The following is a 45,900-nucleotide window of genomic DNA, read 5'->3' on the forward strand; positions in this document are numbered from 1 at the left end:
TTCGGTAGAGTGTCTCAGCTAAGTACTTATCCTTCATCTCAGATAGGTTGGAGGTTGTGATGATCTCCTCCTCAAAACGATTAACGGTTTCTTTCATTGCTTATTTTACTTTAAATCTTGCTTATTTACTTTTTTGCGTTGGTTTTTAGATAGTTAGGAATGATTTTTTGCATTGCTTAATGAGGTGAAAATTGTTTATTCCTCATTGTCGGGTTCTGGCAAATCAAGATTGAAATTATCCATACACATCTGCCTTACTTGCTGCTTAAATTCCTTTTCCCATTCATAAGTGCTTAACTTGGTGCTACTCACTGGCACTCGTTGTATCTCACCAGTAGCAGGATTAGGACGCTCCTCATAATTACACAAGACTTTCAGTACATTATGAACCTCATTAGGAGGGTAAAACTCGCCCCAAGTGTCATTAATAGCTTGTTGAATGATAGGTATCCAAAAGCCCCAATAGAATGCATTTTGCTGTACGCTTCGTTTCTTGCTTCGCCTCTCAATGGTGATATTGATATTTGTGTCTTCAAAGGAGGCTATAGCGTTTTGTATAAGATTGCGATTTTGCACCAATTTGCCGTTTTTTACGTTACTCGGAATGGTTATCTTTTTCATTGTTATCGTCTTTGAAAGCAAGGCAGGACTCGAACCTGCTACTATCCCGATTGATACTTGCTTTTTTGTTGTGTTAATTGCCTAACATTCACGGTACTCCGCTATTAATTCCTTTATTTCTTCATATACAACCTCGCCGTTTTCCGTAACTTTACTAACGTAATAATCTATTCCTTCTACACTGTCAGGTTCTTTATCCTCAAGGTAATCAAACGGACTTTCTTCAAAAATATCCATCGCTTCTTCGTAGCTTTCTGCTTCTACAATAGCCGTGTACTCACTTTCTTCCACTTGGAAAAATTTAATTACATACTTTTTCATTATTTTTTAATTTTAATCTTCTAATTCACTTATCAAATCCGTGTAATAATCTATCTCGTCTTCGATTTCTTCGAGTTGTTCTCTTAACTCACTGGTATCTTCCCCGTCTCTTTCCCTATATCTTATTTCATCATAGATATACCTTTGGGTTTGCTCAAGCTCCTCTTTTAGGCTCTTGTAGCTATTTAATTCTGTTTTTCTCATTGTTATTTAATATTTAATTTAAATTATTAAAAAGGTAAATCATCAAAATTTTCATCTGTTGTTGATTCTTTTCCCGTATCTTTTTTGTCTTCAGGAGAAGATACAGGAACTACAGGAGTTTTTGGCACATAGTTATATTTCACCTCCTCCCAAGCATACGCAGTCAAATTCTGGCTGTGCATCTCTTTATCCTGCCACTCGAAGAATCTACCGTTAATCTGAAAATGAATTTTCACCTCCATTCCCACAACTACAGATGAAAACTTCTCTATATTTACATTGATTACCTGTAGCTTAATTATATTTTCTCTCTTTTCACCTGTATATTGGTTGAATGTAGAACAATCCAAAAAGAACTCTTGCACCTTGAATTTATCAGTCCTTGCTACAACATCTCCCTTTGATAATACTTTTCCTCTTATTTCCATAGATTATTCTTTTATAATGATACTATCCTTTCTATAATTCACTTCAGGAAGGTCTAACAACTCCCCATTCTCATCTACTGGCAAAAGTCCTTTTTCTTTACTGATGAACGCTTGTTTGTATTTCTCCTCTATCTCCTTGAGATTATCTGAGGCAATTTGCCACTCTTTTATACCCTTGTAGTTAAAAGTACGACCCCCATTCCTCACCTCGAATTTAGCCCCTTTATAAATACCCTCATTGTATTCTATTTGGGTGCGTATCTGCTCTTCATGCTCCTGCTCAAAGGCTTTTACGGCTTCGATGTACGCTTCACATTCTTTTTTTCGTCCTCTGAAAGCGAGGACAGCTTCCAATATAGGCATTTCGCCGTCCTCTACTATCTGACACTTAGTTACAAATTCTTCTTGTAACTGCTGAAACATCTCTTTACTGTACCCCATTTTGTCTGTTATTTAATAGTTCTTGTATTTTTATTTCTATCTCTTTACTTACCTTATAAAATTGTTTTGCATCGTTAGGGCTTTTTATCTTACCCTCATTAATACCCTTGATGACGTTGAGCCATTCCTTAGTCATATTCTTATCTTTATCTAAGATATTGAGCCAAGGCAAATCTTTTGCAGGCACTGTAGTCTTTCCTTTGAATACATCTATACCTATTCCTAAATAACTACACATCTTAGTAAGAGCATCTGTACTTGCACCTTTGAATGCATCTCCAAGGTCAAAATTCTTAGAATTCTCTCCTCCATTATCATTCCCTCCGAAGCTCTCATAATACACCCCATACTCAGGAATTTCTAAGGTGGATTTTACCACCACCATACCCTTTTCAGTTGTTGCTATATGCTCTACTTTCATCCTCCATTTTCCACAGCCAAACACATCATTTAATCGTTCTGTTACATAGATTGCCTTGATAGAAGAAAGGAATGCTTTTGACGAGTGAGGCTTCACAGCCTCAGCTGGTAGAGGTTTTTTTAATTCCTCATACATTTCTTGGGTAATTGTCTTTATCTCATTCATTTCGTTATCTATTTAAATGGTTATTCTTCATATTGTCTTAATCTATGATTGCATTCATAAGCAACATTCTGCCTTGCATCATCTATGCACTTGATATACTCATTAATTGGTACTTCACGAGTTACTTTGCTATCAATGGGGAGGGCTATATGCCCTATCACCCTATCACTATCAGCGCCAAATCCCCACATATAGCGCTCGTCTATTCTATCAATTTGCAAGAGCCAATCACCTATCTCATAGCATTTGCCATTTTCTACGGTTGTTTTCATTGTTCTTTGCTTTTAGTTGATTCTTTAAGGGTATCGCCATCATATAGCCCGTAACAACCCTTATTGAACCTTACTTTGACTATTTCAAGACCCTCATTATTGATTATCTCAACTATCACCCCTTCCTTGCCCTTTTGATTTGCAGGATCTGTTGTTATAAAGGGATTAACTATTACTTTATCGCCTACTTTCATATTACCACATTTTAGAAGTTGCATAATCGGGGTATAAGCCTTCAGTATCATTGAATTGGTATTCTACATTGGCTCTCTTAGTGAGTAGTGTCGTGAGTTCTCTTTCTTGCTCGTCTGTTAATTGGACTTCTTCACTATTAACATATACTTCTGTTATAGCTACTTCGTGATTGCTACTATCACGCCCCGAATAATCTAAGGTTACCTCATAGATTACCTGACAATACCAATCATCGGGGTATTCTACTTCTGTCATAAATTCATTCTCAATAGTATTGTATCTATCTTCGTGAATATCCAAGTAATCGTTACCTTGGTAGGCAGGGGTTGCACGCTCTTCACTGATTAGCCGCGCAAATTCAAAAGGGCTGATTGTTCTCATAGGACTGTTTTTTTAATGTTTGATAAATAAATCTATCTTGACTACTGCGAATCATCGCTGTATAATCAGGGTGCTTAAGATTAAAAAGGTAATCATTGTATATTACCTTCTCTTCAGGAGTCAATTCGCACCACTTGCGACCCTTGTAGCATAGGTAACCCCCTATACTTTCGAAGTCTGATTTTTTTTCGTATTTTCTCTTGCGAGAGAAAAAAAATTGTAGTAATTTTGCCATCATTTTTTTTTAATAACTTTTAGTTATACTTATGCCTCGCACTCTTGCGGGGCTTTTTTATTTTCTACTTCTGTTTTTCTCATACCCCTTAGCAAATTCCTTTATCTCATTATAGGAGTACTTAGGATGTCCTTTGTCATTTACTCTGTAAAAGCACCCTTCACGCTCCAAGCGGGAAACCGTCTGCTTTTCTATATTGAGAAAATCTGCCACTTCCTTTATACTCATTAAGCTGTCTTTTGGGCGCTCTTCTTTCACTCTTCTAATTGCCTCTGCATATTGGTCTATATGATCAGGAAGCAACTTCGCTGTAGCGAGAAACTCTTTCACCTCCTCAAGGGTAAGGTTACTATAAGTACTCATTGCGTATTCTACTCGTGTCATATTTTTTCGTATAAATCTTCCTTATTATATCCATACTTCTTATACACAGGGAGTAACGCTATACCTAATAGCTTGTTACTCCTTCTATCAGCACCCGCAAGTACTGCTGTCTGTCTAACATCCAACACCCCCGCCAGTTCCAAGCTAAATCGGTTACATTCCTTTATATGATTAGCTACATTCTCCGAGAGGTCTCCTGTTTTAGCTTTTCTGTAATCCTTCATCGTTTTTTTAACTTTTTCTTTCATTTTCATTGTTTTTTAATTTTTTATTGTTATATTTGCACCTGTAAAATGTTTATCTATTTTTGTATCATTTTGACACTGCAAAGATATAACTATTTTGGTTATAAAACAAATGTTTTTATAACTGTTTTAGTTATATTGTTGTTAAAATTTGTATTGTATTGTTTTTCAGTTTCTTATACGTAAATTTATTACTTGAAATATATTTTTATGAAGCATTTTTTAATCATTTTATCTCTATTTACACTCTTATCTTGTACAAAAGATAGTGGTAAAAATAGCAAAGAGGGAGATGCTTGTGGGTTCTATAATGGAAAAAAGTTATACAGAGGAGAACGTAACGGATGTTATTACCTGCAAGAAGATGGGCAAAAAACTTATGTTGATAGAAGTCATTGCTCTTGTCTAAATAATTAAATAAACAATACTTTTTATACTCACAACACAACTATATAACTAAAATGAAAAATAATTTAAATAACCAAAATAGTTATTTTAATAAGTATATTAAGGATGCTTTTTTACAGCTTGGGAAAAAGCAATCTGAGGTAATAGCAGATTTACAAGTATCTCAGCCTTATGTATCTGCACTTATGAATGGGAGAAAACCTGTAGGAAAGGAAATGGCAGGTAAGCTGAATAGTCTATATGGTTTTGATATAGCTAAAGTAATGTCTATAGCCTCTCCTTTGGCCCCCAACCAGCAAAAAACCATACTCAAAAAGCTAAAAAAGCTCCTTATATCACTGAGAAATAGAATCACGCCTGAGCAACAGCAGACATTCAAGCAATATGAAGCACTACTATCACAAGGAGAGACCATAGTAACACAAGAACTCATTGAGGAGATAGCCACCACCTTTCCTGACATCAACAAGGAATGGATTACTGACAACAAAGGTACTATGTTCCTATCCGACAACACCCTTATCAATGGAAAAGACTTAAGTCATTCCATTAGTAAGCTCAAGTCGAAAAATGGCACTAAGGAAGTATCCCCCGTAGCTGAGCAAAATTATATGATGGTTGAATATGTAGATTTATCCGCATCAGCAGGTATGTTAGGAGGCGACTTCTCCGCTGACGTAATCGATAAGTTACCTGATACACACAAAAGGTTAGTTCCTCGTGAATACCGTGAGGGATCATACCTTGTAGTACGTGTCAATGGAGATAGTATGGATGATGGCACCAAGCGCTCCCTCTCTGATGGTGATGAGATACTTATCCGCCTTTGGACAGACCCAATAGAAACACTGCCTATCCGTAGCAAACTCTTTGTACTAACCACTCGTAGTGGGCATATAGTTAAACAAATAACCAAAATTGACCATAACAAAAAGGTAATCACTTGTCATTCATTCAATCCATTATATCCTGACCAAGTTGTGGATTTTAATGAGCTCATTCAAATCTTTACCGTTGAAAAAATCGTTAATTCTAAAATCAGATTTTAAATTTATACAACATGAAAAAAGTATCAACAATAGCTGCATTCGCTACTCTCATCTCTTCTTGTGGGTATAATCAACAGGAACAAATGCTTTATGATTGGGTCAATCAAGGCACAATGGAAACTATTAAAACAGAAGCCAAAAACATTGAATTCAAAATTAAGGAAATTAAAAAAGTCCAAGAAATTACAGCCAAAGATAGTTTAAACCTCCTCTTATCTACCTTTGAAGATGATAGGAAAGGAATGATAAGTGATTTAGAAAATGACTTAAAAACAGCAGAACATTTACGAGAAACCACTTTGAACAATATAGAGAAACTTAAAAACATCAACTCTCAAGAAGCAAAAGATTATATTGTAGAACTACAAACAACTCTTGAAAAAACAGAAAGGATAATTAATGATGATAAGAAAAATATAGAAGCTTACAACAATGATTGTGTAGGCACACCTCTTGAAAAGACATTTAAGAGAATACAAGAATACAAAACTCTTGACAACTCAAAGCTTTGTGATATATATAAAGCCACACACACTATAAAGAATCCTTTATTAAATATTGAACAAACAATATCACACAATTATTACACAAATAGAGATGGAAATAAAATAGTCAAACAAGATTAATCTCTCCCCATAAAAAAGTCCCTAATATTAGGGACTTTTTTACTCAAAACAACTTCATCCTCCAAGCAACGAATAGAATAAGGCTAATTATAATAATCCAAGTAATAGACCTACAATGAGTACCCTCTACTTGCTTCTCCTCTTGTTTTTTCTGGCTTATTTCGTAGTTTTTTTCCTCTTTTTTCTCAATTATTTTATTATCTATAGTAAGAGTACTATCAACCTGCTGGTGGCTCTTAGAATGGCTCTCTATGCTCTTAAGGATAACCTTTCCGCCCTGTACTCTTATAGTCTCACTATCTCCATCCCTAATGCGGTAATATACCAATTCTTTGGCGTTACCTACGCTATCCCTATCACTCTCAAGGGTGATTTCATAGGATTGCAATTGTCGGAAGTCAAAAGTAGCGACCTTTTGGGACTTTTCTACGTGTGTAGAACTGTCTTTTACCTCCTTTCTTTCGCTCTTTTGCTCTTCTTTCAGCTCGGTTTTGCTTGATTTTTTGCTCCTGCAACCGAAAAGCACCATAAGAGCTAAGAGTAAATACATAATCTTTCTCATACATTACTTTTCATCTTTTTTAGCTGACTTTTCGAGCCACATAAGACCTTCCTCCAACTTGGTAATAACCAGCGCAAGTTCTCTTGTCCGTGGCAATTGTTCTACTTTAGCGAGTAGATTTTCATACTCTTTTTTTAATTCTTGAATTTCTACCATAATTAACATTTTTACAATTAAATATTCTTATACTCGTCCTTAGCGTTGTAGCAAGGGCAAGCTTTATTGACTTTTGGAAAGTCCCTATGCCCCTGTATCACGGCATTAGGGTACAGCTCTTTCAATTCTTTAAGGAGCTTGACAAGTGCCTCCTTTTGCTCTTTTGTGCGAGTATCCTTAGGCTGTAGGGTATTCTTGTCAATTCCTCCAATGTAGCAGATACCAATACTGTCAATATTGTGTCCTTCCACGTGTGCGGGTATCTTATCCACATCTCGTCCTAGTTCTACCGTTCCATCCAAGAGAATCACATAATTATACCCTATTTCGTTGAATCCACGCTGGCGATGCCATAGGTCTATATCCTTAGCCGTATGCGCACGCCCCTCTGGTGTGGCAGAGCAATGTACCACGAGGTACTTAATTATTCGTTTGCTTTTTTTCATTTTTATTTTTATTATTGATTTATTTTACTAAATATTGAGCTCCGACTGGTAATCGCCAATCTGGCAATTGTCCTGCATTAATCTTATTCATCTGTTGTTGATTTACATATACATAATTACAAGTTATATTAAGATTCGTATATTTAACTATCTCATTTGCGTTGCTCAAATCTATATAATCCACCTTAATAACCCCCATTAATCCCTGTACATCTATTGTGTATAATCCCGATGATTGAAATTCAAAAGTATTCTTTTCTCCTACTATTAATTTGTGTGAAGGCAACCTAAATCCAACGTATTGATTACTTCTTCCTACTGAGACATAATCATAATAACCATTAGTCTTTTGAATATATTCATTGGATTTTGAGTAATAGGAGAACATTATATTTTTTGTATTAGCATCTATTTCAAATACTATTGTGATAAAATCTTTTCTCTTTCCCCCTCCCCACTGAAAGTATTGTATTGCATTCATCTTATATATTCCTAATATCTATGTAACACTTATTATTCCATATACTCACTACAGCTGTTGAGCCATCACCCCCGTTAAAGGATGTATCTCCCGTGTAGATGATTTGCTTGCCATCGCAAGTGAAGGTTACTTGTCCGCCTGCGAATACTTTGCGAAAAGACACACAATCCAGAGAAACTAAATCTTTAAGCTGAATGGTTAATGGAGTCTCAACAAAAATAACAGAACCATTATGGCTATGGTTACACTCTATATAGTCACGGATGGATATATTCTCACTATTCCCATTCAATTCAAACCAACCTGTATAACTACCAGTAATAACTTGTTTTACATACAATTTCCTATCATTTATATCCAAGTTTTTTGCAATTATAAAACCCCAATTCTTAGAGCTATGGGTAAACCCTACCATCTCATAAAAAGAATCGCCTGGGGCATTAGCTATACTACTACCTGATCCGAAGTGAATAGCTCCATTCTTATCAAGGAATTTGTGAGCGTCTGTAATAGTCTTATATGTAGCTATCTCCGGTTTTTCACCTATCTCATTCCAGCTGTGTCTGTGATTTTTTGGGGCATACTCGCTGTGGGTATGGGTACGTAAGGCATATTCTATATGTGTGTGCACCAATCGTGAATAGCGGTCATCGTGGTGATGATCATTAGGAGCCTTCCCATTTAGAGCATCCCGCAACCCTGCAATATTGTCAATTCCTAATGTACTGAGTATATGCTTATTTTGCTTGATATACGCCACAATCTCTCGAAGTTCGTCCAATTCTGTGTCAGGACTTTGTAGAATACGTGTAAGGTTGTCTATCAAGTCCTTCAAGTCTTGAGCTGTTCCAGAAAAGCTCCCCCGTGGTAACAATACAGAGACATCTACCTGCTGTAGCCCCTCCAGCTTCCTGCGCAATTCATTCGTAAAGTCATTCGAGGAGAGTATCTTCCCCTGCACCTTATCGACTTTTCTATCTATAGCGTTCGCCAAGTCATTCGCTGTACCCTCATAATTCCCCTTGTCTAACTTTTCACCGAATAATCTAAGAAACTGTTCTAATTTACCCTTCAAAAGTCGCAATACAGCCCCAACTCGTTCCTTTGTATTGCCTCCTGTTCTAGTCTCTCCTTCTATCTGTTGAATAATATTCTCTATTGCTCTCATTCTTTGTTACTTTTCTTCTATCTCTTTCTTCTATTTACATCCTCTGCAAATCGTATTGTTACACTCATTCCATACCTTCCCGTTACCGACTCATACGCATCATTCCCCTCTACTACCTCTACCTCTCTCCATTGGCTACTAGCGAAGAATGTATCGCTATCTACCCAATCACTATCCTTACGTTCTCCGATATATAGATACACTTCATCACTCACTAGCAAATCCTTATATTCCTCTATCTCATCATTCAGTATAGGAACACTCTCCTTCAACTTCCACTCCCTAATACTCGTCATCCCTACCATCCTACGCTCTCTCCATTCATACACATTTCTATCCCACCCCCCCAAACTCTTCCTCTTAACCTCTTCCACATATTTTTTCGAAAACAATCCATAACCCCAATTCCCATAACGCGTACGCCACCGCAAGAATACGCCACATCTATCTATCTCTCGTGTTACCTCACCCCTTGGATAAAATGTAATATCTCCTACCGTAATACTCCTTGTTCCCCTCAATATATTCACTCCCTTGAAGACACCATTCTCAGAATATAAATATGTATCTATCTGTGGATACCCCTTATAATATACCTTTCCCTCTCCTCCCAATCTCTTCCCTATTCTTAACTCATAAGAACTACACGTAGCATCTACTACTACTAATTCGACTCTCTCCGATTCCAAGACCTTTCTCGTACGCCTATCAAGCATCTTCACACACGAAAAAGAAAGATTAACATTAATAATCGGAACGTGACCCAAAAGTATCTGCCTCCCCTTGTATTTTTTCGCAAAAAAAACCTTGAATATCTCGCTCAAGTCTATCTCCACCTCTCTCCTATGTACTGTATAACGTACCCAATGTGTCTCCCCATCATAACTCGCACTTATATCCAAGTATGTATCCCTGAAGTCATCTACATTGCTATCAAATCGATAATCTACTACATACGTCAGCGTGTAACCCAAGTGCGCACTTGTATAATCCCCTGTCTGTCTAACAATCTGTCCCATCTTATGCTACCATTTCTCTTATGATATCTATTACCTCACTCTCGAACCTAACTATACATCCCTCTCCTACTCTATCCATAATTCGCTGGATGCGATCCTCTGTAATTACCGCATCTACAAACGCCGGAACTCCTCCGTCCTGATACCGTCTTGTTCCTTCCCTCCCTATCTTCCTTGCTATGAGATAGGCTAATGTTGATACCTTCATCTTCTCCTCCACCGGTCTTAACCCCTTCGCCTCTATCCACTCCAATATCGCTCCCACTGGTGGCATCCTGCCCTCTGCTCGACCCCACTGCATATAATACGTATAATCTAACCCCGTTATAACACCGCTATAACCGCCATCTCTATGTATCACCTCCGTCTCCAGACCTCGTTCCCATTCTCCAGTAGATCGCATTCCTAGTTCTTCATACTTCGCAATCAAGTCCTTTCTCAACTCCTCTAATTCCTCCTGTAAAATCTTCTCTACTATCATAATACTGTTGCTATCTGAAACTCTACCAGTACTCCGTCATAGTTATCATCATATAAGTTGATAACCTCAACCATTCGCCACTGTTGTATCTCATAGTCATAACAAAAGGACTTAGGAATCTTCATCACCTCCTCCTTACACCGCCTGATATACCTCTCATAGCGACCCTCTGTAATCGCATTCCCAACCTGTCCATCATACACCCTATCGTATTCACTACACATCAATAACATACAACGCCCCTTATATATTCTATTACGAACTACATTCCCTTCAAAAAAAATCTGCTCCTCTACAGGGTCTAAGAAGAGTGTAAAAGTCTTCTCCTCTAAATCCAAGTTATGAAAGTCTCTCCTACCATAATCAAATCCCCACCCCTCCACTCTCGCTATCCTCTCTAATACCTCCTTCATATTCCTCCTTTTTTAGAAATGACAACAGAGTCACTATTGCCTTGTAAATCTCCTACACGCTCCTCATTGTCGCTATTATTCAAATATTCCTTTATCGACCGCGCTATCTCCTCCTTATCATCCTTATTCAGTATGATTCGACCTATCACCTGACCGGCTCTATCAAATCGAACCTTATCCTCAGCCTTCTCGTAGATACTTTTAACCTCGATAAGGCACAACAACAATGCGCCTCCCAAAGTCATAAAAGGGAAGAACCACACCGTATTATGGTAATATTGTTCAAAGTACCACACCGCGCTCATCTGCATACTATCTACTACTGTTAATGCTATCAATACATTATAATATTGAGCCAACTTCCCTACGGTTCTCTTGTATCCGTATGAAGTACGCACTTCTCCATTCCTGCGAGCCTTCCTAACACCACTCCACAAATCCGCTAATATCATTATCAGCACCAATATATACACTCCAAAGAGAATCCATAGCGTTACAAATATCTTTTCCATTCTTTATTTATTTTACTCAAAACTTAAATCAAAACTTGAATCAAAAATTCTTCTTCCCCATACACTCACAAATCCCCTGTCAAATCTCTTCCTCATCTCCTGAGGATCACCATCAAGAAAGTACAACAGACTACGCTCACGTATCGACCCCGTCCCAAGAGTGAATCGTATAGCACTCTTATTATAATCACGCTCCAGACTTCTCACTTCCAATCCCGCATCATACCCCAACACCTCATAGCGTCCCTCCATAGTAAGAATAATAGCTACATATAGACTCTCAGTTAAACCCTCTATCTCCTCTATATACTTAGAGTCATATATCCTCAATGACAATTCTTGTGTATAACTATCCTCCCCCTGATACTTCTGAATACCCGTAAAGTGCCGACTGTACCCCTCAACTACATAACCACGAGCTCCATTCTTAAGAGAAAAGTCTAACAACCTATTCCTCTCTATTCGTATCCTGCTCCTATCTATAGCGTCAAAAGGAATCAATACGACCTTATTCTCTATACCTACTACCGGAACACGTGAGCAGTCTATCTGAAGATCTTCATTCAACACCTTGTTGCATCTCATTTTTTTCTTTTTAAATCAAACTTACTCTAACACCTCCTCTTCGCTCCTGAATCACTCCACAACCTGTATCACAAGAAGACCATTCCGGAAATTGACCCCTATGACGCTCTATGTACCTCCTACAATCCTCCCATAACTCATTCGCATTCTGCATATACAACGTTCGTAAGTCTCTACGTTCTCCCTGACTCACTCCCTCTCCATCCTGATACACCTTTCCTCTTACTCCGTAGGGCGTATCTACCTGATGACCTGTAAATATATACCTAGCATAGGAGAAATATGCTAATACCGCCTTCAATCCTGCAAACTCGTACTTCCTTCCTTGATGCGTGTAACTTCCACCCTCTAAGAGTAATGAATAATCCCGCTGTGGCGTCTCGCTCACCAAGTCCTGATAGAAATCTTCACATACCAAAGGCTTGAGGTCAAACATCTGCGCCTCCCTTGCGTATCTCTCAAAGTCCTCTACCTTCCGAAAGGTCGATACACTCAAGTACTTCCCTACACTTGCCTTATCTATTAGTATTCTCATCTGTCATTAGTAATTAGTCATTATTTCAAATAGTCCATTACTTGATATTGGCTCAGCAAAATTGTCAAATAATTCTTCAAACATCTCTTGTACATCCTGACGCTCCTCCTGCATCTGCTCCTGCATAAATACCCTCGCCTCCCTAAGACTCTCCCCTGATGTATTTCCTAACTTCCCCTCAACAAAGTCAATCAGAACTGGAGGAACATTCCCATAGGTCTTCCTGATATTATTCGCAGTCTTCCTATCCGCATATTCGAACAAGTCAGCCTTTACATTACTCTCTATGGGTTTGACTAACACCTGATCCTCTAGCTTGTCTCCTGACATTTCCAGCTGAAAATGGAATACACTCTGCTCTGCCTCTACACCTATTGACCGCCTCAAGTGTTCCTGAAATTCTTCCTTGTCCGCCTCACTCTTGAAAGGAGAGGTTACAAAGGCATAGGTGCCGAAAAATCCCTTCTTGAATCCATTCCTAGTATATTTAGATGATAGCATCTCACTCTCACAATCCAACAACACTGTATCTGCCCACGCCAGCGGGTACGAATCATTCCTATCAAGATTCAAAAAAAACACCTGCCCCTTGTAATTATCCCAGCCTCCTGCCTTATTCACTTGTTCCTGTATCACTTCAGGACGAGGGTCGTATAAGTCTATTACAGATACATTCTTGTCTATCTCCTTCTTATCCTGTAACTTATCCCAATTGTTGTAATACAATACCTTTCCCCTGTAATTCTTGCTATCTTTAACCCCTAGCCTACAACAACCATAAGGAAGCACCTGTACGCTGGTCTTTTGAAAAAGTTGATTATAATTTATCTGCAAAAAGACCCCTCTATGATACGAAAGACTTCTCGACACCTTCTTCAGTAAGTCATTCGGCGTTTCCCTCCTATCATTGATGTACAAAGACTCCTTCTTGAACCGCTCTCCACGCTCCTTAGCTGTCGCTCTCGCTTCTGCCTCCAGTGAAAATCCTTTTCCATAGATAAAATCCGCTATCACCCCCGCACAAGCCTTAGCCGTTGCAGAACCGCCCACCAATAACTCTATCTTCGTAGGGTAATCATTCCCCTCTCCATTAGCTAGAAAAGGGAATCCTCTATACTTCCCCATCTCTGTACGTCTGCTCTCCTCCTTCAGCGTAATTACTGTCACCTTAGTCATCGTACTCTAGAATTTAATCTTCAACAACCGCATCTTCAACAACTGTCTCTTCTTGAGAACCTTCTATTTCTTCATTCGATTTAGTATTCCACTCCTCCAACGCTTCCTTCCAATTCTCAGGATATTCCGCAAAATTCGCTATCCTATTGGGATTAATCGATAAGTATCGTAGAGCTACCTCATTCGTTAAGGTATCCTGATTGAAGTATTCGCTACTTCCAAAATCCATAGGGAGAGAAATTATATCCTCTCGCAATCTGAATGCTCCCTCTTGTAGCATTCCATTTTTCTTTCTCTTTGCCATTTCTTCTATCTTTTTTTCTATTCCCTTTACCCTATCCTCACCATAGCTAACCAATTGATTCCAATAATTAGCTAACTTATGAGGGCAACTCACACAAGGGTCATTATCATTGAATAAGTAAGTATAAAAGGCGATGAAAGTCTCTTTATCCTCTCCCACCGCCTTCTCATAACCTCCTTCCAACAATTTCTTCAGACCCTCTCTTGAAAAATCCATCATCTATGAAGCTAATTTATTGTCAAATTTACCCTTAGTGGTAGCATAATCAGTATCCAACCACCTCATTACGCTCTTAGGCTCCTTCTGATTGCTAGGAGTTCCAATTGTCAAGGTGTATTCCCCTCCATTGGTACGCCCCTCACCCTCAGTTGCCTCCAATCCAATATAGAATCCATACACATCAAAGGAATTATCCAGCGTACTGGTCTTATTCTGTGCTATCGCCACCAATGATGCCCCCGCAACTAGCCTATCTATCTGCTCATAATCCTCTGTACTCTTACCATACAACTTCAATACCAACAGATGCTTGTGTCCATTATAGCTGTCGTCTGAAATTTCAGGTTTTGTAGTTATCGTAAGGTGACTCTCCTTAAGATACTCCACCTTATACCCCGTCTTACCTGTCTTCAGTACAAGGCTCTTAATCTTATTACCTTCCACCTGTGTTGCGCCTAAGTCTATATCCTCTCTATTGAGAAGGATTATACTCTTTTCAACTCCCTTGACCGTATCATTACAATCAAATACGAAGTCTTTCGATATTCTATTAATACATTGTGCCATCTTCTCTGATTTTAATTATACAGGCAAGTTTCCCCACCTGTATAATTCCATTAAATTTAATATGATATGAAAAAAAAACAATAAAGACCCCTTGTTATTATACCGCCATTGCTCCTGTAGTACCTATCACTCGTTGGAAATCCACTCGATAAGAGGACTTCAGATATACCTTCTCTATATCCCCACCTAAGTACTCTACCCCTACATCTTGTAAGGCTCCCATACTATCAATGGCTATCTGGCACTCATTCTTGTCTAAAATTAATGCACGATGCGGATTATGCCACTTCGAACCATTGTCAAAGCTCGTGCGAATTGTATCATCCAGCCATTCTGAGGTAACCACAGGAATACCCTCGAATTCTGATACCATATATCCGCCCTCTACCATCTTAAAGGAATGTTCATTATGAAATTCCTTACGCATAAATCTCGTTAAGTTTGTGGCCAAACTCTGAGTAATTACGAATACAGGTGATGCTCCACTCTTGAATCCTGCTATATCCTTAAGTTGGCAAAGTACCTGATACGCTCTATCCTCAGCCAATGCTCGCTGTGCGGTATATCCTGAACCGCCATTCTCCGCAATCGAAATCTTACGCTCTGGCATTGTTGCTATCATTGCCTCGAATTGTGCGAATAATCCATTCAACACATTGTAGTTCTTATTATCCAATCCGACCTTGAGAACCTGAGTACCACTACCACTGCCCACTGTCGAATGATTCTTATCTCCAAAAAAGACGAATCTATTGAAGTCATTCAATATACCGCCCTCTATGAGAGATACCAAGAATGCTACATAATCTGAATCATCTATGTTGAACCTATCCGCACCAGTCTTAGTTACCCAAGCGTCAAAAGTCTTCTCTAAGGTCGAATAACAATCCGAAACATTCACCTTTAATGGAACAGGGTCAAACCAACCTGTTCTGACCTGTGTATCCAATCCTACCGAAGGCTTAGCACACCCCTCATCTAAGTGAGTTACATTCGATACCGGCGCGTAATATCCGAATTCAGTACCCCTCACAATACCCTCTCGTATTGTGAATATCTGTTGCAAAGGAAGTAATCCAAATTGTCCTTCCTCTAGCAAATCCTTAATCTGCTTCAGGTAATTCTTATTCCTTTCCGCTTCCTTAAGAAATGTCTTAAATGCTGTATTTGCCATAATCTATCTATTCTTTTTCTATCTTAATCATTAAGCCCTACCCAATCTCTTGCGAATCTTCTCCAAATCCAATAATGAGACATTACCTCCTTGTTCCTGACTCACACCTCTAGGATTATCAATCTCAAATTTACTCTGAATCTTCTTCATTCTAGAGAACTCCTTCTCCATTTCTTCAACCTTATTCACTAGAGTATTCAAGGTATCTATCACTACACGGGCAAATTCTTCATCTTCTCCCTCATTATTCGGTTCTTTCTCTTTCTCCCGAATCTCCTTAATCTTACCGCCCTCTACCACTAGAGTCTTTTCGTCTTTCAAAAGATATTCACCATCTGCCAGAGGCTTATCCGCCTCCTGACCGTCTGAGGTCTTCTGTCTTACCTCATCCCCTACAGAAGGACTCTCTCCCTCTGTTACCACTGTGATAATATCACCATTCGCCAGAGTCAGGTCTATATCAAATACCTTCGCCTCTTTTGCCTTCTTACTGAATTCCTTCAAAAAAGTTAGCATTTCCTTCGTTACCTGTTTCAAATTCATAATTAATCTATTATTCGTTTCCTTTTTGTTATCAAAAAAAAGTCCATTCGTCGCCGCTGGATCATCTACAAGGTCTGAACCGCTCCATTCTATTAACTTCAATCCCAATCCTATACGCTCTACACCTCCTTCATTATACGCCTCCTCCGTTACATCAGCATAGACATAGATTGAATTGCCAAACATCTCAGGACACTCCTGAGCCATTCCCATAACGTAGTCAAACAAGCTAATCCCTCTACCTGCTACCTGCGCACGCCTTGATATATCCGCTAAGTACAAATCACCTATCAGACGCCCCTCTTCTACTCGAAAGTTCTTGTACTTCCCAATAAAAGAACCAAAAGAGCCCCCTGTAAAGGACGGGTGTTCAAATCGTGATTTTATCTCCCCTTTCTCATTCCCGTAGTCTCTTAACTCATTGAGGAACCGCTCAGAGAAGTAATAACCATTCTTATTGAGACCCATATTAGCCAACGCAACGCCATATATAACGCCACTATCAGCGTCTATCTTACCTACTCTCTCATTGTATGTACTGAATCTTAATTCCATAGTGCAAATGTACCTATTATATACCCTCTCTTATGCCCCTGAATAAGGGCAATAATTTAACCAAATCTACACTACCTTTGCAACCGAATTAAAAATTGTTTTTCTCTTACTTTTGTGACATTATCACACAAAAAAAGAGTGCTCTCCAGCACTCTTCCCTTTGAAACACCCTGAAGAGTTTTTTCATATATCTAAATTAAAAGGAGTGATTATTGCTAATCACTCCTTTTTCTATCCATTCCTAAGTAAAATATCTTCTCTCCTTCTAACAATTCAAAAATTCCCTCGCACTCTCAAATGTGAATCTCTTAGAATAAAATTCTTTTGAGTACTTTTTATTCGACTTTACAAAAGCATAATAGTCTTTCAATAACTTCTTATTTGATTTCACAAAATCAAGTACTTCTTGACTATTTTCCTTATTGCGGGCTAACTTAGCCTTACTCTCCTGAGCCTTGCGCTCAGCTACTTTCTCTCTTCTCTCTATCTCATTAGCAAGATTAGATACATACGCTTCATTTTTCTGCAGTTCATAAGCGATTACCCATAGTTGCTTATCAGAAAAAAAGTCGTTTAAATTCTCAGTAACAATCTTATGAGCTAATGTACCTTGAGGTAATATCTTAGCTATTCGACTCCTTACGGATAGAGCTACTTGACGACTACTTTCTTCAATAAATTCACCTATTGAGCTAATTGTAGATACACTTGGGTTGATGTAGCTAACATCATTGTATATATCTTTAATTGTAATTGTTCTCATTTTTTTTTAACTTTTTATTGTTATACTTTGTTTTACAGTGCAAAGGTACGATAAAAGTTTGCGTTATACAAACTTTTTAAGGCGTTTTTTAATTGATGTATCGTTAAAGTTTTATTAATTTTCTAAAACCTCCTTATACTTAAAATAATAGTAAAAAAGCCCCTTAGTCCTTATCCCCATCTCTCTATGTCCGTTAATGAGAGCTGAGATTTCTGCCTTTGCAATTCCTAAGTCCTTCACCAATTGCTTCCCTCCTATCTTATACCTATTCATCTGCTCTTGAATCCATTCAGGGGTAACCTCCTCTGCTGGACTCTCTGTGTATATAGTGACTCCTATATTCAAGGTATATCCCTCAAAGAAGGGAGAAAATAACTCCTGTGCTCGTTCCCTTAATTCCTTATCCGTTAGATAATTCTCAAGAGGACTCTTCTCCTGATACACCGAAAGAATGAGTATCTTCTCTTCCTTATCAACTGACACCACCTTGAAAAATATACGTGAGTATCTCTGGTATTGCAATGCTAAACGCTCTAATTTATCCACCTGCTCTTCCGTGAGCATTTGCCTAATCTTATGGATTGCCTTTATTATATTCATTTTTTTGGTATCTTAAAAGAGGGGGGCTCCCCCCTCTCTGTGTTACAATTCTATTGTTCTCGCCTTTGTAATATCAAAGATTGCTAACTGATGATTAGCTCTTCCTAACTGTAGAGCCTCTTCTAAGTCTTGCACTATCATTACACAATCATAATAATACTGATTGCTCTGATAATCATACCAGCCCCCTACCGTGAATGTACTCTGCTCCGCAATCTCTATCACCTTTCTTAACCCTTCGTCTCCGAAGGAATCCTGTGTTAATTGCATTGCTACACAATAGCCTTTCTTAGGAGTTGAATAATCTAACAATGATACTGTAAAGCCCTCTCTGTTAGCCTCTGCGATTTGTTTTAATCTTTGGAATGTTTCCATAACTTTTCGGCTGTTATACAGTTGCCAACTGTCTTTTAAAATTAATGAACTTATTTGTCTTATTTTGACATTGCAAAGATACGACAATAGTTTTAATTATACAAACTTTTAGCGAGAATTTTTACTCTTAATATAGTTAAATTTTTATTAAAATCAATAAGAAATAAAGGAGGTCTAAAAACCTCCTCTCTATTTATCCTTGTCTCTATAATACTCCTCCCAATGTGCCAATAACTTTTCTGCGTGCTCCTTTGGCGTTACCTTGATATACTTCAGAAAACTCGCTTCTCTAGTGTGCCCCGTAATCTTCATTATTGACAGTGTAGGAAAATTCATCAGATATAAATTAGTCGCAAATGAACGCCTACACGTATGCGAAGTTATTAATTGCCACTTCTCATATACACCACGCTCTTTTCTCCTTGTATTAGGATTCACTACATCTCCCTCCATTTTATCAAAAAAACCCACCTCCTTACACACCTCCTTGATTAAATTGTTGAATCCTGATTTACTCAAAGGATGCGGCATCCCTCTCTTCTCTATCATCTCCTTAATATGATGATGCAAAGGGATAACCACCTTTATACCCGATGAGTTCCGAGTCTTCTTTGGCTCTACCTCTATGAACTTACTATCTGGGTCAATCGCTGGCAAAGTCATAAAGTCCGACACCCGTAACCCCGTCCAAAGTCCTAATATCATTAAATCTCTCACATTCTCAAGTTTCTTGTTACAAGAAAAATCATAATTAAACAATCTCTCTATCTCCTTTTCAGAGAGCGCCACCGACAAACTATTTGCTTTTGTGACCGTGAAATCTGATAAATCATCACTAATACGACACCCCTTTTCTTTAGCCTTCTTCAAGAATACCTTAACCACCTGAATATAAATTCTAATCGAGTTAAGACCTTCTTTTCTCTTATGAATACAAAAGTCAATAAACCTATCATTCATCTTCTTATTGTAATCTACTATCATTAGTCTTTTCTTAATATATCTTTCGAACTCTTTCAATATATTACATACCCCAACATACCCCCTTATCGTCGAAGGACTATACTCCCTCCCTGTATTCTTGTTGATTGTCCCATTAATTCCCTTCAAAAAATCATCTACAAAATCGGTTAAGTATTCAAATTCTTGAGGCATCTTCTCAGGCTTAAAATGTTTATCAAATTCTAATTTCAACATCTCACGACTAATCTCCTCTCCGTTAAGTTTGAAGTTATCAATCAGAGTTATAAGGAAATCGTGATATTGCATAATATAGGAGGTAATCTTCCTCAATCGTACTCCTTCAGTCCCTTTACGAACCTTTGGCATCCGTGCAGTAAAGTCCCAATCATTTGGATTAATAACCTCACCAGTAGAATACTTGAATAATTTTTTTTCGTCCTTTATGTAATATTGAATAATAATAATTGTATCTTTGTCGCCGTTAGGCTCTTTGAGGTAGAAATACATAACTCTTACTTTTGAGGGCAAAGATACAAAAAAGGGTAAGTATAAGGGTAAGTTCTTTGATTATTTTTCAACAAAAAACAACATCAAAAACACTCAAATAATTTGCGACTACTTATTAATAGCGAATATAATTAATTTTTATTTTTATATTGAATGCTATAATTATTTAAATCACAAAGATACAAATTTTGAAAGTAATTCACAACTAGCATTGGCGTACGATGTCTGCAAGGCTTGTTGTTGGAAGTCACAAAGATACAAATTTTGAAAGTAATTCACAACCAAATCCGTGTAATAATCTATCTTGTCTTCGTTGTTGGGAGTCACAAAGACACAAATTTTGAAAGTAATTTATAGCAAAGTCTTAGAACAAGAAAAAATATTTCCTAAAAAATAAAGAAGTAGAAAAGGGAAATTGTTATTAGTAGATTTTTGTGAAAACTCAATAAAAACAAACCCTGTAAGTCTATTTTTATTGAGTTTTTCTTTGGGTGGAATATGGGGCTCGAACCCACGACCTTCGGAACCACAATCCGACGCTCTAACCAGCTGAGCTAAATCCACCATTTATTTCGGGTGCAAAGGTAATACTTTTTATGCAAATAGAAAAATTTTTCCGCATAAAAATTTAATTTTTCAATAAAATATTGGTATTCAGTTTTTTGCAAATATTTTTTCCTTAAAAAAAATCATAAATGAGTAGATGTAGCCTTCTGTACATAGATAAATTTGTAAGGCAAACACGCAAATAAGCCGTTATAACAATATAGTAATTGACAATTAATAATTATTTTGTATCTTTGCCCCCTAAAAAAATAACCAAGCAATGAAAGCCGGGATTGTAGGACTCCCCAATGTGGGAAAATCAACTTTATTTAACTGTTTGTCAAATGCTAAGGCACAGAGTGCCAACTTCCCTTTTTGTACTATTGAACCGAACTTAGGAGTAGTGAATGTACCAGATGCGCGCCTAGAGAAGCTTGAAGAGCTGGTCTCTCCCGAGCGAGTACAGCCTGCTACTGTCGAAATTGTGGATATTGCAGGACTTGTTAGAGGAGCTAGCAAGGGTGAGGGATTAGGAAACCAATTCCTAGGGAATATCCGTGAGTGTCATGCCATTATACATGTACTACGTTGTTTTAACAATGATAATATCGTGCATGTGGATGGCTCGGTGAACCCCATCCGTGATAAAGAAACCATTGATATAGAACTCCAACTCAAGGACTTAGAGACAGTAGAAAAACGCTTGGAAAAAGTAACTCGTGCCGCTAAGGCTGGGGATAAGCTTGCCCAGAAAGAGCTTGACCTTCTTTCTCGCTATAAAGAGGCGCTCCTGAAAGGGCTTTCTGCCCGTACTGTAGTGCTTAACGAGGAAGAAGCCGAACTGAGCAAGAGTTACCAACTCCTTACTGCCAAACCTATCCTATATGTATGTAATGTAGATGAAGCTTCTGCTGTCAGCGGGAATCCTTATGTGGAACAAGTAAAAGAAGCTGTTAAGGACGAAAATGCGGAAGTAATTATCCTAGCCGTAGCTACCGAAGCCGATATTGCCGAGCTAGAGACCTATGAAGAACGCCAGATGTTCCTTCAGGATATGGGACTGGCTGAACCTGGTGCTTCTGTGCTAATTCGTGCTGCTTATAAGCTCCTAAACTTACAGACCTACTTCACGGCAGGGGTAAAAGAAGTACGTGCCTGGACAATTCCTGTAGGAGCCACCGCACCACAGGCAGCGGGTGTCATCCATTCCGATTTCGAACGCGGATTCATCCGTGCTGAAGTTATCGCCTATGATGATTTTGTAGCCTATGGTAGCGAAGCTAAGGTCAAAGAGGCTGGAAAAATGAGAGTAGAAGGAAAAGAATATGTAGTCAAGGACGGCGATATTATGCACTTCCGCTTCAATGTGTAAGAAACACTAGGTATTCACAATAAAAGATAAAACTATCCTAAATTTAGGATAGTTTTTTATTTAGAATTAATATAATTTTCACAGAATAAGTATTTTTTATTTGTTTGTGTCAAAAAATTATCTACATTTGCTACAGAAAAAAACACGAAATCGATATACAAAAATGGCGACAACAACCTCAACTTCGAAGCCCATTTCTGGAAAGAATAAGCGTTTCTTTCGCTACCTAATCCCCTCATTGGTGGGGATACTCTTAGGACTGGCGGGATATATATTCTATATCTCAAAGGCGCATTCTTATCTTTCGGATGACCCTAAGGCTTGCGTAAACTGCCATATAATGGCTCCTGAGTATGCCACTTGGTTTCACTCTTCTCACGGTCGTAATGCCGTGTGTAATGACTGCCACGTGCCGCACGACAATTTCTTTCGTAAGTATTATTTTAAGGCAAGTGATGGGCTTAGACACGCAACAATGTTCACTTTCCGTATGGAACCTCAGGTGATCAAGATGCACGCTCCAGGGCAGATGGTCGTTCAAGAGAACTGTATCCGCTGCCACAACCAGCTGAATTCTCAAGTGAGAACAGGAAAAGTAACCTCTGAGATGGCTCATAAGGATGAAGGGAGGCTCTGCTGGGAATGCCACCGTGAGGTACCTCATAGCAGGGTAAGAGGGCTCAGTACTGTTCCCGATGCGCAAGTACCTATACAGGAGGATCCTATCCCTGATTCGCTACAAAATAAGCGTAACTAATTAATATTCAATTAGTTACGCTTAAATTCTTTAAAATTGAGTGTCAAATTTGTGCCAAGTTCCCCGCTTCTATTTATCTGAGGAATTTGGCATAAAAAAAAATGGACAAAACGACCAAAATCGCACCCAAGCGGATAGCTTTTATAGACTACAAGCCCGCTGAGCTAAGAGACAACAAGTCTTGGTACATCGAGTACTATGCTAAAAATCCTCTTACAGAGAAGTTAGACCGTTTCCGTAATCGTGTTCCTGTAATGAAATCGGTACAGGAAAGGCGTAAGTATGCCAAGAAAATGATACTTGCTATCAATCAGAAGTTAGAATGTGGTTGGTCTCCTTTCTACGAAAACCCCAACAATCAATACAAATCCCTCACAGAGGGACTGGAATTGTACCTAAAGAAGTTGGAGAAAGAAGTACAGGACGGCATAAAACGCCCTGATACGTTAAGAGCGTACAAATCCTTTGTAAGCAACTTGCAACGTTATATAGAGGAGAAGAAGTCGGATATAAAGTTTCTGCTTAATATAGACTTTTTCTTCGTGAATAATTTCCTTGATTATATCTATTACGAGAAAAACAACAGCCCTTCCACCTATAACAACTATCTTACTTATATGAAAAGTTTCTTAGAATGGGCAATAGGAAAGGGATATATAAAACAAAACCCCGCTGAAGGAATAAAAACAAAACCCAAGGTACAAAAGAAACGTGAGCCACTCACTAAGGAAGTAAAGGAATGTATCAAGGAATTACAAAATGTTGATTTTCCTTTCTTCGTGTGCTGTATGATGACTTACTTTTGCCTTATTCGCCGTACGGAGATAACCAAAATCAAGGTGAGCGATGTTCGCCTTTCAGAAAGCCGTATTGTATTGGACGGCTCCATTACAAAAAACAGAAAGACAAACAGCGTTACGATTCCTGATGTGTTCCTCCCTATCCTAGCGCAACACTTAGTAAAAGCCAATAATAGTGATTACCTATTTGGGGAAGATTTCAAACCAAGTAAAAAGCAACTCAATCCTAAGAAGATTTCAGATACTTGGACAAAATACCGCAAGTTGTTCAAGTTTGACAGCAAGTTTCAATTCTATTCTCTCAAGGATACAGGAATAATGGATTTGCTCAATAGTGGTATTCCCTCTATAAAAGTTCGGGACCAGGCTCGCCACTACGACATCAAGCAAACAGAAGCCTACACCACCCGAAACCTAACTGCGGACGAAACTATAAAAAGCGCTTCTTTCTCTTTCTGATCGTGCGTGTGTGCGTGCGCACGCTATAGATGAATTTTTACTCAAAATCGTTATGCTTCGTATGCAACACCTGTTTATAAGAGTTAATACATTGATAATCAAGCAAAACACTGCATAAAAACTCGCATACAAAAAACGGATTTTGCATAAAAGCATATTTTTTGCATACATTTTTATTCTTTAGGGGGCGGGAAGAAGTCGTGTAGGGGAAATGTAATCCTTTTTGTGTGCGCACTCTATAGATGAATTTTTACTCAAAATCGTTATGCTTCGTATGCAACACTTGTTTAAAATGGTTAATACATTGATAATCAGTAAAAATACTTCATAAAAACTTGCATACAAAAGATGAGCTTTGCATAAAAACATCCTTTTTGCATAAAAAAACCTCCCCTGCGAGTGCCGTGCAGAGGAGGAAAATGTAAAAAAAAATTGACAGAGTTTATACGTTCCTATACCAAAAAGTATAGATAAGCCAGCCAAAGAAATAATAACGAGTTTCGGTATATCGCAGCTCTCCAGCAGTGTCTAAGTGATAGTATTTTACTGTTTTCATCGTTTAGTTTTTTTAAGGTAAAACAACAAAATCATCACCAGCTAAGGCTTTTAGAAGATCTAACTTGGAGGAAAAAAGCGCTTCTTCATCAACATTAAAGGCTGCATAAAACTTATCTCTAACCAAATAACGGGTTTCTAAATGATATTTTTCCTCTCGTACGCTTACAGTTAGGTATATTTCCCTTATCTCAACTTCTTCTATTACTCCCAATTGTGCAAAAAACACACGTTGTCCTATATGAAATAATGTCATTAAGTCCATAGCTTTACAATTTAGGGTTAGTGAAATAAGGATTAAGTACCTCAGAAAGGTTATTGAGGTAGTCATACGCCAAAAGCGCTTCTTCGGAGAGTTCGCTATATGCCGTATCTAAGTGGTAAAATATCTTTGTTCTCATAACTGCTGTGTTATATGTTTAACAATAGCTTCTTTGTCAGGAAAAAGTTCATCTTCCTCCAAGCGCATAAGGGAAGTGGCTTCTTTTAGTCCTATGTACTCTCCTAGCTTTACGGAAACCGTGTAAATGATATCTGTTTTTATAGACGCAAGTTCTGGATGTCTCCTTAGCAGGGGTTCGCTTTCATATTCCTCATTGACCTTTATTCCTTGGATTGTACAGGGCGTAATTTTCCCTTTGTAGATGAAATATACATTCTCACCTAAATAATACTTCGTTGTAAATTCCATAACTTATTTGTTTTTAGAGTAGTGAAATTGGGGATCAAGTGCTTCCAAAAACTTGTTTAGGTAGATAGCTCCTTTGACTACCTCGCTTGGGACAGGCTCTTCGCTTTCGCTGTCCGATAACACCAAATAGGTAATGGAAATTTTAGTGTTGTAGGCTCGCATATAGTCAGCAAAGTCTTTTACGCTAATAACAGTCGAGAAAAAGCGTTGGAGCGCATTCACATTAAAGCAGTAAGTGCTGGGGCTACTGTTATTCACCACAGCGGGTTTTTGTCCTTGTTGTAACATAAAGGTATAAAAAATAAAAGTCCGTGGGTGGGTGTTGTTACAACAAGGGCTTACGCAATTGTTTGTATAGCATTACTGCTATACGACACCTCCACGGATATATCGTAAATAATATGTATTTGCAATAAACAATTATTGCCCTATGTTGTAACGGTGCAAAGGTACAACTAATTTTGGAATAAACAAGGGAAAAACAAAAAAACTTTCACTTGAGGGGTGAAAGTTTTTGTAAGAGGTTGGTTTATCGTGGGTTATGTATTACCTTTGCGCCTTGTTTTTGGTATTCTGGGAATTTGTCATCACAAGAAATAATCGTCATTTTCTCGGAAATAGCGTGCGCCAATATAGCTAAATCATTGGGGTCATTATGCTTAGGCACGAAGTCCAAACGCCCAGCAATAAAGGCTTGCTTGTCCTCAAAAGGAAGAATTTTTACCATCGGGACTGCTTTCAATATATGTTTTATGAGCTTATCACCTGTGTTGAACACGTTATAATCAATATTTTTAAAGCGTTTTTTTCTATATAGTTGTGCCATCTCCAATAAAGAAATAGAGCTTGCATAGAAAGAATTTTTTTCATCTAAGAGAATATCAAAAACCTTTCGCTTAATTTCCTTTTGTCTTCCTTCAAAAAGAATAATAATGATATTGGTATCTAAAAAATATTTCATATTTCTTCTTCTTGTAATAATCGTGTCATCATATTAGAACCATAGACAAGGTCTCTATCTTTTTCATCAATAGTAAAAAGAGGTTTTTTTTCGAGTTCTAAAGCAACTTCTCCTAATGTTTTTTTCTTTTTAGGCGTTGTTGTTTTCTTGGTAGCTGTTTTCTTTTTGGTAGCTACTCTTTTTAGCCCTTGTGAAACGGCAGGTTTTCTCTTGGCTGTTTTCGGTGGTGTTAATGTTGCAGGCATAACTTTCAATTTTGGGTACAAATATACAAATTATTTTTGTGCAAAGTACAAAAATTGTACCAAATAAAAAATCCCTAACCTTACGGGGCGAGGGATTTGTACTCAAGGGTTAGCGCTTACGAGCTTTCTTTGTTTTCTTCGTGGTTGCTTTCTTAGCCTTCACGATCCGTCCGTTTTCGTTGTAACGGAAACCTTTCTTGAGCCGTCCATTGGCTTTCAAGCCGACTTTCTTTGTTGTCATAAAAATAAAATTTTATTTGTTTATTAAATGTTTTTTTGTATCTTTGCACCTAATTTATTCAGGTTGAATAAGGCAGTGGCTTATTCATAAAACTAATACCGATGTACGTTCTATTAGTTTCCTAATAACAGAACGTTTCGGACGTTGGGTCAAGAGGGGTCAAAATAGACATCTTAGACATCTGTTATAAGGAAGTCGTTTTTTTGAACAGCTTCCTTTTTTTTTATAATTGTTTTACGTCTCTTGAAATAAAATGTCGTACAGTATTGTACAAATATCGTTTCTTTGACATATTCTTTCCTTTTTTTGAATGAGAGGCACTTTCTTCTGTGCGTTCTATTAATATGTGTTCGTGAATGATAGGGAATCCCAACACATCTACGCCTGTTCTATAAGAGATTATTTCTACTTTCATTGTATTATCTGTTTAAAGATTTCATTTCTCTTTGAATATTTTCCTGAACGTTAATCTTTCGTAACTGGCTGTCTATTTGGTCAAGCTCGCTGTTAAGTTGCATCAGCTCAGCCGTCTTTGAACCTGATTCGTTAGAGAGTAAAAAGGTACTCAAAAGGTCTGCTGCATATCCTCCGCCAATACCAGCTAAAGGCTTTACCCACCATTTTTGCTTTGTTTTCCACGCCCAAAAGACTCCTCCGATAAATCCTACAGCTCTAAAGGCAAGTATTCTTGAGGCTACAGGGGTAAGTTCTCTTCTTATCTGACTTATTCTATTGGCAATAACCGTTTTTCTTTCTTCTAATTGTTCTTTATTCATATCTTTATATTATAACACATCAAAATTCAGTTCGTCTATTTCTGTTGGCTCTTGTGGATCAGGAAGAGAAGAATCCTCTGGAGCTGAGGCAAGCATACGTTTTTCGTATATGCTATATTGTAGCTCGGTGGCGGGTCTCTTGTTGTAGCGGTTTTTGTCGGGAAATACATAATTCTCACGGTAATCAGGAAAGGTCTCGGTAAAGAGAATAATATCGCCGTCATACTGGCTCTTGCTACCTCCTCGCATTTTGCCGTCTGCTGTTTGCTGGAAAATTACCAAAAAAAGTTTGCCGTCATATTTCTTACGTAGGTCCTTATCTATTTCAAAGTTGGGTGCCAGCTCACGCATTTTCTGAAATGAATCAATCACTATTACTTCATTTGTGCGAATCATTGTATCCAACTCTTCCAAAGAACGCACGTCCTGTGCTGTGATATGCTCTAAGGCTGTATCGTTGAGGTACTGATAAGCTTTTTCCTCATAAAGAACACTTTCAGGATGCTCCTCTATAGAGGCGTGTCCTACTCGATATCGTTGAGCAAGCGCATTCATAAATTGAAATGCAAAGCGTGTTTTTCCGCTACCTTGCTTACCGGTGAGAGTGATAACAAGACTATCCTTTGTTTTTATTTCCAAGGATCCAAGGAAAAGGCTCATTTGCTCGTCCGCCACCAAGAAACTCTCTCGCACTTCAGGGCGTGTTGCCAACTGCTGGGCGAGGGTTCGCCTTTGGGCTGGTAAGGAGGATTCTGGTGTTTCTGGAGCATTGAGTCCAAAATTTTCGTCTTTTTTCTTGCCGGATAAAGATTTTTTTGTATCTTTGCCCTCAGAAAGCTGTTCAATCCCCTCGTCTTGCAAGGTGGCTACTGGCTCTTGCGTGGATTGAACAGCTTTAAAAAGCGTTTCAACTTCCCCGTCTTGAGGATTGACTACGGTCGCCTTGGAAGTTGAAGCGCTTTTCTTTTTGCCTACTTCCACATTCTTTAGCTCAGTTGTTCTTTCTCTTGTTAAAGATATTGCTATACGGACGTGTCGTTTCTCTCCGTCAATAGTGAGTTTTGACTTAAAATTTAAAAAACCTAATATATTAGGACTATCCGTTTCCTTGCGACTACCCCAATTGTTATAAGTAGAGTTCTTAATCAGTTCTTCCAAATGCTCAATAATAGCTGCTTTTTCACTATACATTGCCTCTCCTTTAGCAATCTTACGCCCTGCTTTGGTAGTAAAAACAACTTCTTTTAAGTGGTTTTTTATAGCTACTTTCTTTCCTTTTAGGTGGTTCAAGTAGTAGTCTAAAGTAAAAGCACGCAACTCGCTTACTTTCATTTTTTTAAACCTTTCGGTAGATACTTCGGGGACATAGGGCGCATTGAGACCAAAATTTTCGTCTTTTTTCTTGCGGGATAAAGATTTTTTTGTATCTTTGCCCTCAGAAAGCGAGCTATCTCTTAGGCTTTCAGTAACCCAAGGGGCTGGAATAGAGGTAGCTTGCTTTTTCTTTTTAGTATGAAAACCTTCGTGGTGGGGAGCGTTTAATCCTTTTTTTACAAAGAAAATTTCCCCTTTTTTCTTTATGGGCTCAAGTCCTTCTTTTTCTAAATCATCCAGCCAAAAGACACCTTTTAAGTTAATGCTTTTGAATCCTTCTCTTTTTTTAGGGAAAATACCTTTAGGAACATAACAATAACTGCCTACAAAAAGATGTTTTACATAAGACCCAATTTGTTCCACAACTTTTGCCTTCTTAAATTTAGAAGAATCTATATTTATAGTCTCATTTTCGTCTTTTTCTTCCTTTGATTTTACGGACATTACAACCTCTTCAGAGTTTTTTTTTACTAAAACACCATCTTTAATTAAGTATCTTACCGCATCAATTGCGTTACCTGTTAGGGTTCGTTGCCACGCCTTAACGCTTGGTGCCCATTTGAAAGAACGTTTTTTCAAGGCTTCACGAGTATTAGCATCAGGAATATTATCAAAGAATATTTGTACTCGCTGAGCTTCTTTATTGACTAATATTCGCCCGTTTTCTATATCAAAATTTTCATCTTCTGTGGCTTTGCTTTTTTCTAATGAAGCTATACGCTCTTTAACTCTACGAATTTCAGCATTTATAGATGCGTTTCCTCTAATTAAAGGAATTCCGTGTCTTTCTATTTGTGATACGTATTCCTTTGCTTCTTTTTGAGGAATATTATATTTTTCAAATACAGAAAAATCTTTAGTTTTTTGATATTCCTTACACGCCTTTTCGCTTCGTTTTATAAAATCTTTTTCAGCTTCTAATTGTTCTAATTTTTGATTGAGTTTTTCAATAGCGTTTTTATCGGTTCTTTTTATCGCTTGGTCTTTGTAAAACTGGTCCGGATTTCTTGCTACTTCATTTAATTTCTTTTCGGCTTTTTCAATGTAATCAATAAGTTCTTTATTTATTTCATACTCCCTTTTTTGTTTAGCCTCATTTTTTCTTATTTGACTACTTTTTATACCAGCTCCTCCTGTTACAGCCGTAGAAAAAGTGCCTGTACGAGCGCTAATCACTTCTTTATTTTTCTTCAAAATAACCGCATAATAACGCTCAAAGGCTTGATTATATTCTTCTAATCTATTATTTTCTTTTGCTTCTTCGGCACTACTATTGTACAAGTTAAGCATAGAAGTACCAAACATTTTTTTATCATTCTCGGCACGTCTTTCAGGGTCAAAAGAAATCAAAGAATACGAATTATACAAAGATTTATAATCTAAATCCTCGCTAAAATCTCTTGGTAATTCTTTCTTTGCAGGTGTTTTTTCTTCTGCTTTGCTTTTTATCTCCTTTGATTTTACAGGTTCTGTTTCCTTTTTAGATTCTGTTTCTTCCTTTGTTTTAGCTGTCTGCTTCTTCGGCTTACTTTCCTTTTTAGGCTTTTCCTCTACCTTCACCACATTCCCATTAACGAACTTCCAGCCTTTGCGTAACCTACCGCAATCGTCTAAGGCTTCTTTATAACTTCCCGTATGCTGAACGCCCAAAAGCCCCTCTTGGGGCTGGTAATGAGTAATCGAAATATCAAAATGGGTAGCCTGTGGGTAATCATTTAGTATTTTACTCAACCTATATATAATAGTTGTGTTGTTTTCTTCTTTTGCCTGAGCTAAGACATCTTCTACCTCCTTGCGGGAGACTTCTCGTTTATCTAAGGCATTAAAGGCTTCAATGGCTGTCATAGGTTACTTTTTTTGATTATAAAAATAAGCTCCTGCCCCAAGGAGTATCATTAGAATAATGATGTTTGTCGGTGTAAAAAATCCCGCTTTGGGCTTGGGTGTTTCAGTAGCTGAGGGCTTGGTTTCTTTTTTTTCTTCTGGAGAAAAAGAGGTTTGCGCAGAGTTCTTGTTAGGCTCTGTAGCGACTTCCTTAGAGTGCTGTTCTGGAACTACCTTTTTAGGCTCTTGCTCAGCTGGCTTAGTATCCTCTTTTGTTACAGGAGGAATCAAGACATTAGTAGGCGGGAGAGTTGGAGCAGGAGGGGTTTTGGAAGAATCTTTTTCAGACAGAAATTTTTTTATTCTAGCTAATAATTTTTTAACTTCTTGAAAAATAGCATCATATAAGTCTGCGTATTCTGGATTTTCCTTAAGAAAAACTGCTAAATCATTAGACTTTAACTCATCAAGAATATTGGCATAATAAGCAAATGCTAATGAATAAACTGTTCCCTCTTGAGTTGAAATAGGACGTTTTCCAGAAATAAAATCATCAAGATTTTTATTTTCTTTATTTATTTCAGAGATTAATTCCTGAGGGCTATTAAGAGCTTCATTTTTGAATTTCATTTCTTTAAAATTTAAAATTTAGAATTTTGTTTTTCATTTTTAAAAGCCAAATATACCTGAGTTCCCGCCAAGATAACAGCCAGTGCAGAGAGCGAAAGTGCGATAATATCTTTTGCGTGGAACTCACTTACACCTGTACTTTTTTGAGTTGTTTTTTTTGCCATAATTGCCTTAATTGAGTTTTATAATGATTAAGAACAAAAAAAGTAGCTACTGCAATGAGAGTGATTCCTATGATTCCAATTCGTTTTTTTTTTCAAAAGGACTGTAGGAGGTACTTCCCATTAGCCTATAGGCTTCCTCATAGGCACTGTAGGGAATTACTTGTTGAACAATAGTTGCACCGTTTTCTTGTTCTGAAATAGCTTTTGCCAATGAGATAAAAAAATTCTTATCAAGAGCAGGGATAATTTGGTCGGCTGGGATATGTAATTTTTGTGAGACATAGGCTATATAATTGTTGGTGTGATTCTCGTGAGGAGGAGCCCAAGTATATATAAGTTTCCGTATAGTATTATGTCCTTTTTTTATCTGAGTGCGTGCATTAATCATAAGCGCACGAAGTCCATATTCTAAGGATATAAATTGTTCAAAAGCCTTGTTTTTATCGGTATTCTGAGCTATAGGGACTCTTCCTTGCCAAGGGTTGCGCTCAGGATTTTTTGGCACACGAATATTCCCAGGGTTATTATTCCTGAGTCCTCGTAAGTGTCTAACAGCTGGATTTTTGCTTAAGTCAATCATAACGTTAATTTTTGTTATTTTTTCTTTCTTTTGTAATAATTATAGAATAGATACCCTCCAGTACCTAATGCTACAGCGAGACCTCCCCAGAGGAACCAATTAGTACCTTCTTCACGAGGAGACTCATAATTATCTGTAGTGGGGTTTGAAGGAGTGGAAGGCGCAGGAGTAGAAGGCACACTTGGAGTATTCCTTGGGGCACTTGGAGTGCTGGTCTTGTTATTACTAGGAGCGACAGAATTACCACCCTTGCTGTCATATTCGAAATTTATAAGAGAAAAAGCAATAATGTAAGATTCATCAGTTATCTGAGCAACAGAAGAACCCATCTCTATCCCGATAATAGCTTTCGCCATCGTGATATAAAAGGATTGGTCAAAAGTAGTTATTACCTTATTCTTATCTACGGACAAGGCTTTACTTAGCGCATTTTCATATATTGCTACTTTTTTTGTCGATGTGGCAGGGTAAAATGATCTGGAAAACTTTGCTATTGTATTCAGTCCTTCTTTATCCATTAATGTACGGATATTCCTCATAAGCGCACGAATACCATACTCGACAGTGTAGAACTCTTCGTACTTGGCATTTCCCAATCGCTGAGCAGTAGGGACTTTTCCAAACCAGTCAATACCTTTGTTAGGAAGATTGCCGGGGTTGTTCTGGTAGAGAGGATTATTTTTATAAGAATCTATTCTAAAATTTTTCATTTTTTTCAGTTTTTATTACGCAAAAGATTGTTTCAAGGTATATATTTGCCCAAGGGCATCAATGTCTATTTCAAAAGACATTTTGGTTAAAAGCTCAGTATAGTTTGCCCAATTTTTTTTATTTTTCATTATCGAATCAAAAAGTTTAGTCCCTAATGATATTGGGCTAATTTCTATTTTAACATCTCTGAGAATTGCAGTTTGTCCAGCACGAAGGTCTAATTGGTAGAAGTCAGGAATGGTAGCATATCCTATCTGCTCTCCAAAGAGGTACATTCGCATTACCTTTACTTGAATAGCTCCGTTCGTATTTACATAGAAGTCCTCCGCTGTAGGATTTGTAAGAGCAAAGTGTAACTTGAGCCAGAGACCTCCATTTGCCATTCCCACATCACCTATACCACTCAAAGAGAACATAATTTTTTCAAAGAGACGCATAGCCTGAGCCTTTTTTGCCTGCAAAATGGCGAAAACAGCAACTCCAACCCCTAAAATTCCGAATATAACAAGTGTTCTTGGCTTCATATGATACTTTTTAGTTTTTGAACGATGAAAAATAGAAATACAATAATTCCAATTGCTCCTAAGAAGGTCATTATCCAAAAAAATGTAGGAATATACGGTGTTTTAACCTCCTTAATATGATAATTTTCTTTTACTTGAGACAGATTTTCTATTTTATTCTTAGAAATGTTCAACTGTTCTGCTGCATTCTGATAGAGTACCAATTGATTTTTATCGTTATCAAAATAGATTCCTTGAGAAAGAGAACCATTTTTTTTAGATGCCTCTACAGAAAGAAGCCATCTATTCAGTTCTTTCTGGCAAATACTATCACATTCTTTTTTTTCAGTGATAATCAAAGGAATATTCACGAAAATTGTATCGTGAAGAGGAAAAGTTCTCTCGATAAAGATGCTATCTATTCGAGTATATTCTATTTTTTCAGCGTCTTTTTCTTTTATTCGAACAGATTTACACCCTGTAGATAAGAGTATTAGTAAAAGAGATAATAAAAATGTTTTTTTTAGCATAATTTGTTTTATTTATTTCTTTCTTATGGAATTTAAGCTACCTGAGAATCGGTATAGCACATAAGTAGGCTTATAATCAAAATCTTCAATTCCCTGCATAGAAATTTGACTAGGATCAATGAGCCAAATAGCCTCTTTTTTAAAAGAATAGGGAATCAATGAATCATCTTCTATTGCAAGACTAACAGAAGGAGCGCCCGTTAGCATTTCATAATTATCGCTTGCAGGAGAGGAAAGAAGATCTACAGATGTATGTTCTATAGCTTTGGGAGCTATTTCATTAGGATTGGGATATGGACTCAACATTATATTTTTGAAAGAAGAGAACATTGCTATTGATTTAAATTCTCCTAAGAATCCATCCATATAAAGAAGATCTATATCAATTACTTGAAGAGATCCGTTAAATTCGATTGTAGCTGTTTGAACTTCTCCTATTTCAGTATAATAATTTATTTCTTTGTAAAAACGAGCTACATAATGGAGATCTACAGATAATATCTTCTTTTTTTTAGGAGGAGCAGGAGATAGAGGAGGCACAGAAGGAGCGGGTTGTAGCGTACAATTTGTATTATATGGAATTCCTATCATTTTTTTTTTATTTGGTTAATTCATTAATCCTATCTTCCAACTTTTTAACTTTTTCAAGAAGTTTTTCGTTCTCACGAACGAGTTCTTCGTACTTTTTGTTATAATCCTCGATAAAATGTACATACATATCCCTCATCTTGTCCATTACATCTGCCTCAATCGCATCTGTTTCAAATTTTCTTTTTCTTCTCTCGAAAAGCATTCCTAAGAATCCTCCTCCTAATAATGTGGAAAGAAAGGATATAATAATTTCTGTTGTAATCATTTGTTTAGTTTTTTTTATTAGGTTTTCTTATCGAATCTAAATCCCCTGTGAATCGGAACTTGACATAAGTAGGGAGATTAATTAAATCCTCTATACCAGGCACAGATACTTTGGTAGCGTCAATCAGCCATAGACCTTCAGATTTAATGAAGAAAGGACTGGAAGAATCACTTTCATATTCGAGCCTAATTCGATTTGAATCATCAGAGTTCAACAAATCAAAGACTTCTTGAGCAGAAAGGTTATACAAATCAGGTCTTGTTCCTTTAAGGTGAAAAATTTGTCCGGAATGATTAGCGGTAAGAGTAACATTTTCAGCAGAAGGATAAACGGAAAGATTTTTAAAATTTCCTCGTATCCCACCTGTGTTAGGTAGTTGTATTTCTATTTCATTCTGTTGTCCATCTAAACTGATAAATACTTCTTGAATTTTGCCTAATCCAGCATATTGTGGTGAAGGAGGATCTACAGATATGAAAGGGACTATATCCGTTCGAAGAACAAATGGTTTCTTTTCTGCAGGTGGAGCAGGTGGAGCAGGTGGTGATACAGGAGGCACTACGGGAGGTGATGGCTGTGTCATACATTTTGGCTTATGAAGAATTCCTATCATTTTATATTTTATTTTATACAGTTACTTTTTGGGTATTTTTTTTATGCGAGCTATCCAAGGAGTAAATACCCACTCCTACCAATAGAGCTACAGACAGCACCAAAAGAAACTTTCCTGTCTTGAGCAGTTCATTATTACTCTTTGTACTCTTAACAGAAAGGTGTGGCTGTGGAATATGGGTTAAAAAATCTTTTTTTTTGTCCATTGTTAGAATAAATTAGGGTATTTGTCCTTAACTTGCTTGTATTGCGAGGAATCCAACTCCTCTTTGAACCATTCTTTAAGAGTTAGTTTTTTCCCACCAGAGGTTGGCACAAGCCCGAACAAACGGTTGTAATACGCTCTCTTTCCGAACCTATCTGATACGATTTTCATCTTATTCTCATCCAGCTCACTCATCACCTTAAGAATTTTATTGAAGTCTGTACCAGTATCTTTCATAGCATCGTGGAGCATCTGAGCATATTCGGATACAGATGTTCTATCTTGGTTGAATTGTCTGACTTCTTCTTGATATGTAGGGGATTCAGTTTTATTCTTCTTGAGAGCTACCGAAAGAATAGCTGTTAGCACGCCAGCGCCACAAATTCCCCATAGGATATATTCTTTCTTCATAATGTTTTTTGATTAAAAAAAATCAGATCCTACCTGAGCTCTTAATGAGGCGAGTTTGTTCCCGTCAAATATTCCTCCGAACTGATTAATAATCCATTCCGATAGCGTCAAATCCTGAGCATTTCCTAAAGATAAGCTAGTAGCAGGGCGTCTTTTTCCAAACGCATTATAGATTGCAACATAATTATTGTATCCCATACCTTTCAGTGCGTTATACACTCTATCATAATTAGCCCCTACTCCTTTCATAGCAGCGTAGAGAATATCCGCCTTACTTTTCGCTAGCCCTTCACTTATACTCACGGGCTTATACAATCTGCTATATTCCATTTTTTTAAATCTATTCTTCCAATACAGCTTGTAACTCACAATTCCCGCAATACTAACAATAGAAAGTCCAAAAAGAATCAGCCCTATATTCACCGCTTTTTTAGCCTTTCTCCCCGCAGACTCAATTACCTCTGGATGTTTTTCCAGATATTTACCTACTGCCGCCGTCGCAATAGTAGCGGCGGCAGCTCCTTTGAGGGAAGGTGATTTCTTTAGTGGCATAATTTTATAATTAGTTAATAGTTAATACTTATTACTTCGCAAAAAGACGCAAAGTTTTCTCGTTGGCAACGAATTTTTTGCGAAATTTTTCATTTGTTGCTATCTCGTGGAATAGAGCGAGGCATTTATCATCGACAAAAGCGATTTCCTGTAGTTTTTCGTGCCTACTTTTCGCATCAATAGGATTCGTTGTGTTGATTTTTATTGTTATTTCCATTTTTTCTTTATTTAGATTCATATTTTTTCAATAAATCACTTAATTCTTGATAGAAAGCTGTACTTTCATATGTATTTTCCAATACTTTCAAGACAAAGGAATCTACTTCAGGAGTAGTTTGAGTAAGCTGATTGAATAAATGGGCTTTTTCAGGAGGCAACTGTCCAGCTCCATCATCCACTCCTTGAAGTCCTTGCGGACTTCCTTTGAACAGCCCCATTAGCATAGGAAGATTTTGCATTATTCCCAAGAGCATCTCATTATTTCCTTTCGCCTTTGCCTCGCTGTACTTGTTCTCCATTCGCTCTTCCTTAAGAGTTGCTATCTCCTGTTCAAGTTTTTCAGCTTTTTCTTTCAAAAACTTATTTTCTGTTTCCAGCCTAGCCTGATCGTGCGCCCTCACGTGTAAGTCCATTATCTGAGGAAATCCCAATCCTTGAAGTCCCATTGGCACTTGTGGTGCAACCTGAGCCATAGGAGCGGGAACCATCTGAACAGGCGTATCAACCTCAGGAACAGGCTCTTCTTTTGCTGATAACAAAAAAGTTTTTGGAGTCGAAAAAGAACGGGTAGTATTGCCCAGCTGACGCCTCTCTTCTATAATGATTTGAGATACTCCTTGAGCTACCAATTCATTGAAGAAAGCCTCAACAGAGCCGTACTTTTCTACGAATTTTTTATTAGAAAATGAACGAACTAGAGGTTGCCCCGTCTCCTTATTAATGACAGAGATAAGGACGCTAGGGGATTCTTTTAATCGATTAATAATATCAATGAGTTCTTTTTTCATATTAATTGTTACATTTTGTCAATGCTCTATAGTCAAGAATAGCTTCACCTTGTCCATTTTCAAAAGTGATTTCTAAATCAATATCGGAATAAGATCCGTCGCCTTCCAGAAGGTAATAATCGCCTTTTTCGAGTATTCTTTCCCTGAAGAACACCTTACTTTCACCTGCATTGTGGAGCGTCAATGATGTAACTCCTTGTAGATGAAAGTAAGTATTACTATATACCTTCTGGGTATTCCACTGAGTCTTACGCATTTTCACAGGTATTAAATCGAGTGTCTTCATAAATAAGGATGAGTTGCCCACGGAAAGGCTTGTCCGCTACAGGCTCCTCACAGGATATTTCTAAGGTATATGTCTTCCCCTGAGTCTGAAAATCAACAGGCTTACAACCGTTAAAATAACAACACTCACGAGAACGATAGTTCTCTATATGTTGCATCTTTGATATATAGGTTCCATCATCAGCCTTGAGCCCTGCATTAGCTACAAGCTCTCTTCCTTTATTGTGGTAGATGAGCAGTCCTATTACTCGTCCAGCAATAGGAGTTATAAAGACATTGTTAGCCTTGGATCCTACCGCTATTTCGATGCTGAATACTTCTTCTTTAGTTATCATATTTTTTTAATTTACTTTATCAAAAAAGCCCTGCCTTACAGGGCAAGGCTCTCTCATTGATAATTATTACAGAAAAATATTAGTTAGTTAAGAACTCAAATCCTCTTAGCTCGATACGGACGAACTGAGTCTGAGAGTCTGGTACATTAGCTCCCTGTGGGAATTGCCAAGAAAGGTTGATTTCTTTCTCTGGCACAATAACTGGAGCAGAGGCAATACTACGGAATCCGTTTTCGTCTCCTTGACCAATTCTTGTGTATAGCAAATCAGATACAGGAAGCAATAATAGATCTTCGTCCTGAGCGATTTTGAACTCAGAATTGAGCACAGAAGCAAGAGCTTCACTCTTCCAATTAGCTTCTTTTAAAGAACCCGCCTTGTCCTCTATAAGAACACGGGCTGCATCAATAACGAAGTAGCGACCTTTGTTGAGCTTGTTAGCATCAAAAGAGGTTTCGCCCACCAACTTTTTTGTATTGCTATCAATCAACAATACAACAGAACTCTTTCCTTTGGCATCAAAGGTGATATACTGAGTTCTATCCATAACCTTTGCATTGCGAGTATCTACTCCCATTGCGGTAAGAACGTGATTCGCACGCTCTAATTGAACTTGTCTGTTGTCCATTTTTTAAAATTTTAAATTTAAAATTACTTTTTATTAATCTTATAGATAGGATTCTTTCGGGGTGAATCCTACTAGAGGGTTACGAGCAGGAAGCTCCTCAGGCTCTTCAGAAACTTCTGTGTAGGAAATATCCTCATAGGTAGGTCTCCAGCTGGACCAGTCAGGCTGGCGCAATCCGTCCTCTTGGCAAGGGCATCTGAGTCCGAGAATTTTTTTCATTGTCTCGCTAGTTTTTCCTTCTTCGGAAAACTCACGAGCAAGAGAAATTCCCTGTGCTCCCGCAACACCTATAAGGGCTCCACGCACCGCATTGGCGCCTGTATCATTACCATCGACGCACGCTAGAGCAAGAAGAGACACAACTACCGCTCCTCCCTTTACAAGTTTTTTTCTATTGGAGTCCTTCTTAGCATCGCCAGAGGACTTAGCGGTTAGTTCTGCTACTAGCAAGTTAGAGGCAGCTACTCCTGCCACTGCGGAACCTCCTATCACAAGGGCTCCGGTCAGATTCTCGGTTTTTGGTTTGTTAAATTTCATAATCTTTAAATCTTTAAACCTATTTAGAATTAGAAGAATTAGAGGAGGCAAGGCTATATCCCAGTACGAAGGCTAGGGCTACGTGCCACCATTTTATTTTATAATTTGTTAGTGTTAGTGTTTCTTTTGTTTCTTTGTTATCATCTTTTACAGGAACCTCCCTGATATATATCAGCTCAGGAGGATCCTTAACCGCTGGCAGTGAGACCTTTTCAACTTTCTTGGCGGGAGTAGGTTGGGGCATACAAGGGTGTAGCATAGTTAAATTAAATAGATAAAGTTACAAATCCAGTAGGAGCTAGTTGTTCTCTTAATTGAACCTTCTTCACAAAAGAATTCAAATCTGTATTAAGATAATCATTGACTCCAAACTTTAATAGTTCTCCATTATATACTTTTCCACTCCAATTGGGATATAATTCCATTATATTTCCACTCTTTATGAGAGAAGACATTCGACGAATAAAGTGTTCTAAAGGAATAGTCGGATCGTACGAATAAATAGAGTTCATTGTCCTTGTTGGCTCATAATTCCTTACCCTCTCTTTAAAAGACCCTTGACTTACCTTTTGTTTATATGTAGAAAAATAATCACAGACAATAGAATTTTTTTCTATCTTGTAAATATCATTTCTATTACTCCCCACTGCTATAGGATTGCTGAAAAAATCGTATATTCTTGCAAACACACATTCTTCAGAGAGCGTATAGAAGTCTTTTTTGCTAAAGAAATAATAGTTGGTAGCAGGAGACTGATGTCTATAAGCCTCACCCAATTTAATATGACTATTATTCATTAAAAAATAGAAATAAAAGAACTCAGTAAGAACTTCTTTAACAGTGTATGAACCTAATCTGTAAAAATTAGACCCTAGACGTAATATTGATGACAAAAGAGGAATCCTATCTACTATATCTGTGGCGATTAAATCCCTTTCTACGACTCCATAACTATTAACATCATCTCCCGTATAATTGTAATATTCAATATAATAAGGCTTATAAAAAAGCCTATTAAGAAACGGAACCTTACTATCAAAAAAGAGCTTATTTTTATTAATTTTTGACGCAAAAGGAACAAAAAAAGTATAATATAACGCATCTCCTAATAACGCTCTCGTCTTTAACGTCCTCTCCAACGGGAGTTTTTCATAAAATCTTCTATTGCGTTCCTCTGGAGTTTCATTCTTTTGTACAGAAGAAACATTAAGAATATTCCTATTCCAGAAAGAAGAATGATAATCACAGAAAGACTTTATTCTATTAGCCAACAACTTAAGTTCAATTCCTGATAGAATAGGCTTGAAAAGGTCTTGTTCTATCATCTTGTTTTTCACCTCTAAAGGTAGCTCTCCAGTATCAAAGGCTTCTTTTTCAAAACCAGTAGAGGAGCTCACTTTTTTACATTGTGCAAAAAATTCAGAATTATAAGCATTCATCTGCTGATGAACTTCTTTGATAAAAAAACGCACTCTAGGAGCAAACTCGTATTTTAGAAATTGAAGATCTCCTAGAGATTCCACAAATACACTTTTCATCTTTCTTGCTTCTTTCTATTTTTAATAATATATCCTCCCGCTCCTAGAATTAAGAGCCACACCCACCAATAAGAACGTTGATTTTCTTCACCTATAATTTTTTGAGATTCCTTGTTAGGAACATCTGTATTTATTTGGGTTGTAGGTTTTTCAACAGGATTTTGTCCTTGAGTATCCTTGTTTGGAACACCCGTATTTATTTGGGTTGTAGGTTTTTCAACAGGATTTTGTCCTTGAGTATCCTTGTTAGGAACAACCGTATTTATTGAGGGAGTAGGTTTTTCAGCTATTTTTTGTTCTTTAGCCTCCTTGATTGGAACACCCGTATTTATTTGGGTTGTAGGTTTTTCAACAGGATTTTGTCCTTTAGCATCCTTATTAGGAACCACAGGATTAACTTGATGGCTACTATTCACTTTTGTTTCAGGAACATTTTTCTGAGAAAGAGAATTAAATATAGCTGGCTTACCTTTCAACTCATTATCAAGTTTTCCCGAATATATTTCTGCCTCTTCAGTTGTCATAAAACCTTTTAATTTGAGAAGCTCTATTACATCCCTTCCTCCTAATGCCATTTTGTGTGTTTGCGACTCTTCTTTATATAATTTCTCAAAAACGTGAGCATTAGAACTATTGGCATCCACAAAATCACTAAATGGAATCATCCAACCTATAGCTTCAGGCTTTCTTTTTAAAAGAACTAAGGTTACCGTAACTGTAATATCCTTTCTTAATATTCTATCTTTATCCATTTTTTCGTGGAAAAGATTCAATTCTATACAATAATCATCAAAAAAAGGATCTGATAGTTTGATGTTTTTCTGGATAAATTCTATAGAATAAACACTCTTATAGTTATTAATTTTGTCCAAAAAATTATCATACATTCTTTCTGCAATTTCTTTGAGTTGCTGCGTATGAGCCGTACTAACTTCGTCCCAATTAGCTTGCCTTACTCTGTTAAAGAATCCTTTGTAAATAGCTAAACCAATAAGAGTCTTATTCATCATAGCCATAGCCGTTTCATCGTGTGCCATTGTAGTAGAAAAGAATTGAGTAAGACCTCCTGTAAATTCAGGCTTCCCATCAACAAGTCTTCCGGTACGCTCTCCTAGTACGTTCTTCTCATAATGAACGCTCATTATATCATAACACACTTTAGCCCTTTCTCCATCCCAAGAGTGGCTTGAATCAAATACACCTAACTTGATAGCCAATGTAATAACTGTCGCTACAGCCCCTAAAATCCATCCAACAGGATTCCAAGAATTAGAAAGAGCTCCTATTTTAATAGCCGTTAATATAGCTACTCCTATTGCTGAATGAACACTACTAGACAATCCTGCGTGATCCTTTAAGTTACTCTCATACTCAGAAAAAGTCATATTAATAACAGGATCATAACTGGTATTAGTAACCTCTGATTGACCAGGAGCTCCCTTGAGACCTCTTTTATTACTAGGAATAAGATAACCTACTCTCATCACTTATTCTTTTTGTTCATCATAGTAAAGGCTACAATAGACCCTAAGATTACCACTCCTCCAACAACTACATATATGACTGTATTATCCTTGGGATTATCAGGAGTACTTGGAGTATTAGGAACAGGGGTAATTTGACTGTGGTTAGAATTATTATAGTTCCTATTCCTGATATCTTCTATTTCACGAGCATTATTACTTTGTTGTCTGTCATATGCATTAGAGTTAGCCGTAGGAGGAAGATTAGCAGGATTAGGACGATTATTACCTTTACCCGTTAATTTATCTATTCCATCTTTAACGGTTCCAGCAACGTTAAATAAGTCTCCAATTACCTTATTCCCGTCTTTTACTATATTCTCAGTTTTACTTCCTTCATAACCCTTATATGCCTTTCCATCATCTGTAGCTCGAAGACCCTTTTTGGGAGCAAACCCAAAAAGTGTATTCTGCGTACCGTTAAGTCCTATATGTTTCATCGCTAGTACAATTTCATCTGATTTGTCAGAATAAGGAGTCTCTTGCATTGTCGGAATCGTCCCGTCAATGACATAATATCCTTTATTCAAGTCATTATCTTCCTGAGAAATAGGTACAACTAGATATACGTGCGAGAAATCATCAGGATATAGGCTATATGGCTGTTTGATTTGTCTGACAAAACTATTATACCCCATAGCCTTAAGGATTGCCCCCGCAAGAATTGTGTAACTCTTGCAGTCAATCCCCGTAAAGCGTTGCGCCCAAGAGCAAGCAGGAGAACGTAGTTGTTGTACATCGCTATCAGCGTGGTATTGGAAATGGCTGTATAGAAATTGATGTACATTCCGACAAGAGATAGAGAGGGACTTGCCCTTGAGGAGCTTCGCTATTTTTTCACACTGAAAATAATAATCATTAATAGTTGTTACTATCTGTTTCACAGAAAAGAACGTATCACCATCGCCCAGCTCAGTACGCTTACAAGCCACCTTCGGGAATATATCCGAAGGATAGTCCGAACGTACATCACGATAGAGAGCTTGGTTAAGTGTTTGCATTTTTTCGACTTCAGTAATGCAAAGGTAGAGAACAGGAATATTCTTTCTGCAGTTTAGGGCAGTTTAGGGCAGTTTGAGGCAGTTTAGGGCAGTTATCGAGTTAATATTTTCTTAATTTCCATTTAAAAAAATGCTCCCTGATAAAAACAAGGAGCATAACAAACTAAAATAATGGTAAAGAAAAAGATCCTTGGGTAATATCATAATTAGCAGTAAGAACTTCCTTTCTTTTTTTTCCTTTTATATTAGAGGTTCCTAAATGTAATTGTATATCTTTTTGACGCCAATTACATTTTTCAACATATATGCTGAGATCTTCGTTAGGATAAGAACTTAATAGAAATTTACCCTTGACACGAGAAAGTGTTTCAAGTAGCTCATTGAAATGTGATTGCTCATAACCACCATAATGCCCTTGATTAGCACCTATGTAAGGAGGATCTACATAATGAAAAGTGCTATCCGTATCGTGATGAGAGATAATCTCTACAGCATAATTATTTTCTATTTGCACTCCCTTTAATCTTTCGGAATAATCATCTGTAAATGAAGCAATTCTGTTATTTAAACACGTAGAATTTTTTCCGTGTGAAGTGATACGACAATTTCCAATTTGGTTCGAAAAGCCAAAATTGGTTGCGAACCAAAACGCCCACGCTCTTTTGACTTCATCGAATAAAAAAGGAGAATGATAGATAACTAATGCAGATTTATACACATCACGGCTGATAATAGAGGATTCTATTAATGATTTTAATTCGGAAAATTTGTTTTTCAGGACAAAATAAAAGTTATATACATTGGCATTAAAATCATTAATAATCTCAATTTTAGCCTTTTTTTTAGCCCAAAACACAGCGCCACCACCAAAGAAAGACTCTGTATATACAGAATGAGGAGGAATAAGAGGTAATATATAAGGAAGCATAGTCTGCTTGCCACCATAATAAGATATGGGAGTTCGTTGCCACTCTTTAGAATTAGGTTTCATTTAATATTTATTAATTATTATTGCAACAACAGTAATAGTTGTTAGAATAATTGATTACACTTTTAGTTTTCTTGTCTTTATCTCGTTTTGGAGTTCCTCAGAGAGTATATACCCATTTGGCAAGCCGTAGAGTTCAACAAAGGTAAGAAACTCCTGACTGCTCACGTTCTTACAGTAGGCGTTGGCTTTAGGTCTGTACTGCTTGATAATATCATTAATATAGGCACGTATATTCTTCTCACTATACTGGGAGAGGTACAGTGAGAAGAGATCCTTTTTGGTTTTTATAGGTTTAAGAATTTTCATTTTATTTTAGTTATTTATTTTGTGTCTGTTTATCTTGTGTTTTACTTAACTTTCGATAAAAATACATACATACCTCGTATCTCTTTAGCGTATCTTCTCCAGTTGAATATAAATCTTTCTGCTGCGTATATGATTTAGAAGAATATATCTTTTTTCCTCCATATTGAACAACAATTCTCACAAGAGAACTCCCATACGCAACACATTCAGAAGATACACGAATATCCTTACGGCAACAATATAGATGTGCCTTGAGATAAAGTTCTAGATTTTTCTTGTATTCAGATTCAGTTAGCATTTTTCAACAATTCATTTTAAACATTCTTTAATATTTTTAAATAGAGCATCTGTATTTTCAGCAAGTTTTTTAGATATTATATTCATTATTTCTTCTGAAATTGAATTATTCGCTTTTATGGTATATTTTTCTTTAAAGCCATTTTCAAATTCTACAAATGCTTCATATCTATCTATTTGCTCATCAGGAAAATCCTTGAAGCTATACCCCCTTTCAAATTGAAGTACAAAACTTTTTAATTTGAAATCCTTTCTATTATCAATTATTTCTTCTTTTTCCATATTAAAAATCTATTTCGTTAGATATATTATCCATTAGGGAATATACTTGTTGAGTAAAATAGGATTCTGTATTAGGGGTATTAACAACTGTTACGGGGGCTGTTGGAGCGTTAGGCGTACTGACGCATAAGTATTGCACTGTAGTACGAGTTAGCCCTATATATTCCGTCTTCTTTATAGTACCGCTGAACAAATAGCCCTTTAGCGTACAGAATTGTTCTAACTTGGTTTGAATTCTCCCATTATTTAGCTTGATATGGCCACAAGAAGCCTTGCAATTATCCATTAGCTCCTTTTTATTAATTTCGATGTTAA

The 45,900-nt window shown here is 37.3% G+C and carries 74 protein-coding genes and 1 tRNA gene; 6 read left to right on the forward strand and 69 right to left on the reverse strand.

The genetic code is table 11. The annotated features are described in order from the left end of the window. Nucleotides 1-195: 195 nt before the first annotated feature. The 12 genes from RYK20_RS04645 to RYK20_RS04700 all read right to left on the reverse strand — a co-directional run bounded on the left by RYK20_RS04645 (nt 196) and on the right by RYK20_RS04700 (nt 4,316). Nucleotides 196-621: a hypothetical protein gene (locus RYK20_RS04645; protein ID WP_314894580.1), complete on the reverse strand. Its 426-nt coding sequence runs from the start codon at nt 619-621 to the stop codon at nt 196-198. Between the two features lie 81 nt (nt 622-702). Then, nucleotides 703-942, reverse strand: a complete 240-nt coding sequence (locus RYK20_RS04650) for a hypothetical protein (protein ID WP_314894581.1) — start codon at nt 940-942, stop codon at nt 703-705. Nucleotides 943-954: 12 nt separating this feature from the next. Beyond that, nucleotides 955-1,146, reverse strand: a complete 192-nt coding sequence (locus tag RYK20_RS04655) for a hypothetical protein (protein WP_314894582.1) — start codon at nt 1,144-1,146, stop codon at nt 955-957. A 26-nt stretch (nt 1,147-1,172) separates the two neighbouring features. Continuing rightward, nucleotides 1,173-1,574, reverse strand: a complete 402-nt coding sequence (locus RYK20_RS04660; protein ID WP_314894172.1) for a DUF3127 domain-containing protein — start codon at nt 1,572-1,574, stop codon at nt 1,173-1,175. A 3-nt stretch (nt 1,575-1,577) separates the two neighbouring features. Beyond that, the gene (locus RYK20_RS04665) at nt 1,578-2,015 is read right to left on the reverse strand and encodes a hypothetical protein (RefSeq protein WP_314894583.1); all 438 of its coding nucleotides are present in this window, start codon (nt 2,013-2,015) and stop codon (nt 1,578-1,580) included. Continuing rightward, nucleotides 2,002-2,601, reverse strand: coding sequence for a Rad52/Rad22 family DNA repair protein (locus RYK20_RS04670; protein WP_314894584.1), 600 nt, complete (start codon nt 2,599-2,601; stop codon nt 2,002-2,004). The genes RYK20_RS04665 and RYK20_RS04670 overlap by 14 nt, the downstream gene beginning before the upstream one ends. Nucleotides 2,602-2,621: 20 nt before the next feature. After that, the gene (locus RYK20_RS04675) at nt 2,622-2,873 is read right to left on the reverse strand and encodes a hypothetical protein (protein ID WP_314894585.1); all 252 of its coding nucleotides are present in this window, start codon (nt 2,871-2,873) and stop codon (nt 2,622-2,624) included. Next, nucleotides 2,870-3,067 carry a hypothetical protein gene (locus RYK20_RS04680; RefSeq protein ID WP_314894586.1) on the reverse strand — a complete coding sequence of 66 codons (198 nt, stop codon included), beginning with the start codon at nt 3,065-3,067 and terminating at the stop codon, nt 2,870-2,872. The genes RYK20_RS04675 and RYK20_RS04680 overlap by 4 nt, the downstream gene beginning before the upstream one ends. Nucleotide 3,068: 1 nt before the next feature. Continuing rightward, on the reverse strand, nt 3,069-3,449 hold the full coding sequence (locus RYK20_RS04685) for a hypothetical protein (protein WP_314894177.1): 381 nt from the start codon (nt 3,447-3,449) through the stop codon (nt 3,069-3,071). After that, nucleotides 3,427-3,687, reverse strand: a complete 261-nt coding sequence (locus tag RYK20_RS04690; RefSeq protein WP_314894587.1) for a hypothetical protein — start codon at nt 3,685-3,687, stop codon at nt 3,427-3,429. Before RYK20_RS04690 ends, RYK20_RS04685 begins: the two co-directional genes overlap by 23 nt. 54 nt (nt 3,688-3,741) lie before the next feature. Further along, nucleotides 3,742-4,068 (reverse strand): hypothetical protein, encoded by a 327-nt coding sequence (locus tag RYK20_RS04695; RefSeq protein WP_314894588.1) that lies wholly within the window; start codon nt 4,066-4,068, stop codon nt 3,742-3,744. Further along, nucleotides 4,065-4,316: a hypothetical protein gene (locus RYK20_RS04700; protein WP_314894589.1), complete on the reverse strand. Its 252-nt coding sequence runs from the start codon at nt 4,314-4,316 to the stop codon at nt 4,065-4,067. Before RYK20_RS04700 ends, RYK20_RS04695 begins: the two co-directional genes overlap by 4 nt. Before the next feature lie 207 nt (nt 4,317-4,523). Here RYK20_RS04700 and RYK20_RS04705 point away from each other — a divergent pair, with 207 nt between their 5' ends. Genes RYK20_RS04705 through RYK20_RS04715 form a run of 3 tightly spaced genes read left to right on the forward strand, consistent with a single transcriptional unit; the run spans nt 4,524 to nt 6,396 of the window. Then, a complete protein-coding gene (locus RYK20_RS04705) occupies nt 4,524-4,730 on the forward strand; it encodes a hypothetical protein (RefSeq protein ID WP_314894590.1) in 207 nt (68 codons plus the stop codon). 44 nt (nt 4,731-4,774) lie between these two features. Further along, complete coding sequence (locus RYK20_RS04710) at nt 4,775-5,770, forward strand: S24 family peptidase (protein ID WP_314894591.1); 996 nt, start codon at nt 4,775-4,777, stop codon at nt 5,768-5,770. A gap of 11 nt (nt 5,771-5,781) precedes the next feature. Beyond that, a complete protein-coding gene (locus RYK20_RS04715; protein ID WP_314894592.1) occupies nt 5,782-6,396 on the forward strand; it encodes a hypothetical protein in 615 nt (204 codons plus the stop codon). A gap of 43 nt (nt 6,397-6,439) precedes the next feature. Here the strand turns inward: RYK20_RS04715 and RYK20_RS04720 are convergent, their stop codons facing one another. The 21 genes from RYK20_RS04720 to RYK20_RS04820 all read right to left on the reverse strand — a co-directional run bounded on the left by RYK20_RS04720 (nt 6,440) and on the right by RYK20_RS04820 (nt 21,065). Next, nucleotides 6,440-6,958: a hypothetical protein gene (locus RYK20_RS04720; RefSeq protein WP_314894593.1), complete on the reverse strand. Its 519-nt coding sequence runs from the start codon at nt 6,956-6,958 to the stop codon at nt 6,440-6,442. A 3-nt stretch (nt 6,959-6,961) separates the two neighbouring features. Further along, nucleotides 6,962-7,114, reverse strand: a complete 153-nt coding sequence (locus RYK20_RS04725) for a hypothetical protein (RefSeq protein WP_314894594.1) — start codon at nt 7,112-7,114, stop codon at nt 6,962-6,964. 17 nt (nt 7,115-7,131) lie between these two features. Then, nucleotides 7,132-7,560 carry an N-acetylmuramoyl-L-alanine amidase gene (locus RYK20_RS04730; RefSeq protein WP_314894595.1) on the reverse strand — a complete coding sequence of 143 codons (429 nt, stop codon included), beginning with the start codon at nt 7,558-7,560 and terminating at the stop codon, nt 7,132-7,134. A 19-nt stretch (nt 7,561-7,579) separates the two neighbouring features. Further along, nucleotides 7,580-8,041, reverse strand: a complete 462-nt coding sequence (locus tag RYK20_RS04735) for a hypothetical protein (RefSeq protein WP_314894596.1) — start codon at nt 8,039-8,041, stop codon at nt 7,580-7,582. 1 nt (nt 8,042) lies between these two features. Further along, nucleotides 8,043-9,209 carry a hypothetical protein gene (locus RYK20_RS04740; protein ID WP_314894597.1) on the reverse strand — a complete coding sequence of 389 codons (1,167 nt, stop codon included), beginning with the start codon at nt 9,207-9,209 and terminating at the stop codon, nt 8,043-8,045. 17 nt (nt 9,210-9,226) lie between these two features. Further along, the gene (locus tag RYK20_RS04745) at nt 9,227-10,228 is read right to left on the reverse strand and encodes a hypothetical protein (RefSeq protein ID WP_314894598.1); all 1,002 of its coding nucleotides are present in this window, start codon (nt 10,226-10,228) and stop codon (nt 9,227-9,229) included. A gap of 1 nt (nt 10,229) precedes the next feature. Then, nucleotides 10,230-10,709, reverse strand: coding sequence for a hypothetical protein (locus RYK20_RS04750; protein ID WP_314894599.1), 480 nt, complete (start codon nt 10,707-10,709; stop codon nt 10,230-10,232). Continuing rightward, on the reverse strand, nt 10,706-11,122 hold the full coding sequence (locus RYK20_RS04755) for a hypothetical protein (RefSeq protein WP_314894600.1): 417 nt from the start codon (nt 11,120-11,122) through the stop codon (nt 10,706-10,708). The genes RYK20_RS04750 and RYK20_RS04755 overlap by 4 nt, the downstream gene beginning before the upstream one ends. Next, nucleotides 11,119-11,634, reverse strand: a complete 516-nt coding sequence (locus RYK20_RS04760) for a phage holin family protein (RefSeq protein WP_314894601.1) — start codon at nt 11,632-11,634, stop codon at nt 11,119-11,121. The genes RYK20_RS04755 and RYK20_RS04760 overlap by 4 nt, the downstream gene beginning before the upstream one ends. Nucleotides 11,635-11,646: 12 nt before the next feature. After that, on the reverse strand, nt 11,647-12,219 hold the full coding sequence (locus RYK20_RS04765; RefSeq protein WP_314894602.1) for a hypothetical protein: 573 nt from the start codon (nt 12,217-12,219) through the stop codon (nt 11,647-11,649). Nucleotides 12,220-12,229: 10 nt separating this feature from the next. After that, nucleotides 12,230-12,754, reverse strand: a complete 525-nt coding sequence (locus RYK20_RS04770) for a hypothetical protein (protein WP_314894603.1) — start codon at nt 12,752-12,754, stop codon at nt 12,230-12,232. A gap of 6 nt (nt 12,755-12,760) precedes the next feature. After that, entirely contained in the window at nt 12,761-13,930 is a 1,170-nt protein-coding gene (locus RYK20_RS04775; RefSeq protein ID WP_314894604.1) for a hypothetical protein, read from the reverse strand. A gap of 13 nt (nt 13,931-13,943) precedes the next feature. After that, nucleotides 13,944-14,453 carry a hypothetical protein gene (locus RYK20_RS04780; RefSeq protein WP_314894605.1) on the reverse strand — a complete coding sequence of 170 codons (510 nt, stop codon included), beginning with the start codon at nt 14,451-14,453 and terminating at the stop codon, nt 13,944-13,946. Further along, the gene (locus RYK20_RS04785; RefSeq protein WP_314894606.1) at nt 14,454-15,020 is read right to left on the reverse strand and encodes a hypothetical protein; all 567 of its coding nucleotides are present in this window, start codon (nt 15,018-15,020) and stop codon (nt 14,454-14,456) included. Nucleotides 15,021-15,117: 97 nt separating this feature from the next. After that, nucleotides 15,118-16,194 (reverse strand): hypothetical protein, encoded by a 1,077-nt coding sequence (locus RYK20_RS04790; RefSeq protein ID WP_314894607.1) that lies wholly within the window; start codon nt 16,192-16,194, stop codon nt 15,118-15,120. Between the two features lie 30 nt (nt 16,195-16,224). Beyond that, nucleotides 16,225-17,292 carry a hypothetical protein gene (locus RYK20_RS04795; protein ID WP_314894608.1) on the reverse strand — a complete coding sequence of 356 codons (1,068 nt, stop codon included), beginning with the start codon at nt 17,290-17,292 and terminating at the stop codon, nt 16,225-16,227. Between the two features lie 265 nt (nt 17,293-17,557). Continuing rightward, nucleotides 17,558-18,055, reverse strand: a complete 498-nt coding sequence (locus tag RYK20_RS04800) for a hypothetical protein (protein WP_314894609.1) — start codon at nt 18,053-18,055, stop codon at nt 17,558-17,560. A gap of 114 nt (nt 18,056-18,169) precedes the next feature. Continuing rightward, on the reverse strand, nt 18,170-18,655 hold the full coding sequence (locus RYK20_RS04805; RefSeq protein ID WP_314894610.1) for a hypothetical protein: 486 nt from the start codon (nt 18,653-18,655) through the stop codon (nt 18,170-18,172). Between the two features lie 42 nt (nt 18,656-18,697). Next, nucleotides 18,698-19,030, reverse strand: a complete 333-nt coding sequence (locus RYK20_RS04810) for a hypothetical protein (protein WP_314894611.1) — start codon at nt 19,028-19,030, stop codon at nt 18,698-18,700. Between the two features lie 189 nt (nt 19,031-19,219). Next, on the reverse strand, nt 19,220-20,500 hold the full coding sequence (locus tag RYK20_RS04815; protein ID WP_314894612.1) for a tyrosine-type recombinase/integrase: 1,281 nt from the start codon (nt 20,498-20,500) through the stop codon (nt 19,220-19,222). Nucleotides 20,501-20,989: 489 nt separating this feature from the next. Beyond that, nucleotides 20,990-21,065 (reverse strand) — tRNA-His (locus RYK20_RS04820). A gap of 261 nt (nt 21,066-21,326) precedes the next feature. Between RYK20_RS04820 and ychF the strand changes: the two genes are divergently transcribed. The 3 genes from ychF to RYK20_RS04835 all read left to right on the forward strand — a co-directional run bounded on the left by ychF (nt 21,327) and on the right by RYK20_RS04835 (nt 24,434). Then, nucleotides 21,327-22,418, forward strand: coding sequence for a redox-regulated ATPase YchF (gene ychF / locus RYK20_RS04825; RefSeq protein ID WP_297978360.1), 1,092 nt, complete (start codon nt 21,327-21,329; stop codon nt 22,416-22,418). Nucleotides 22,419-22,581: 163 nt separating this feature from the next. Further along, a complete protein-coding gene (gene nrfH, locus RYK20_RS04830) occupies nt 22,582-23,175 on the forward strand; it encodes a cytochrome c nitrite reductase small subunit (RefSeq protein ID WP_314894613.1) in 594 nt (197 codons plus the stop codon). 101 nt (nt 23,176-23,276) lie between these two features. Continuing rightward, a complete protein-coding gene (locus RYK20_RS04835; protein WP_314894614.1) occupies nt 23,277-24,434 on the forward strand; it encodes a tyrosine-type recombinase/integrase in 1,158 nt (385 codons plus the stop codon). Nucleotides 24,435-25,002: 568 nt separating this feature from the next. Here the strand turns inward: RYK20_RS04835 and RYK20_RS04840 are convergent. The 36 genes from RYK20_RS04840 to RYK20_RS05015 form a co-directional block, all read right to left on the reverse strand. Then, nucleotides 25,003-25,254: a hypothetical protein gene (locus RYK20_RS04840; RefSeq protein WP_314894615.1), complete on the reverse strand. Its 252-nt coding sequence runs from the start codon at nt 25,252-25,254 to the stop codon at nt 25,003-25,005. 4 nt (nt 25,255-25,258) lie between these two features. Beyond that, a complete protein-coding gene (locus tag RYK20_RS04845; protein WP_314894616.1) occupies nt 25,259-25,390 on the reverse strand; it encodes a hypothetical protein in 132 nt (43 codons plus the stop codon). Then, nucleotides 25,387-25,680 (reverse strand): hypothetical protein, encoded by a 294-nt coding sequence (locus RYK20_RS04850; RefSeq protein ID WP_314894617.1) that lies wholly within the window; start codon nt 25,678-25,680, stop codon nt 25,387-25,389. The genes RYK20_RS04845 and RYK20_RS04850 overlap by 4 nt, the downstream gene beginning before the upstream one ends. Nucleotides 25,681-25,683: 3 nt before the next feature. Beyond that, nucleotides 25,684-25,938 carry a hypothetical protein gene (locus RYK20_RS04855; RefSeq protein ID WP_314894618.1) on the reverse strand — a complete coding sequence of 85 codons (255 nt, stop codon included), beginning with the start codon at nt 25,936-25,938 and terminating at the stop codon, nt 25,684-25,686. A 271-nt stretch (nt 25,939-26,209) separates the two neighbouring features. Continuing rightward, the gene (locus tag RYK20_RS04860) at nt 26,210-26,641 is read right to left on the reverse strand and encodes a PIN domain-containing protein (RefSeq protein WP_314894619.1); all 432 of its coding nucleotides are present in this window, start codon (nt 26,639-26,641) and stop codon (nt 26,210-26,212) included. After that, nucleotides 26,638-26,886: a hypothetical protein gene (locus RYK20_RS04865; protein ID WP_314894620.1), complete on the reverse strand. Its 249-nt coding sequence runs from the start codon at nt 26,884-26,886 to the stop codon at nt 26,638-26,640. Before RYK20_RS04865 ends, RYK20_RS04860 begins: the two co-directional genes overlap by 4 nt. 109 nt (nt 26,887-26,995) lie before the next feature. After that, complete coding sequence (locus tag RYK20_RS04870) at nt 26,996-27,127, reverse strand: hypothetical protein (protein WP_314894621.1); 132 nt, start codon at nt 27,125-27,127, stop codon at nt 26,996-26,998. Between the two features lie 223 nt (nt 27,128-27,350). After that, on the reverse strand, nt 27,351-27,542 hold the full coding sequence (locus RYK20_RS04875) for a glutamyl-tRNA amidotransferase (protein ID WP_314894622.1): 192 nt from the start codon (nt 27,540-27,542) through the stop codon (nt 27,351-27,353). A gap of 4 nt (nt 27,543-27,546) precedes the next feature. Continuing rightward, nucleotides 27,547-27,903, reverse strand: a complete 357-nt coding sequence (locus RYK20_RS04880) for a hypothetical protein (RefSeq protein ID WP_314894623.1) — start codon at nt 27,901-27,903, stop codon at nt 27,547-27,549. 9 nt (nt 27,904-27,912) lie between these two features. Continuing rightward, nucleotides 27,913-31,122 carry a hypothetical protein gene (locus tag RYK20_RS04885; RefSeq protein ID WP_314894624.1) on the reverse strand — a complete coding sequence of 1,070 codons (3,210 nt, stop codon included), beginning with the start codon at nt 31,120-31,122 and terminating at the stop codon, nt 27,913-27,915. 3 nt (nt 31,123-31,125) lie between these two features. Next, on the reverse strand, nt 31,126-31,731 hold the full coding sequence (locus tag RYK20_RS04890) for a hypothetical protein (protein ID WP_314894625.1): 606 nt from the start codon (nt 31,729-31,731) through the stop codon (nt 31,126-31,128). 11 nt (nt 31,732-31,742) lie between these two features. After that, entirely contained in the window at nt 31,743-31,895 is a 153-nt protein-coding gene (locus RYK20_RS04895) for a hypothetical protein (protein WP_314894626.1), read from the reverse strand. Nucleotides 31,896-31,962: 67 nt separating this feature from the next. Beyond that, complete coding sequence (locus RYK20_RS04900) at nt 31,963-32,475, reverse strand: hypothetical protein (RefSeq protein WP_314894627.1); 513 nt, start codon at nt 32,473-32,475, stop codon at nt 31,963-31,965. Nucleotides 32,476-32,489: 14 nt separating this feature from the next. Continuing rightward, complete coding sequence (locus RYK20_RS04905; protein ID WP_314894628.1) at nt 32,490-33,185, reverse strand: hypothetical protein; 696 nt, start codon at nt 33,183-33,185, stop codon at nt 32,490-32,492. 15 nt (nt 33,186-33,200) lie between these two features. Then, nucleotides 33,201-33,710 carry a hypothetical protein gene (locus RYK20_RS04910; protein ID WP_314894629.1) on the reverse strand — a complete coding sequence of 170 codons (510 nt, stop codon included), beginning with the start codon at nt 33,708-33,710 and terminating at the stop codon, nt 33,201-33,203. After that, nucleotides 33,707-34,219 (reverse strand): hypothetical protein, encoded by a 513-nt coding sequence (locus RYK20_RS04915; RefSeq protein ID WP_314894630.1) that lies wholly within the window; start codon nt 34,217-34,219, stop codon nt 33,707-33,709. The genes RYK20_RS04910 and RYK20_RS04915 overlap by 4 nt, the downstream gene beginning before the upstream one ends. Nucleotides 34,220-34,231: 12 nt before the next feature. Further along, the gene (locus RYK20_RS04920) at nt 34,232-34,810 is read right to left on the reverse strand and encodes a hypothetical protein (protein ID WP_314894631.1); all 579 of its coding nucleotides are present in this window, start codon (nt 34,808-34,810) and stop codon (nt 34,232-34,234) included. A 7-nt stretch (nt 34,811-34,817) separates the two neighbouring features. Further along, entirely contained in the window at nt 34,818-35,075 is a 258-nt protein-coding gene (locus tag RYK20_RS04925) for a hypothetical protein (protein WP_314894632.1), read from the reverse strand. A gap of 4 nt (nt 35,076-35,079) precedes the next feature. After that, nucleotides 35,080-35,688, reverse strand: coding sequence for a hypothetical protein (locus RYK20_RS04930; RefSeq protein ID WP_314894633.1), 609 nt, complete (start codon nt 35,686-35,688; stop codon nt 35,080-35,082). 13 nt (nt 35,689-35,701) lie between these two features. After that, entirely contained in the window at nt 35,702-35,893 is a 192-nt protein-coding gene (locus RYK20_RS04935; protein WP_314894634.1) for a hypothetical protein, read from the reverse strand. Nucleotides 35,894-35,895: 2 nt separating this feature from the next. After that, the gene (locus tag RYK20_RS04940) at nt 35,896-36,303 is read right to left on the reverse strand and encodes a hypothetical protein (RefSeq protein ID WP_314894635.1); all 408 of its coding nucleotides are present in this window, start codon (nt 36,301-36,303) and stop codon (nt 35,896-35,898) included. Nucleotides 36,304-36,315: 12 nt separating this feature from the next. Next, nucleotides 36,316-36,855 carry a hypothetical protein gene (locus RYK20_RS04945; RefSeq protein WP_314894636.1) on the reverse strand — a complete coding sequence of 180 codons (540 nt, stop codon included), beginning with the start codon at nt 36,853-36,855 and terminating at the stop codon, nt 36,316-36,318. A 31-nt stretch (nt 36,856-36,886) separates the two neighbouring features. Next, nucleotides 36,887-37,072, reverse strand: coding sequence for a hypothetical protein (locus RYK20_RS04950; RefSeq protein WP_314894637.1), 186 nt, complete (start codon nt 37,070-37,072; stop codon nt 36,887-36,889). Nucleotides 37,073-37,079: 7 nt separating this feature from the next. Beyond that, nucleotides 37,080-37,862: a hypothetical protein gene (locus RYK20_RS04955; protein ID WP_314894638.1), complete on the reverse strand. Its 783-nt coding sequence runs from the start codon at nt 37,860-37,862 to the stop codon at nt 37,080-37,082. A 1-nt stretch (nt 37,863) separates the two neighbouring features. Beyond that, nucleotides 37,864-38,118: a hypothetical protein gene (locus tag RYK20_RS04960; RefSeq protein ID WP_314894639.1), complete on the reverse strand. Its 255-nt coding sequence runs from the start codon at nt 38,116-38,118 to the stop codon at nt 37,864-37,866. Next, on the reverse strand, nt 38,111-38,482 hold the full coding sequence (locus tag RYK20_RS04965) for a hypothetical protein (RefSeq protein ID WP_314894640.1): 372 nt from the start codon (nt 38,480-38,482) through the stop codon (nt 38,111-38,113). Before RYK20_RS04965 ends, RYK20_RS04960 begins: the two co-directional genes overlap by 8 nt. A gap of 79 nt (nt 38,483-38,561) precedes the next feature. Next, nucleotides 38,562-39,110 carry a hypothetical protein gene (locus RYK20_RS04970; protein WP_314894641.1) on the reverse strand — a complete coding sequence of 183 codons (549 nt, stop codon included), beginning with the start codon at nt 39,108-39,110 and terminating at the stop codon, nt 38,562-38,564. A gap of 39 nt (nt 39,111-39,149) precedes the next feature. Continuing rightward, nucleotides 39,150-39,647, reverse strand: coding sequence for a hypothetical protein (locus RYK20_RS04975; RefSeq protein WP_314894642.1), 498 nt, complete (start codon nt 39,645-39,647; stop codon nt 39,150-39,152). Nucleotides 39,648-39,666: 19 nt separating this feature from the next. Further along, nucleotides 39,667-39,906 carry a hypothetical protein gene (locus tag RYK20_RS04980; RefSeq protein WP_314894643.1) on the reverse strand — a complete coding sequence of 80 codons (240 nt, stop codon included), beginning with the start codon at nt 39,904-39,906 and terminating at the stop codon, nt 39,667-39,669. A 7-nt stretch (nt 39,907-39,913) separates the two neighbouring features. Continuing rightward, a complete protein-coding gene (locus RYK20_RS04985; protein ID WP_314894644.1) occupies nt 39,914-41,185 on the reverse strand; it encodes a hypothetical protein in 1,272 nt (423 codons plus the stop codon). After that, entirely contained in the window at nt 41,182-42,669 is a 1,488-nt protein-coding gene (locus RYK20_RS04990; RefSeq protein WP_314894645.1) for a hypothetical protein, read from the reverse strand. The genes RYK20_RS04985 and RYK20_RS04990 overlap by 4 nt, the downstream gene beginning before the upstream one ends. Beyond that, on the reverse strand, nt 42,669-43,709 hold the full coding sequence (locus RYK20_RS04995) for a hypothetical protein (protein ID WP_314894646.1): 1,041 nt from the start codon (nt 43,707-43,709) through the stop codon (nt 42,669-42,671). The genes RYK20_RS04990 and RYK20_RS04995 overlap by 1 nt, the downstream gene beginning before the upstream one ends. Nucleotides 43,710-43,872: 163 nt before the next feature. Further along, nucleotides 43,873-44,700 carry a DNA adenine methylase gene (locus tag RYK20_RS05000; protein WP_314894647.1) on the reverse strand — a complete coding sequence of 276 codons (828 nt, stop codon included), beginning with the start codon at nt 44,698-44,700 and terminating at the stop codon, nt 43,873-43,875. A 54-nt stretch (nt 44,701-44,754) separates the two neighbouring features. Next, nucleotides 44,755-45,006, reverse strand: a complete 252-nt coding sequence (locus RYK20_RS05005) for a hypothetical protein (RefSeq protein ID WP_314894649.1) — start codon at nt 45,004-45,006, stop codon at nt 44,755-44,757. Between the two features lie 309 nt (nt 45,007-45,315). After that, the gene (locus RYK20_RS05010; protein WP_314894650.1) at nt 45,316-45,585 is read right to left on the reverse strand and encodes a hypothetical protein; all 270 of its coding nucleotides are present in this window, start codon (nt 45,583-45,585) and stop codon (nt 45,316-45,318) included. A gap of 1 nt (nt 45,586) precedes the next feature. Continuing rightward, nucleotides 45,587-45,900, reverse strand: a 314-nt coding sequence (locus tag RYK20_RS05015; RefSeq protein WP_314894651.1) for a hypothetical protein, incomplete at its 5' end; no start/stop codon positions are given.

Source organism: uncultured Capnocytophaga sp. (genome assembly GCF_963525585.1).
Taxonomy (GTDB): Bacteria; Bacteroidota; Bacteroidia; order Flavobacteriales; family Flavobacteriaceae; genus Capnocytophaga.

What these genes read in the sequence shown, in the direction of transcription:
- RYK20_RS04710 (WP_314894591.1), top strand. Translation starts at nt 4,775, where the DNA reads ATGAAAAATAATTTAAATAACCAAAATAGTTATTTTAATAAGTATATT.
- RYK20_RS04695 (WP_314894588.1), bottom strand. Translation starts at nt 4,068, where the DNA reads ATGACACGAGTAGAATACGCAATGAGTACTTATAGTAACCTTACCCTT.
- RYK20_RS04895 (WP_314894626.1), bottom strand. Translation starts at nt 31,895, where the DNA reads ATGGCAAAAAAAACAACTCAAAAAAGTACAGGTGTAAGTGAGTTCCAC.
- RYK20_RS04770 (WP_314894603.1), bottom strand. Translation starts at nt 12,754, where the DNA reads ATGAGAATACTAATAGATAAGGCAAGTGTAGGGAAGTACTTGAGTGTA.
- RYK20_RS04960 (WP_314894639.1), bottom strand. Translation starts at nt 38,118, where the DNA reads ATGCGTAAGACTCAGTGGAATACCCAGAAGGTATATAGTAATACTTAC.
- RYK20_RS04775 (WP_314894604.1), bottom strand. Translation starts at nt 13,930, where the DNA reads ATGACTAAGGTGACAGTAATTACGCTGAAGGAGGAGAGCAGACGTACA.
- RYK20_RS04705 (WP_314894590.1), top strand. Translation starts at nt 4,524, where the DNA reads ATGAAGCATTTTTTAATCATTTTATCTCTATTTACACTCTTATCTTGT.
- RYK20_RS04735 (WP_314894596.1), bottom strand. Translation starts at nt 8,041, where the DNA reads ATGAATGCAATACAATACTTTCAGTGGGGAGGGGGAAAGAGAAAAGAT.
- RYK20_RS04925 (WP_314894632.1), bottom strand. Translation starts at nt 35,075, where the DNA reads ATGATTACAACAGAAATTATTATATCCTTTCTTTCCACATTATTAGGA.
- RYK20_RS04685 (WP_314894177.1), bottom strand. Translation starts at nt 3,449, where the DNA reads ATGAGAACAATCAGCCCTTTTGAATTTGCGCGGCTAATCAGTGAAGAG.
- RYK20_RS04755 (WP_314894600.1), bottom strand. Translation starts at nt 11,122, where the DNA reads ATGAAGGAGGTATTAGAGAGGATAGCGAGAGTGGAGGGGTGGGGATTT.
- RYK20_RS04690 (WP_314894587.1), bottom strand. Translation starts at nt 3,687, where the DNA reads ATGATGGCAAAATTACTACAATTTTTTTTCTCTCGCAAGAGAAAATAC.
- RYK20_RS04680 (WP_314894586.1), bottom strand. Translation starts at nt 3,067, where the DNA reads ATGAAAGTAGGCGATAAAGTAATAGTTAATCCCTTTATAACAACAGAT.
- RYK20_RS04955 (WP_314894638.1), bottom strand. Translation starts at nt 37,862, where the DNA reads ATGAAAAAAGAACTCATTGATATTATTAATCGATTAAAAGAATCCCCT.
- RYK20_RS04965 (WP_314894640.1), bottom strand. Translation starts at nt 38,482, where the DNA reads ATGATAACTAAAGAAGAAGTATTCAGCATCGAAATAGCGGTAGGATCC.
- RYK20_RS04750 (WP_314894599.1), bottom strand. Translation starts at nt 10,709, where the DNA reads ATGATAGTAGAGAAGATTTTACAGGAGGAATTAGAGGAGTTGAGAAAG.
- RYK20_RS04890 (WP_314894625.1), bottom strand. Translation starts at nt 31,731, where the DNA reads ATGAAATTCAAAAATGAAGCTCTTAATAGCCCTCAGGAATTAATCTCT.
- RYK20_RS04880 (WP_314894623.1), bottom strand. Translation starts at nt 27,903, where the DNA reads ATGAATAAAGAACAATTAGAAGAAAGAAAAACGGTTATTGCCAATAGA.
- RYK20_RS04815 (WP_314894612.1), bottom strand. Translation starts at nt 20,500, where the DNA reads ATGTATTTCTACCTCAAAGAGCCTAACGGCGACAAAGATACAATTATT.
- RYK20_RS04805 (WP_314894610.1), bottom strand. Translation starts at nt 18,655, where the DNA reads ATGAATATAATAAAGGCAATCCATAAGATTAGGCAAATGCTCACGGAA.
- RYK20_RS04860 (WP_314894619.1), bottom strand. Translation starts at nt 26,641, where the DNA reads ATGAAATATTTTTTAGATACCAATATCATTATTATTCTTTTTGAAGGA.
- RYK20_RS04900 (WP_314894627.1), bottom strand. Translation starts at nt 32,475, where the DNA reads ATGATTGACTTAAGCAAAAATCCAGCTGTTAGACACTTACGAGGACTC.
- RYK20_RS04645 (WP_314894580.1), bottom strand. Translation starts at nt 621, where the DNA reads ATGAAAAAGATAACCATTCCGAGTAACGTAAAAAACGGCAAATTGGTG.
- RYK20_RS04745 (WP_314894598.1), bottom strand. Translation starts at nt 10,228, where the DNA reads ATGGGACAGATTGTTAGACAGACAGGGGATTATACAAGTGCGCACTTG.
- RYK20_RS04795 (WP_314894608.1), bottom strand. Translation starts at nt 17,292, where the DNA reads ATGGAATTAAGATTCAGTACATACAATGAGAGAGTAGGTAAGATAGAC.
- RYK20_RS04875 (WP_314894622.1), bottom strand. Translation starts at nt 27,542, where the DNA reads ATGAAAGTAGAAATAATCTCTTATAGAACAGGCGTAGATGTGTTGGGA.
- RYK20_RS05000 (WP_314894647.1), bottom strand. Translation starts at nt 44,700, where the DNA reads ATGAAACCTAATTCTAAAGAGTGGCAACGAACTCCCATATCTTATTAT.
- RYK20_RS04730 (WP_314894595.1), bottom strand. Translation starts at nt 7,560, where the DNA reads ATGAAAAAAAGCAAACGAATAATTAAGTACCTCGTGGTACATTGCTCT.
- RYK20_RS04915 (WP_314894630.1), bottom strand. Translation starts at nt 34,219, where the DNA reads ATGCTAAAAAAAACATTTTTATTATCTCTTTTACTAATACTCTTATCT.
- RYK20_RS04845 (WP_314894616.1), bottom strand. Translation starts at nt 25,390, where the DNA reads ATGAGAACAAAGATATTTTACCACTTAGATACGGCATATAGCGAACTC.
- RYK20_RS04765 (WP_314894602.1), bottom strand. Translation starts at nt 12,219, where the DNA reads ATGAGATGCAACAAGGTGTTGAATGAAGATCTTCAGATAGACTGCTCA.
- RYK20_RS04935 (WP_314894634.1), bottom strand. Translation starts at nt 35,893, where the DNA reads ATGGACAAAAAAAAAGATTTTTTAACCCATATTCCACAGCCACACCTT.
- RYK20_RS04780 (WP_314894605.1), bottom strand. Translation starts at nt 14,453, where the DNA reads ATGATGGATTTTTCAAGAGAGGGTCTGAAGAAATTGTTGGAAGGAGGT.
- RYK20_RS04715 (WP_314894592.1), top strand. Translation starts at nt 5,782, where the DNA reads ATGAAAAAAGTATCAACAATAGCTGCATTCGCTACTCTCATCTCTTCT.
- RYK20_RS04940 (WP_314894635.1), bottom strand. Translation starts at nt 36,303, where the DNA reads ATGAAGAAAGAATATATCCTATGGGGAATTTGTGGCGCTGGCGTGCTA.
- RYK20_RS04810 (WP_314894611.1), bottom strand. Translation starts at nt 19,030, where the DNA reads ATGGAAACATTCCAAAGATTAAAACAAATCGCAGAGGCTAACAGAGAG.
- RYK20_RS05005 (WP_314894649.1), bottom strand. Translation starts at nt 45,006, where the DNA reads ATGAAAATTCTTAAACCTATAAAAACCAAAAAGGATCTCTTCTCACTG.
- RYK20_RS04850 (WP_314894617.1), bottom strand. Translation starts at nt 25,680, where the DNA reads ATGGAATTTACAACGAAGTATTATTTAGGTGAGAATGTATATTTCATC.
- RYK20_RS04760 (WP_314894601.1), bottom strand. Translation starts at nt 11,634, where the DNA reads ATGGAAAAGATATTTGTAACGCTATGGATTCTCTTTGGAGTGTATATA.
- RYK20_RS04905 (WP_314894628.1), bottom strand. Translation starts at nt 33,185, where the DNA reads ATGAAAAATTTTAGAATAGATTCTTATAAAAATAATCCTCTCTACCAG.
- RYK20_RS04950 (WP_314894637.1), bottom strand. Translation starts at nt 37,072, where the DNA reads ATGGAAATAACAATAAAAATCAACACAACGAATCCTATTGATGCGAAA.
- RYK20_RS04870 (WP_314894621.1), bottom strand. Translation starts at nt 27,127, where the DNA reads ATGACAACAAAGAAAGTCGGCTTGAAAGCCAATGGACGGCTCAAGAAA.
- RYK20_RS04910 (WP_314894629.1), bottom strand. Translation starts at nt 33,710, where the DNA reads ATGAAGCCAAGAACACTTGTTATATTCGGAATTTTAGGGGTTGGAGTT.
- RYK20_RS04985 (WP_314894644.1), bottom strand. Translation starts at nt 41,185, where the DNA reads ATGAAAAGTGTATTTGTGGAATCTCTAGGAGATCTTCAATTTCTAAAA.
- RYK20_RS04720 (WP_314894593.1), bottom strand. Translation starts at nt 6,958, where the DNA reads ATGAGAAAGATTATGTATTTACTCTTAGCTCTTATGGTGCTTTTCGGT.
- RYK20_RS04995 (WP_314894646.1), bottom strand. Translation starts at nt 43,709, where the DNA reads ATGCAAACACTTAACCAAGCTCTCTATCGTGATGTACGTTCGGACTAT.
- RYK20_RS04725 (WP_314894594.1), bottom strand. Translation starts at nt 7,114, where the DNA reads ATGGTAGAAATTCAAGAATTAAAAAAAGAGTATGAAAATCTACTCGCT.
- RYK20_RS04650 (WP_314894581.1), bottom strand. Translation starts at nt 942, where the DNA reads ATGAAAAAGTATGTAATTAAATTTTTCCAAGTGGAAGAAAGTGAGTAC.
- RYK20_RS04655 (WP_314894582.1), bottom strand. Translation starts at nt 1,146, where the DNA reads ATGAGAAAAACAGAATTAAATAGCTACAAGAGCCTAAAAGAGGAGCTT.
- RYK20_RS04790 (WP_314894607.1), bottom strand. Translation starts at nt 16,194, where the DNA reads ATGGCAAATACAGCATTTAAGACATTTCTTAAGGAAGCGGAAAGGAAT.
- RYK20_RS04885 (WP_314894624.1), bottom strand. Translation starts at nt 31,122, where the DNA reads ATGACAGCCATTGAAGCCTTTAATGCCTTAGATAAACGAGAAGTCTCC.
- RYK20_RS04975 (WP_314894642.1), bottom strand. Translation starts at nt 39,647, where the DNA reads ATGAAATTTAACAAACCAAAAACCGAGAATCTGACCGGAGCCCTTGTG.
- RYK20_RS04945 (WP_314894636.1), bottom strand. Translation starts at nt 36,855, where the DNA reads ATGCCACTAAAGAAATCACCTTCCCTCAAAGGAGCTGCCGCCGCTACT.
- RYK20_RS04840 (WP_314894615.1), bottom strand. Translation starts at nt 25,254, where the DNA reads ATGGACTTAATGACATTATTTCATATAGGACAACGTGTGTTTTTTGCA.
- RYK20_RS04980 (WP_314894643.1), bottom strand. Translation starts at nt 39,906, where the DNA reads ATGCTACACCCTTGTATGCCCCAACCTACTCCCGCCAAGAAAGTTGAA.
- RYK20_RS04990 (WP_314894645.1), bottom strand. Translation starts at nt 42,669, where the DNA reads ATGAGAGTAGGTTATCTTATTCCTAGTAATAAAAGAGGTCTCAAGGGA.
- RYK20_RS04670 (WP_314894584.1), bottom strand. Translation starts at nt 2,601, where the DNA reads ATGAATGAGATAAAGACAATTACCCAAGAAATGTATGAGGAATTAAAA.
- RYK20_RS04665 (WP_314894583.1), bottom strand. Translation starts at nt 2,015, where the DNA reads ATGGGGTACAGTAAAGAGATGTTTCAGCAGTTACAAGAAGAATTTGTA.
- RYK20_RS04800 (WP_314894609.1), bottom strand. Translation starts at nt 18,055, where the DNA reads ATGAGAACAATTACAATTAAAGATATATACAATGATGTTAGCTACATC.
- RYK20_RS04700 (WP_314894589.1), bottom strand. Translation starts at nt 4,316, where the DNA reads ATGAAAGAAAAAGTTAAAAAAACGATGAAGGATTACAGAAAAGCTAAA.
- RYK20_RS04785 (WP_314894606.1), bottom strand. Translation starts at nt 15,020, where the DNA reads ATGGCACAATGTATTAATAGAATATCGAAAGACTTCGTATTTGATTGT.
- ychF (WP_297978360.1), top strand. Translation starts at nt 21,327, where the DNA reads ATGAAAGCCGGGATTGTAGGACTCCCCAATGTGGGAAAATCAACTTTA.
- RYK20_RS04865 (WP_314894620.1), bottom strand. Translation starts at nt 26,886, where the DNA reads ATGCCTGCAACATTAACACCACCGAAAACAGCCAAGAGAAAACCTGCC.
- nrfH (WP_314894613.1), top strand. Translation starts at nt 22,582, where the DNA reads ATGGCGACAACAACCTCAACTTCGAAGCCCATTTCTGGAAAGAATAAG.
- RYK20_RS04675 (WP_314894585.1), bottom strand. Translation starts at nt 2,873, where the DNA reads ATGAAAACAACCGTAGAAAATGGCAAATGCTATGAGATAGGTGATTGG.
- RYK20_RS04930 (WP_314894633.1), bottom strand. Translation starts at nt 35,688, where the DNA reads ATGATAGGAATTCTTCATAAGCCAAAATGTATGACACAGCCATCACCT.
- RYK20_RS04835 (WP_314894614.1), top strand. Translation starts at nt 23,277, where the DNA reads ATGGACAAAACGACCAAAATCGCACCCAAGCGGATAGCTTTTATAGAC.
- RYK20_RS04660 (WP_314894172.1), bottom strand. Translation starts at nt 1,574, where the DNA reads ATGGAAATAAGAGGAAAAGTATTATCAAAGGGAGATGTTGTAGCAAGG.
- RYK20_RS05010 (WP_314894650.1), bottom strand. Translation starts at nt 45,585, where the DNA reads ATGGAAAAAGAAGAAATAATTGATAATAGAAAGGATTTCAAATTAAAA.
- RYK20_RS04970 (WP_314894641.1), bottom strand. Translation starts at nt 39,110, where the DNA reads ATGGACAACAGACAAGTTCAATTAGAGCGTGCGAATCACGTTCTTACC.
- RYK20_RS04740 (WP_314894597.1), bottom strand. Translation starts at nt 9,209, where the DNA reads ATGAGAGCAATAGAGAATATTATTCAACAGATAGAAGGAGAGACTAGA.
- RYK20_RS04920 (WP_314894631.1), bottom strand. Translation starts at nt 34,810, where the DNA reads ATGATAGGAATTCCATATAATACAAATTGTACGCTACAACCCGCTCCT.